Origin of the sequence: Mycolicibacter longobardus (genome assembly GCF_002102265.1) — a bacterium.
GTDB lineage: Bacteria > Actinomycetota > Actinomycetes > Mycobacteriales > Mycobacteriaceae > Mycobacterium > Mycobacterium longobardum.
This window is the reverse complement of the sequence record NZ_LQPG01000010.1, coordinates 278526-335422: the sequence shown is the minus strand read 5'-3', so window position 1 is coordinate 335422 and position 56897 is coordinate 278526. Positions and strand designations below refer to the sequence as shown.

Genomic DNA, 56897 nt, shown 5'->3' with positions numbered 1-56897 from the left:
CTGAGTCATGCGGCTGGGCTGACGGCGACGATACGGCCAACGGCGGTTCGTCCAGGTTGGGGTATTCGTTGACGCCGGTGATCGCGGTACGCCGATGTGCGATGTCCTCGGCCCGGGCGGCGGCAACCTCGGCGATCCGCTCGCCGATGCGGCCGCGGGCGGCCTCGAAGCCCCCGAGTGCTTCGAGCTCCTGGAACTGGCGCCAGGCCTGCTCGGCCAACCGCTCGGTGAGGTCTTCGACGAACCAGGATCCGCCGGCCGGGTCGAGCACCCGGCCCAGGTGCGACTCCTCCAGCAGCAGCAGTTGGGTGTTGCGCGCGATCCGCCGGGCGAAGGTCGCCGAGGTGCCCGGCTGCCCCCCTGGGATCACGGTGTCGAAGGGCCACACCAGCACGGTGTCCGCCCCACCGACGCCGGCCCCGAAGGCGGCCAGGGTGGTGCGCAGCATGTTCACCCACGGGTCGCGCTGGGTCATCATGGCCAATGACGTCTCCGCGTGGACCACGGCGGCGCCGGACTCCGGCGCCCCGGCCACCTCGGTGACCCGCGCCCACAACTGCCGTGCCGCGCGAACCTTGGCGATGGTGATGAACTGGTCGTCGTCCGCGGCGAGACGGAAACTGATCTGGCGTGCCGCGTCGGCGACCGAGAGCCCGGCCTCGGTGAGCAACCGCAGGTAGGCCACCGCCGCGGCCAGCCCGGCCGCCAGCTCCCCCGTCGCCCCGGCGCCCAGGTTGTGCAACGCCGGACCGTTGACGGCGATGGCCCGCACTCCCTGCCGGCCGGCGGCGCGCGACGCCACCGCGATCACCTCGTCGATCGACGGTGCCGCGCGCCGCGCCAGCGGGGCGGTCAGCGGGTCGGCCCCCAGATCCACCGACAGGTTCGCGCGGCTGTCCGGGTCGAGCCCGTCGACCAGCGCCAGCATCGCGTCGGCGGCGGTGGTGTAGTCGCCGGCTTCGGCACCGTCGAGCAGCACCGGAACCAGTCCCAGGTAGACGTCGTCGAAGACTCGTGGAAGCTCGGCTGCCGGCACCCCGGCGTCACCGATCCGCAGGGTCAGCGCGCTGACGCCGTCGGTCAGGGCATTGAGGACCGCAGCGTTGGTGTCGGCGGCCGATCCGGGCCCACCGACGGGAAAGACTTCGGCGACCTTCCAGCCGCTGTTGACGTCACGCAGGGCGTCGGCGCCGCGCACATAGGGCCACTGACCCGGCAACGGCTGCTCAGGCAGGGCGTCGAGCGCGGTGTAGAGCGCATGGATGGCGAATCCGCCCTGCCCGGCCTCACCCTCGACCGGCGTGTCCAGCAACCGTTCCGGCTCTCCACCGGTCTCGCGTTCGATGTCGGCCTGCTCGCGCCGCGAGCTCTTGGCCAGCACCCCGGCCACCGCGGCACGCCAGCGGGCACGGGCCTGCTCCATGCCGGCGGGTTCGGCGGACACGTCGATAGACACCGGCGACTCCCTGTTGTTACTCGCGAGTAGCTGATGGATCGCTACCCCACACGTGTCAACCAGGCTAAATGATGCCGATCGGCCGGCTCGGGCGAGGTGTGCCGAGCGGAGAAACACCCCCGGCGTGACGCGAAGTGTTAACCCTCGGCCCGTAGTCTTGAGCTCCGTGACGCGCGCCGCGACCCGAATCCCACCCGTGCTGCGCGGCGCTTGGTCGGCGTTCATCGTCACCGCGCGCCAGGTGGCACTTCGGCGGTTGGCGTGGACCACGGTGGTGATCCTGAGCCTGGTCGCGGTGGCACTGCTGGTCCCCGTGCCCACCGCTGTGCAGCTGCGGGACTGGGCGCAGACCCTGGGCCCGTGGTTTCCACTGGCCTTTCTGGCCGCGCACACGGTGGTCACCGTGTTCCCGTTCCCCCGGACGGCGTTCACGCTCTCCGCCGGGCTGCTGTTCGGCCCGTGGCTGGGCGTCGTGCTGGCGGTGGTGGCCAGCGCGCTCAGCGCGGTCGGGGCGCTGGTCCTGATGCGGGTGTTCGGTTGGCAGCTGCGCCGGGTGGTGCGCCATCCGCGGCTCGACTCACTCGACGCGCGCCTGCGTGAGCGCGGATGGCCGGCGGTGGTGTCGCTGCGGCTGATTCCGGCTATCCCGTTCTCGGTGATCAACTACGCCGCCGGCGCCTCGGCGGTGCGGCTGGTGCCGTACACGGTGGCCACCCTGGTGGGGCTGCTGCCGGGCACCGCCGCGGTGGTGGTGCTCGGCGACGCCCTGACCGGCGAAGTGAGCCCGCTGCTGTTCGCCGTGTCGGCCTGCACGGCGGCAGTCGGGGTGGCACTGCTGGTCTACGAGGTGCACGCGCACCGTCGGCAGCGGCCCACGGCCGGTCCGGAAACCTGCGAGCCCGACCCTGCCGAACCCGTGACCATCGGCTGACGACGCAGATCAGGCGGGTGACGCCGCGGGCGAATCAGGCGTACCTTGCAGCAATAAGCCGATCTAACGTTAGGGCGTCTGATGCGCAGGTGGCGGCGGCGATCGTCGCATCGATCCGGACCGGCGACGGTGCTCGCCGACTTGGCTCCGGGGCAGGCTGCGACCATCACCGGTGCCGCACCGCACGCCCCGGACGCGGTGGCGAGCCGGCTGCGGCAGCTCGGATTTCGCCCGGCCGCCCGCGTCGAGGTGATCCGCCGGGCGCCCCTGAGAGATCCCACCATCTACCGCGTGCAGGACACCGAATTGTGTCTGCGCCGCCGGGAAGCCCGACTCATCGAGATCGACACCGCGGATGGTGACCGATGACGGACTGCCACGACGGCTCCGTAGCCGCCGTCGATGTGACACGGGCGCGACGGATCGCGCTGGTCGGAAGCCCGAACGCCGGCAAGACCAGTGTGTTCAACCACCTGACCGGGCTGCGGGCCAAAACCGGCAACTATCCGGGCGTCACGGTGGGGCGCAGCGTCGGCGTCCTGACCGTCGGTGACGTCGAACTCGCGATCGAAGACCTGCCCGGCACCTACAGCCTGGATCCGATCAGTCCGGACGAACAGGTTGTCGCCGACGTGCTGGCCGGCCGTGTCGACGGCATCGGCGCACCCGACGCGATCGTGCTGGTCGCCGACGCCACCACCCTGCGCCGCTCCATCGCGCTGGTGGGGCAGGTGCTGCGCCTGGAGCTGCCCGCTGCGCTGGTGCTCACCATGACCGATGAATTGAGTTCCCGCGGCGGCCGGATCGACGTCGATGCCCTCGCCACCGCGCTGGGCATGCCGGTCGTCGCTGTTGTCGCCAACCGCGGTACCGGCATCGAGGGTCTGCGCACGCTGCTGAGGTCCAGCCACACCTGGTCCCGGCCGGCGGTGCTGCCGCCGTCGGAGGCCGACGCGGTGGACGCCTGGGGGACGTCGGTGCTCACCGCCGCGGACTACGTTGCCCCGCACCGGGATCTGCGGACCAGCCGGATCGACGGCTGGGTGCTGCACCCGCTGTGGGGCATCGCGATCTTCTTCGCCGTGATGTTCGCGTTCTTCCAGATCATCTTCACCGTCGCCGCCCCGCTGCAGGATCGGATCGCCGCGGGACTCGACTGGCTGGGATCGCAGGTGAACAACCACCTCGGCGGCACGGTGCTCGGTGGTGTCCTCGGTGAGGGCGTCATCGGCGGCGTGGGGACCGTGTTGCAGTTCATTCCGCAGATTGTGTTGCTGTTCTTGCTGATTGCGCTGCTGGAGAATGTCGGCTACATGTCGCGGGCGGCGTTCCTGATGGATCGCATCATGGCCAGGACCGGACTGGAGGGCCGCGCGTTCGTGGCGATGCTCTCTTCGTTCGCCTGCGCGATTCCGGGGATCATGGCGACCCGGACGTTGCCGTCATCGCGGGATCGACTCGCCACCATCATCAGTGCGCCGTTGATGACCTGCTCGGCCCGACTGCCGGTCTACACCCTGCTCGTCGGCCTGCTGGTGACGCCGCAGCGGAATTGGTGGGGCTTCAGCGCGCAGGGCGTCACCATGTTCCTGCTGTATCTCGGTGGTGGCACCTCGGCTCTGCTGGCCGCGTGGGTGTTCAAGTCGACGATTCTGCGCAGCGACCTGCTGCCGTTCACCATGGAATTGCCACCGTATCGATTTCCTTCCCCCACGGCGGTTCTCATCGCGATGTGGAACGCGGCGAAGATCTTCTTGCGCAAGGCCGGAACCGTCATCCTGGCCACCTCGCTGGTGCTCTGGGTGTTGATGAATCTGCCGGCCCGCAGCACCGAGACCGCGCAGCTCTCGCAGTCCGACGCGGCCTCCTACGTGCTCGACCACAGTTACGCGGCCGGCGTCGGCAAGGCGATCGAGCCGGTGTTCGCGCCCCTGGGTTTCGACTGGCGTACGAATATCGCGTTGGTCGGGTCGCTGTCGGCGCGGGAGGTGTTCGTGTCCACCCTCGGGCAGGTCTCGGCCGCGACCAATCCGTCGGCCCCGCGCCAGGCCCTGGCGGCCATAACCGACGACCACGGCAATCGGGTGTTCACCGCACCGACGGTCATCGCGCTGTTGGTGTATTTCATGTTCGCGCTGCAGTGCATGTCCACCGTCGCGGTGATGCGCCGGGAGACCAACTCATGGCGATGGCCGGCGTTCGCGTTCGGCTACATGTTCGTGCTGGCCTGGGTGATGGCCTTCGCCGCCAGGTCGATCGCGTCGGGTCTGGGCGCATGATCCCGATGCATGCGGTGGCGACCGGCAACCCGCAACGGGTGCGCTGGGTGGTCGTGCACGATCGCATGCCCGGCAGCGGGCGGGTACGACACGCGCCGGGCCGGCTGGGGGAATTGCAGGACGACGGCACGATCGAGGCGTTGATCGTCGACGGTGCGGACATTGCGATCACGCTGAGCCCACAGCAGAGCTGGCGGGCTCGCGGTGCGGAGATCCGGGTGGCGCTCGACACGGCGCTCCGGGATCCGGCGGAATGGCGGATCGACCTGTCCGAACGCACCAGCGAATTGGCACGGGCGGCCGAGGAGCTGCTCGGCGGGCCGATCGGTGAACTCGCCGCGTCACACGGCGGGGCGATCGAGCTGGTCGGTGTGACCGGTGAGCAGGTGCGGGTGCGGATGTCCGGTGCCTGCCACGGCTGCCCCGCGTCGGAATCGACCCTGGGCGACCGGCTGCAACGCGAGCTGCGCCGGCGGTTCGGGGATGCCGTCACGGTGTCGGCGGAGCGTCCTTCGGCCGCGAGGTCGGTGGGCAGAAGGCTGTTGACGTTGTTCGTCCGCTGAGCGCAGCACGGCGCGGAGCAAAGCGCCTGGGGCAAATAGACACGAAGCCCTCACCAATACGGCAACAATTCGGTGTACAACCGTCCACAAATGGAGAGTAAAAGGCCCGCTCGCCGTTAAAGTCTTCCTTAGTGCCATGTGCTGGCACAGCACAAAGTCGACAAGTGCTCGACGGATTGAAGGGACCGGATCAATGGCTGATCGGAACGCCGCGGTGCGCAAGTATTTGACCGAAATGATCGGCACGTTTGTTTTCATGTTCGCCGTGCTGGGCATCGTCCTGGGCGGCTCGGACAGCGTCGGCGCCACCGCGCTGGGCGTCGGCTCGGTGTTGATGGTGATGGTGTATGCCAGCGGGCATATCTCGGGCGGCCACCTCAACCCGGCGGTTTCGATCGCCGCACATTTGCGGGGTGCCTTGCCATTGGGTGATCTCGGGCCCTACATCGTCGCCCAATTGGTCGGTGCACTCGCCGCCTTCGGCGTGGGATTCGGGCTGTGGCATGAGAAGTACTCCGCCGACGCGCTTGATCTGACGGGCACGGTCTGGCCGGCATTCTTGGCCGAATTGGTATTCACATTCACGCTGTGCTACGTCGTCTTGCACACCGCAACCAGCAAAGACAGCGCCGGCAACAGCTTCTACGGTCTGGCGATCGGGTTCGTGGTGACCGTCGGTGTGGTGGCGGTCGGTGCCATCTCCGGCGGGGCGTTCAACCCGGCCATCACCTTCGGCCTGATGCTGTCGGGGACTTTCGCCTGGAAGTTCCTCTGGGTCTACCTGCTCGCCCAGGTGATCGGCGCGGTCGTGGCCGCCTACGCCTACAAGGCGACCAGCCTCGACGAACACACTGCGGCCCGTAAGAGCTAGCCGCCCCGCAGAGGTTATGACTCCAGGGCCCGTACGCCGTCCCCCGCGGTGTGCGGGCCCTGCACCGTCATCGCGGCGAACACCACCAGGAGCAGCGCCGCCGGAATGATGTTCGCCACCCGGTTGCGAACCCGCAGGTGGATGCCGAGCGCCCCGGCGAAATACAACGTCAGCAACCCGGTGGTGGCCCGGGCGACGCCCGGGAAGCGGAACACCGAAGCCAGACCCAGCGCGGTGGCGGCTTTGGCCACCGGTACCGCCCAGCGGAGCTCGGGCGGGATGCGCATGGCATCCATGTTCTTGGCGACATAGGGCACCGGCACCGCCGACGCCACCGCGTCACCGGCCAGAAACGCGGCCAGCGCCGCGTACGTGGGCCGTGCCGTCAGCGCATTCACGCCATCCCCGGGTCGAGCTGCTGCGGCGGCAGCAGCCCACCCTCGACCGGCTTGCGGGCGTCCGCCTCGGCTTTGGCCACCGCCTGGGCGATCGCAGGATCGGTCTTGGTGGTGAACCAGTCGGCGACCTCGTCGCTGTCGTCCTCGGGCCGGTTGGGCCAATCATCGACGGGCGACGGCTGGTACCGGAAGACGCCGTCCTCGCCGGGGGCTCCGAGCAGCTTGGTGAAGCCCTGCAGGGCGCTGCCGAAATCGCTGGGCACCACCCAGACCTTGTTGGCCTCGCCACGCGCCATCTCCGGCAGCACCTGCAGGTACTGGTAGGCCAGCAGCTCCGGGGTGGGCCGGCCGGCCTTGATCGCCGCGAACGTCTTCTCGATCGCCTTGGCCTGCCCTTGGGCCTTCAGATAGGACGCTGCCCGCTCACCCTGTGCCCGCAGCATCCGCGACTGCCGCTCGGCTTCGGCGGCCAGGATCGCGGCCTGCTTGGCGCCCTCGGCGGTCAGGATCTCGGCCTGCTTCTGCCCCTCGGCCTGCTTGATCGCGGCCTCGCGCTGACCTTCGGCGGTCAGGATCATCGCCCGCTTCTCCCGGTCGGCCTTCATCTGCTTCTCCATCGACGCCTGGATCGACGGGGGCGGATCGATGCTGCGCAGTTCCACCCGGGCCACCCGCAGGCCCCAGCGTCCGGTCGCCTCGTCGAGTACGCCGCGCAGCTGACTGTTGATCACCTCGCGGGAGGTCAGCGTCTGCTCCAGCGTCATCCCGCCGACCACGTTGCGCAGGGTGGTGGTGGTCAGTTGCTCCACGCCGACGATGTAGTTGCTGATCTCATACACCGCGGCCTTGGGGTTGGTGACCTGGAAGTAGACGACGGTGTCGATGTTGAGAGTCAGGTTGTCTTCGGTGATCACCGGCTGCGGAGGGAAGGACACCACCCGCTCACGCAGGTCGATGCGGGCGCGTACCCGGTCGATGAACGGCACCAGCAGGGTCAACTGGCCACTGACGGTGCGGCTGTAGCGGCCCAGCCGTTCGATGACCGCCGCCTCGGCCTGTGGAATCAGCGCGACCGACTTGGCGACCACGATCGCCGCGAACACCACCAGTACGGCCAGCAACACCAGCCCGGTTGTAACGCCTTCCATGAAAGATCCTTCCTCTACAGCCTCTACACGATCTTGCTGACCACCGCGGTAGCCCCGTCGATGTGCATCACCGTGACCTGCTCGCCCGGCTCGAAGACGTCACCGTCGGTGAGGGGGCGGGCCGTCCATACCTCCCCACCCAGCTTCACCCGGCCGCCGTCCTGTTCGACCCGGTCGAGCACCAGGGCGCTCTTGCCGTGCAAGGCGACCACGCCGGTCTCGCTGCCCGCGCCGGACCAGAGCCGGCGCCGCAGGGCGGGGCGCACCAAGACCAGCAGCAGCACCGACACCACCAGGAACACCGCGCCGTCCGTCCAGATCGGCCAGTCCGTCAACCAGCTCGCGGCGGCCGCCGACAGCGCCCCGCCAGACAGCATCAGCAGAAACATGTCGCCGGTGAGGGCTTCGGCCCCGGCAAGCCCGAGCGCGAAGACCAACCAGATCAGAGCAGTCGGCATGCCTCAGGATAGCCCGAGAATCGCCCGAACCTGTGTGGACCGGGAGGTAGCGCGCGGACCACTACACTGCCTTGCATCATGTGGTGCCCGAGTACGTCCCTGTCGGTGTGGGCGAACGCCTGGCTTGCCGGCCGGGCCGCGCCCGACGACGTGCTGGACGCATTATCGGCTTGGGCGCCAGTGCAATCGGTTGCCGCCTACGACGCGGTCAGCATCGGCGAGGCGGGGTTGGGGTGGGCCGGCGGACACCAGGGCGGAGCGGCATCACTGCTGCAACTGGTGCGCGGCGCGGGATCATCGGCGGGCGGGGACGGCATCCGACCGGTGTTTCCGGTCCCCGGCGATGTCCGCGGACTGCCGGCCGGGACCATCTTTCAGCAGGAGGCGATCCTCGCCGGTGAGGCCGTACTGATCGGGTCGTCTGACGCCGCACCCCCGATCGGGCTGGTGCCGGCGTACCCGGAAGACGCCGGTGATGACTACGCCGCCGAACTGTGCTGGACCGTGTTCCCGCTGACCGATATGCCGGCCACCGAACAACACGATCTCGGCGAGGCCGAATACGCGTTGCGGTCAGCGGTGCGAACAGCCGCCGAAGCGTTGGGCTCCACCGGTTCACGCTGGGCCGACTACGGCGTGGAAGATCCGCGACTGCGGGTGGAACAGATGATGGAAGCCGCGCTGTTGCACCGGATTCCGGACCATGCACCGACCCGTGCGGTGTGGGTTCTGCAAAGCGCCGCGCACGTCGAGGCGATCATCACGGTCAGCGCCGACCTGCTGACCGCGAGCGCCCAATCGTCGGCTGCGGTGCAGCGCGCCGTCGATGCGGTTGCGCCGCTGACGACGGTGGTGCGCTCGGCGCGCAGCGCCGCGGTGACCGAGATTCTGCACTCGGCCTGGCGGAGCTAACCGGCGGGTGCCACCACCGCGGTGCAGTGCGATGACCCGCATGGTTCGCCGTTGACCCCGAATCCGCAGCCCAGCGCGGTCGGTCCGGCGACGCGTTCGGGTGCGGTGCCGTCGCGCAGTTCCTCGATGAGGCTGCGAGCCAGGCGGGCCAGCCGTCGATCGGAGTTCGGGGTGGCCGCCCGCGTGTAGGCGATTCCGGCCGCCTGCGCCTGGGTACGTACTTCGTTGTCGAGGTCCCAGATCACCTCGATGTTGTCGCTGAGGAAACCGATCGGGCAGACGATCACCGCGGGCACGCGCGCGTCGGCCAGCGCCGCGAGATGCGTCTCGACATCGGGCTCCAGCCAAGGCACTTGCGGCGGACCGGAGCGTGACTGCCAGACCTGGTCGTAGTCGGGGTAGCCCGCCGCGGCCGCGACCAGCCCGGTCGCGTAGCCGACCTGGCTGCTGTAGAGCCGAGGACCGTAGCGTTCGTCGGCGGCCACCGGGATCGAGTGCGCGGTGAACACCAGCCGGGCACTCTCGCGCAGGCCGGCCGGCAGGGTGTCGGCCGCGGCGGCGATCGCCTCGGCGAACATCGCCACGAACAACGGGTGATCGAAATACTGGCGCAGTTTGACCAGCTCCGGGGCCCGCTCCCCTGCCACCCGGCGGGCCCGGGCGATGTCCTCGGCGTACTGCTCGCAACCGGAATACCCACCCCACGCCGAGGTGGGAAAGACCGCAGCGCGGCGAACGCCGTCGGCCGCCATCTGCGCGACGACGTCTTCGGCGTAGGGCTCCCAGTTGCGGTTGCCGAAATACACCGGCAAGTCCGGCATTTCGGCACGCATAGCCTCGGCCAGCGCCCGGTTGATCCCGTTGATGGGCGACACCCCACCGAAATGCAGGTAGTGCTCGGCGACGGCGTCGAGGCGGGCCGCCGGCACACCGCGCCCCCGGGTGACGTTCTCCAGGAACGGCCGCACCTGCTCGGGCCCCTCGGGTCCGCCGAACGACAGCAGCAGGACGGCGTCTAAAGCCATTTAGAGCAACTGGGTGTGAGCGCCACCGTCGGCGTAGACGACCGTTCCAGTGGTGGCCGGCAGCCAGTCGGAGAGCATGGCGCAGACGGTCTTGGCCACCGGCTCGGCGTCCTTCATGTCCCAGCCGATGGGGGCCCGCTGGTCCCAGCCCTCCTCCAGCAGCCGGATCTGCTCGCCGGCACCCTCACCGAGCGCACCGCCGACGATCGCGCTCATCGCCAGGGTTCGGATCGGTCCGGCCGCAACGAGATTCGAGCGCACACCGAACTGGCCGGCCTCGCGGGCGACGAACCGGTTCACCGACTCGAGTGCGCTCTTGGCCACCGTCATCCAGTTGTAGGCCGGCATCGCCCGGGTCGGATCGAAGTCCATGCCGACGATGGACCCGCCCGGGTTCATGATCGGCAGCACCGCCTTGGCCAGCGACGCATAGGAATACGCGGAGATGTGGATGCCCTTGGACACGTCCTCATACGGAGCGTCGAAGAACGGGTTGATGCCCATGCCGGTCTGCGGCATGAAGCCGATCGAGTGCACCACGCCGTCGATCTTGTTGCCCTCTCCGATCACCTCGGTGATGCGTGCGGCCAACGTGTCGAGGTGCTCCTGGTTCTGCACGTCGAGTTCCAGCAGCGGCGCGGGCTCGGGAAGCCGGTCGATGATGCGCTGGATCAGCCGCAGCCGGTCGAATCCGGTGCACACCAGCTGCGCTCCGGCCTCCTGGGCCACCTTGGCGATGTGGAACGCGATCGAGGAGTCGGTGATGATCCCGGTGACCAGGATCCGCTTGCCTTCGAGAATGCCTGCCATGTCAGTCCTTACCTTTAGTGGCCCATGCCCATGCCGCCGTCGACCGGAATGACGGCGCCGGCGATGTAACTGGCGTCCTCTGATGCCAGGAAGCTCACGGCGCCCGCGACCTCTTCGGCGGTGCCGACCCGCTTGGCCGGGATGAATTCCAGTGCGCCGGCCTGGATCCGCTCGTCGAGCGCGCGGGTCATCTCGGTGTCGATGTAGCCGGGGGCGACGACGTTCGCGGTGACGCCGGCCTTGGACAGTTCGCGGGAGATGGAGCGGGCCATGCCGATCAGGCCGGCCTTGGCGGCCGCATAGTTGGCCTGGTTGCCGATGCCCCACATGCCCGAGACCGACCCGATGAAAATGATCCGGCCGAATCGCTTGCGCTGCATGCTGCGTGACGCGCGCTGGGCCACCCGGAATGCCCCGGTCAGGTTCGCGTTGATGACTTCTTCGAACCGGTCTTCGGTCATCCGCATCAGGAACGCGTCCTTGGAGATACCGGCGTTGGACACCAGCACCTCTACCGGGCCCTGGTGCTCCTCAACCTCTTTGAAGGCGCGATCGACGGCGTCGTTGTCGGTGACGTCGCACACGACGCCGAACAGCCCCTCCGGTGCCCCGGAGCCGCGGTGCGTCACCGCCACCTTGTGGCCATCAGCGGCCAGCCGCTGTGCGATCGCCAACCCGATGCCCCGGTTTCCACCGGTGACCAGGACCGAACGGGATACGAACGCGGGCTTGCCTGCGGGGGCTTCGCTGTCTGTCACCGGCATAACCTATCGAATCGACACGTTGACTCTGCGCTGAGGGCGTGGGCTACTCGCACTTCTGCGACGTGAGCGCAGAGTCAACTAAGCGGGCAACCGCCGGTTCAGCAGCAACGCGGCCAGCCCGGCCAGCGCGAGGATGAACGCGCCCAGCCGCAGCCACCCGGTGCTGGCGTCACCGCGGATGGTCTCGAAGCCGATCTGATCCTGCAGGGTCGCGTAGACCTCTTTGAGCTGGGCCAGGCTGGAGGCGGTGTAGGCGCTGCCGCCGGACAGGTCGGCGATCTTCTTCAGCGAGTCGTCGTCGACCGGGACCGGTTGGCGCTGCTCGTTGATCTCGACGTAGCCGTACGGCGTGCCGAAGGAGATCGTCGAGACCGGTACGCCCTGATCCTTGGCGGTACGCGCCGCGGTGAACGCCCCCTTGGGGTTGTCGGGGTTGGACGGCACGGTCTCCTTGCCGTCGGAGAGCAGCACGATGCGGGCCGGCGGCGGGGTGTCGCCGCCACCGATGACCGCCCCCACGGTGGCGATCGCCTGCAGGGCGGTGAAGATGCCCTCGCCGGTGGCGGTCCGGTCCGCCAGCTGCAGCTTGTCGATCGCGGCCTTGGTCGCCTCGCGGTTGGTGGTCGGCGAGGTCAGCACGGTCGCAGTGCCGGCGTAGGCGATCAGGCCGAGGTTGATGCCCGCGGTGAGCTCGTCGGCGAACTGCTTGCCGGCCTCCTGCGCGGCGACCAGCCTGCTGGGTTCGACGTCGGTGGCCCGCATCGACTGGGACACGTCGATCACCAGCATCACCACCGCGCGGTTGCGCGGGATCCGGACATCGTGAGTCGGGCCGGCCATCGCGACGGTGAACAGCAGCAGCGAGGCGATCAGCAGGATCGCCGACAGGTGCCGCCAGCGGGTCGGCGACTTGGGCGCCACGCTCTCCAGCAGCTCCATGTTGGCGAACCGCAGGATCCGGCGTTGGCGCGCCACCTGCATGAGGATGTACAGCGCGACCAGGCCCATGACGACGAACAGGAACAGGAAGAACCACGGGTGCGCGAATCCCGACAGCGTCATCGGCCCGAGCAGCGGCAATGTCATAGCAGACCTGTCTTTATGCGGGTCGAGTTCACGGCATCCCCGCCAGCGCGCCGCGCCGGCGTGACTCGACGAATCGGACGATGTCGGCGATCCAGTCCCGGTCGGTGCGCAACCCCAGCAGCGGCGCACCACAGCTGCGCAACGCATGCGCGACGTCGGCGCGGTGTGCCGTTGCGGCCCGGGCGAAGTCGTCGCGCAGCTTGGCGTCGATGGTGAACTCGCGGGTGACCCCGGATTCGGTGTCCTGCAGCACCACGTCGCCGACGTCCGGCAACTCCACGTCGCGCGGGTCGAGCACCTCGATGCCCAGCACCTCGTGGCGGGCCGCGATCGCACGCAGCGGGCGCATCCAGTTGATCGGGCCGAGGAAGTCGCTGATGATGACCGCCATGCCGCGCCGGCGTTCCGGCCGGCGCAAAGCGTCGATGGCCGCGGCCAGGTCTCCCCGCACCCCCACCGGGGCCCGGGGAATGGTGGCGATGGTGCGCAGCAGCGTCTGCTCGTGGTTGCGCCCGGAGCGCGCCGGCACCCGCACCACTCGCTCGCCGTTGGCCACCAGCGCCCCCAGCCGGTTGCCGCCGCCGCTGTTGAGGTAGACGATGGCCGCGGCGGCCGCCACCGCCAGGTCACGCTTCTCGCAGGTCGCGGTGCCGAAGTCCATACTGGCCGACATGTCGACCACCAGCCAGGTCTCCAGCTCCCGGTCGGCGATCATCTGGCGGACGTGCGGATGGGTGGTGCGGGCCGTGACCGACCAGTCCATCCGGCGCACGTCGTCACCCGGCTGGTAGAGCCGTGACTCGCCGGGCTCGGAGCCCGGGCCGGGAATCAGGCCCAGGTGATCGCCGTGCAGCACCCCGTCGAGCTTGCGTTTGACGGTCAGCTCAAGGGTGCGCAGCGCGGCGGCCAGCTTGGGGTCGCGGATGCCGCCGCGCAGCATGGACGGCGGCGCGGTGCTGGTTCCGGGGGCCTGCTGCGATCCCTGCCCCGGGTCGGGCTCGCTCACCGACCGCCGGCCGCTGCCGCCGCGGTCGGGGCACCCGGTGCCGGCGAGTGCTGCTGCTGCGGAACGGCGTTCACCTGCGGCAGCGGCACCGTCTGCAGCACCCGGTTGATGACGATCTCCGAGGTGATCTCATCGGCGAGCGCATCGTAGGACAGCACCAGCCGGTGCCGCAGCACGTCGGGGATGACCTCGATGACGTCCTGCGGGATCACGTAGTCGCGACCGCGGACCAGGGCCAGCGCCCGCGACGCGGCGATGATGCCCAGCGAGGCACGCGGCGAGGCACCGAAGGACAGCCAGTTCTTCACGTCCGGCATGCCGAACTGCTCGGGCTGCCGCGTCGCGGTGATCACCCGGACCACGTAGTCGACCAGCGCGTGGTGCACGAAGTTGTTGGCCGCCAGGCCCTGCAACCGCAGCAGGTCGCCGGGGTTGAGGATCTGCTTGGGCTCCGGCGGGGTGACCCCCATCCGGTAGATGATCTCGCGTTCCTCTTCCGGTGACGGGTAGCCGACGTTGATCTTGAACAGGAAGCGGTCGCGCTGCGCCTCCGGCAGCGGGTAGACGCCCTCGTGCTCGATCGGGTTCTGGGTGGCCATGACCAGGAACGGGGTGGGCAGCGGAATGGTCTTGCCGCCGATGGACACCTTGCGCTCCTGCATGACCTCCAGCAGCGCCGACTGCACCTTGGCGGGCGCGCGGTTGATCTCGTCGGCCAGCAGGAAGTTGACCATCACCGGGCCGAGCTCGGTGTCGAACTCCTCGCGGCCCTGCCGGTAGATGCGGGTACCGATGATGTCGGTCGGCACCAGGTCCGGGGTGAACTGGATCCGGGCGAAGGATCCGCCGACCACCTTGGCGAAGGTCTCCACGGCCAGGGTCTTGGCGACACCGGGCACACCTTCGAGCAGCACGTGGCCCTTGGCCAGCAGGCCGACCAGGATCCGCTCGACGAGCTGGTCCTGGCCGACGATGACGCGCTTGACCTCGAAGATGGCCCGCTCCAGCGCGTGTACGTCGGCGGCGAGCCCGCTACCGCCGGCCGGGGAACCCTCGGCCCCGGGGAAACCGCTGGCGCCCGCGGGCGTCCCATCCGATGACGTCATCGACAAATCCTCCACAAAGGTCGGTCAGACACAACTGCTTGCACGGCACGGGGCCGAGGGGCAGCGTTGTGCCCGCGTTTCACTATTCCAGGGTTCGCGGCATCCGTCGACGTACGGCCCCTCCAGGGCGGGTCAGTACTCGATGATCCGGGTCAGATAAGGCGTCATCCCGGCGGTCCGCACCGGGCTGACGACGGTCTTGCCTGCGCTGCCGGAGGCCTCCAGCATCTTGCCGCCGCCGAGGTACATGGCGACGTGCTGGCCGCCGCCGGGCCCCCAGAACATCAGGTCGCCGCGGCGAGCCTGACTGGGCGGGATATGCCGGCCCGCGTTGTACTGGTCGCCGGAGAACCGCGGGATGAGCACGCCGACGCCGGCGAACGCGTAGCGCATCAGGCCCGAGCAGTCGAAGCCGACGGTGCCGGCCCCGGAGTCGATCCCCTTGCTGGGTCCGGTCAGCGAGCCGCCGCCCCAGGAATACGGCACCCCCATCTGGGAGCCGCCGCGCCGGATCACGTACTCGATGGCCTGCTTGCCGTGCACCCGCTGGCCGGGTGACACATTGCCGACGGCTTCATCACCCACGTTGAATCCGAGGCCGGACAGGAACTTGCGGCCCAGGTCCATCGTGGTCTGGGTGGCCTGCGCGGTGGCCTGCAGCGACGCGTTGGCGATCGCCAGCGGGTCACCGGGCGCGCCGGCGCTGATGGTCGCCGGCAGGGTGGGGTCCCACGGCCCGTCGGCCGCGGCCGGCGCGGCCAGGCCGATCATCAGCGGGATCGCCACCAGCAGCGACCCGGCGATCCGGGCCAGACGTAATGAACTCTGTCGCATTCGCTTTCCGCCGTCAGTACTCGATGTATCGGACCACAAAGGGCGTCATGCCGCTCTTGCGCACCGGCGACACCTTCACCGGTTGCCCCACATCGGGGGCCTCCAGCATCAGGCCGTTGCCCAGGTACAGCGTCACGTGCTGGCTGCCGCCCGGGCCGTAGAAGATGACGTCGCCGCGACGCGCCAGCGCCGACGGGATCTGGCGACCCATCTTGTACTGCGAACCGGAGTAGTGCGGCAGCTTGATGCCCACCCCGGCGAACGAGTACAGGATCAGCCCGGAACAGTCGAAACCGACTGTGCCCGCACCGGATCCGATACCGCGGCTGGGTCCCGCGGCCGTGCCCCCGCCCCAGGAGTAGGGCACGCCACGCTGCGAGAGGCCGCGGCGGATCACGTACTCCGAGGCCTGCCGGCCGTACACCCGCGGGATCTGGCCGTTGTTGATGCCGGAGGACTCGGGACTCGCCAGCCCGATCGACTCCAGGAACTTACGACCCATGTTTGCGGTCACCTGGGCCGAGGTCTGGGAGATCCCGAGCACCTGGTTGATGACCGCGATCGGGTCACCGGGGATGTTGGCGCTGGGGATCATCGGAAGCGTCGGGTCCCAGGGGCCGTCCCACTGTTCGGCCTGCTTGGCCGCCGCGGGGTTGGCGGGATCGACGGCGTTGCCCCACCGGTCGCCGGTGGGAGCACCGGCCGGCGCGGGACCCTCCTGGGACTGATCCTGGCGGCGGGCGGCGGCGAGCTTGGCCTGCGCCTCGTTGCGCCGCGCCGCCAGCCGGTCGATCTCACCCTGCTGTTCGCCGAACCTGCGCTGGGTGTCGGTGAGCGCGGCCACCGCGGCGTCCTGGCTCGACTGTGCGTCGGCGACCGCCTGGTCGGCCTTCTGCTTGGCCGCCCGGGCGGCCGATTCCTTGTTGAGCTGCTCGATGCGGGCCCGCTTCAGGGTGTCCACGGCCTGCTGGGAGCTGAGTGCGAGCGTCTGTCCGGCCGCGGCCGTGGCGATCATCTCCGACGGGTCCGCCGCAGTCAGGTAGCTGTCCGAGGGCCCATTGACGTAGGTGGACGCGGCGAAGGTGTTGAACCGCTTCTGAGCGGCGACGATCGCGGCGTCGGCGTCGGCGATCGCCTGCCGGCCGGCCTCGACTTCGTGTTGGGCGGCGTCGGCGTCCTCGCGTGCGGTCTGCAGTTCCACCAGGGCCTTGTTGACGCTCTCCTTCTCTTCGGCGATCTGCGCGCCTAGGTTCTGCAACTGCTGGTTGGCCTCGGCGACGTCGGCGATCAGCGCGGCGATGCCGTCGGGGTCCGGCTGGGCGGTCACCAGACCGGGGGTGCCCAGCAGCAGCGCGGCGCTGAGCAGCGACACCGTCGAGGGTTTGGCGAGCCGGGCCGCCAGCCGGAGGGCAGAGCCATCGGAGCCACAGCGGATGCGTCTCATTCGGCTTGGATCTCCTCGGACTCTCGGCAGCGGCGCCGCGCCTGGGCCGGCGACCAAGGCACGAAAACAACAGGTACAACAGCTGCGCCTTTTGTGACCATACGTCACATCTGTCACTGGAGAAACGTTCGTAACAAACTACATTCTTGTAATTGAGCGGGTTGTGACCATTCGGTGACGTGATTATTCGCCACAGGCCACCACCGGGTGATGACTAATTCGCCCAGTGTCCAGATTTATGGAGGTAAAGCCGCTAATCGGCGACGTTGGCGCTTTCGGCGGCCTGTTTGCTGCGCCGCTGCAGAAACCGGGTGCCCACAGCCGCTGCCGCGACCCCCACCAGCAACACCACCGTCAGTCCCGTCCAGGGCAGATCCGGGGTGGTCAATTCATGAAGAAAATTCTGCGCCGACGTCACCGGATCGCCGGTCTTGGCGTGGTCCTCGGCGGCCTCCAGCTTGGACCGGGAGAACTGGCCGCTGTAGCTGCCGACATAAGTGGTACTGAGCACCAGCACGGTGGAATCCGGGTAGTCGTAGCCCACCACGGTGGCGACGTCGCGCAGCGCGGTGTCCATCCCCGGGTTGCGGGCCACCTCGATCACCTTGAGGTCGATGCCGTTGCGGCCCGCCTCGGCCACCACCTCGCGCAGTGCCGACACGTCGTTGGCCGGCGCGCTCACCCCGTCGGCGGCAACGGCGACCTTCACCAGCGCCATGCAGTCGTCCGGCGGAGTCGCCGGGTCGAGGCCGACGGTGATGCAGAGCTCGCCGGGGATATAGGCCGGCGGATGCTGGATCGTCACGGTTGACGACGGTATCAACCCCGCTCAGGTGAGGTGAACCTTACTTTATACAGGACAATCGTACTGTTACGGTTATGACGCCCGTCGGCGCGGACCCGTCGATGGATGAGAACTCGATCTCGGGGAGTTGAAGTGACCAGCACAGATTCGGTGAATTCGTTCGGAGCCCGCGACACCCTCACAGTGGGTGACCAGACCTATCAGATCTTCCGCCTCGACGCCGTGCCCGGCACCGAGAAACTCCCCTACAGCCTCAAGGTGCTGGCCGAGAACCTGCTGCGCACCGAGGACGGCGCCAACATCACCAAGGATCACATCCTGGCCCTGGCCAACTGGGATCCGTCGGCCGAGCCGAGCATCGAGATCCAGTTCACCCCGGCCCGGGTGATCATGCAGGACTTCACCGGCGTGCCATGCGTCGTGGACCTGGCCACCATGCGGGAGGCCGTCGCCGCGCTGGGCGGTGACCCGAACAAGGTCAACCCGCTCTCGCCGGCGGAGATGGTGATCGACCACTCCGTCATCCTCGACGTCTTCGGCACCGCGGACGCCTTCGAGCGCAACGTCGAGTTGGAGTACGAGCGCAACTCCGAGCGCTACCAGTTCCTGCGCTGGGGCCAGGGCGCCTTCGACGACTTCAAGGTGGTTCCGCCGGGCACCGGCATCGTGCACCAGGTCAACATCGAGTACCTGGCGCGCACCATCATGGTCCGTGACGGCAAGGCCTACCCCGACACCTGTGTGGGTACCGACAGCCACACCACCATGCAGAACGGCTTGGGCGTGCTGGGCTGGGGCGTCGGCGGTATCGAGGCCGAGGCCGCCATGCTGGGCCAGCCGGTGTCGATGCTGATCCCGCGTGTCGTCGGCTTCAAGCTCACCGGCGAGATCCAGCCGGGCGTGACCGCCACCGACGTGGTGCTGACCGTCACCGACATGCTGCGCAAGCACGGCGTGGTGGGCAAGTTCGTCGAGTTCTACGGCAAGGGCGTGGCCGAGGTGCCGCTGGCCAACCGCGCCACGCTGGGCAACATGAGCCCCGAGTTCGGCTCCACCTGCGCAATCTTCCCGATCGACTCGGAGACCATCAACTACCTGCGCCTGACCGGCCGCACCGACGAGCAGCTCGCGCTGGTCGAGGCCTACGCCAAGGCTCAAGGCATGTGGCACAACCCCGACCACGAGCCGGCCTTCTCCGAATACCTGGAGCTGGACCTGTCCACCGTGGTGCCCTCGATCGCCGGCCCGAAGCGCCCGCAGGACCGAATCCTGTTGTCGGAGAGCAAGGTCGCCTTCCGCAAGGACATCCACAACTATGTCGAGGAGCAGCACCCGGCGCCGCACACCCAGCTCGACGAGGCCATCGAGGAGTCCTTCCCCGCCTCCGACCCGGTCAAGCTGAGCTTCGCCGACGACGGTGCCGTGGACGTCGCGTCCGCCGCCAACGGCGCCGAGGGCCGGCCGAGCAAGCCGATCCGGATCAAGGGCGAGCGCGGTGAGTTCATCCTCGATCATGGCGCGGTCGCCGTTGCAGGTATCACCTCCTGCACCAACACCTCCAACCCGTCGGTGATGATCGGCGCGGCCCTGCTGGCCCGCAACGCCGTCGAGAAGGGCCTGTCCTCCAAGCCGTGGGTGAAGACCAACATGGCGCCGGGGTCGCAGGTCGTGACCGACTACTACGAGAAAGCCGGGCTGTGGCCCTACCTGGAGAAGCTGGGCTTCTACCTGGGCGGTTACGGCTGCACCACGTGTATCGGCAACACCGGCCCGCTGCCGGAGCAGATCTCCAAGGCGGTCAACGAGGAAGACCTGACCGTCACCGCGGTGCTGTCGGGTAACCGCAACTTCGAGGGCCGCATCTCCCCCGACGTCAAGATGAACTACCTGGCCAGCCCGCCGCTGGTCATCGCCTACGCGCTGGCCGGCACCATGGACTTCGACTTCGAGACCGACTCTCTTGGCAAAGACCACGACGGCAACGACGTGTACCTGCGCGACATCTGGCCGTCGGCTCAGGAGATCGACGACACCATCAAGAACGCGATCAGCCAGGACATGTTCCGCAAGTCCTACGCCGATGTGTTCAAGGGCGACGAGCGCTGGCGCAACCTGGCCACCCCGGACGGTGACACCTTCGCCTGGGACGAGGCCTCGACCTACGTGCGCAAGGCCCCGTACTTCGATGGCATGGGCATGGAGCCCGCGCCGGTGTCGGACATCAAGGGCGCCCGCGTCATGGCACTGTTGGGCGACTCGGTGACCACCGACCACATCAGCCCGGCCGGCCCGATCAAGCCGGGCACCCCGGCCGCGGACTACCTGGACGCGCACGGTGTGGCACAGAAGGACTACAACTCGCTGGGCAGCCGGCGCGGTAACCACGAGGTGATGGTCCGCGGCACCTTCGCCAACATCCGCCTGCAGAACCGATTGCTGGACACCATCGGCCTGGAGGGCACCCAGGGCGGCTACACCCGCGACTTCACCCAGGAGGGCGGCCCCAAGGAGTTCATCTACAACGCGTGCATGAACTACCGGAAGGCCGGCATCCCGCTGGTGGTGCTGGGCGGCAAAGAATATGGGTCCGGCTCCTCCCGCGACTGGGCGGCCAAGGGCACCACGCTGCTGGGCGTCAAGGCCGTCATCACCGAATCGTTCGAGCGCATCCACCGCTCCAACCTGATCGGCATGGGCGTGATCCCGCTGCAGTTCCCCGCGGGCGAGTCCGCGGCGTCGCTGAAGCTGGACGGCACCGAGGTGTTCGACATCACCGGCATCGAAGAGCTCAACAAGGGCAAGACGCCGAAGACGGTGCACGTCAAGGCCACTAAGGAAGACGGTGGCGTCGTCGAGTTCGACGCGGTGGTGCGCATCGACACCCCCGGCGAGGCCGACTACTACCGCAACGGCGGCATCCTGCAGTACGTGCTGCGCAACATGTTGAAGTCGACGCAGACCGCGTAGGCAGCGACCACCTGATGCCCAGGGTCAGCGAGGATCACCTGGCGGCCCGACGCCGCCAGATCCTCGATGGCGCGCGGCGGTGCTTCGCCGCCTACGGTTACGACGGGGCGACGGTGCGGCGACTGGAGCAGACGGTCGGGTTGTCGCGCGGAGCGATCTTCCATCACTTCCGCGACAAGGACACCCTGTTCTTCGAGCTGGCCCGCGAGGACGCGCAGCGCATGGCCGATGTCGCTTCGCGCGAGGGGCTGATCGGTGTGATGCGGGACATGTTGGCGGCGCCCGAGCAGTATGACTGGCTGGCCACCCGGTTGGAGATCGCCCGCAAGCTGCGTCACGATCCGGAGTTCAGCCGCGGCTGGGCGGAGCGGTCGGCCGAATTATCTGCTGCGACAACGGATCGACTGCATCGCCAGAAGCAGGCCGGCCGGCTGCGCGGCGATGTGCCCGGCGACGTGTTGCACTGCTACTTGGACCTCGTGCTCGACGGCCTGGTCGCACGACTGGCCTCCGGCGAGGATCCCGAGCGGTTGTCCGCGGTCCTCGACCTGGTCGAAGACTCGGTGCGGCAGAGCTGATGTTACTTCGCGTGTGTTCGCACCGAGCGTGCACTCAGGACGATTTTCTCGCGATTTCTCGGGCTGAGTACACGTTCGGCGAGCAGTACGGAGTAACGCTAGCGAGACCGCGTGCGGTGATTCGGTCCGCCACGGCTGCGCATCGCCGCACCCGACTCCCGCAGCATGCTGTGCACCGAACCGTACGAACGCCCGGTGGATGCCGCCAGGGTGCGGATGCTGGCCCCCCGTTCATAAGCGGTTCGCAACTCGACCAGCTGTCGATCACGCAGCTTGTTCGGCTTCGTCGTCGTCGCCACGTCCCCTCACCATCCCCTCGCCGACTGAACGGGTTCAGCGTAGGAAGGCGTTGGCGCTGTCGGGCGACTTTGGCTGAAATGCCGACGCGGGGGCGCTCCGGCTGATCCGATGGCGGCGACCGCCGCGATCGCCGCTATGCCAGCTCGATCAGGTCGCGATAGTCCGCCGACCAATGGTCCTCGGTGCCGTCGGGCAGCAACACCACCCGCTGCGGGTCCAGCGCCTCGGCCGCCCCCGGGTCGTGGGTGACCAGCACCACCGCGCCCTGATAGCTGCGCAGCGCGTCCAGAACCTGCTCCCGCGAGGCGGGATCGAGGTTGTTGGTCGGCTCGTCGAGTAACAGCACGTTCGCGGTGGAGGCCACCAGCCCGGCCAGCGCCAGGCGGGTCTTCTCACCGCCGGACAGCGTGCCGGCCGGCTGATCCAGCTGCGGTCCGGTGAACATGAACGCGCCCAGCAGCCCGCGCAGCTCCTGCTCGGAGGTGTCGGGGGCGGCGTGAACGGTGTTCTCCCACACCGTCGCCGCGTTGTCGATGGTGTCGTGCTCCTGGGCGAAATAGCCGATCTTGCAGCCGTGGCCGGGTTCGAGTTGACCGGCGTCGGGGGTCTCGACCCCGGCCAGCACCCGCAGCAGCGTGGTCTTGCCGGCACCGTTGAGACCCAGCACCACCACCCGAGATCCCCGGTCGATGGCCAGGTCCACGCCGGTGAACACCTCCAGCGAGCCGTACATCTTGGTCAGACCGCTGGCCATCAGCGGAGTCTTGCCACACGCGGCCGGGGTCGGGAACTTGATCCTGGCGACCTTGTCGGCGACCCGCTCCTCGTCCAGCGCTGCCAGCATCCGGTCCGCCCGACGCAGCATGTTCTGCGCTGCAACGGCTTTGGTGGCTTTGGCGCCCAGCTTGGCGGCCTGGGTGCGCAGCGCGGCCACCTTGCGTTCGGCATTGGCCCGCTCCCGGCGGCGACGCTGCTCATCGGTCGCCCGGGCGTCGAGGTACTTCTGCCAGCCCATGTTGTACACATCGGCCTCACCGCGCACCGCGTCGAGGAACCACACCCGATTGACCACGTCGGCCAGCAGGTCCACATCGTGACTGATCAGGACCAGTCCCCCGCTGTGGTTCTTCAGGAAGTCGCGCAGCCACCCGATCGAGTCGGCGTCCAGGTGGTTGGTCGGTTCGTCGAGCAGCAGGGTGGTGCCCGAGCCCGCACCGCCGGAACCACCGTCACCGGCGGCGAACAGGATGCGGGCCAGCTCCACTCGGCGGCGCTGGCCGCCGGACAGGGTGCGCAGCGGCTGGGTCAGCACCCGCTCGGGCAGGCCCAGGCTGGTGCAGATCCGGCCCGCCTCGCTCTCGGCGGCATAGCCGCCCAGCGCCGCGAACCGCTCCTCGAGCTGTCCGTAGCGGCGGATGGCGCGATCGCGGGCGGCGTCATCGACGACCTCGGCCATCAACACCTGCTGCTTTTCCAGGTCGGCCAGGATCGCGTCGAGGCCGCGTGCCGAGAGCACCCGGTCGCGGGCCAGGACGTCGAGATTGCCCTCCCGGGGGTCCTGCGGCAGGTAGCCGACCTCGCCGGTGCGGGTGATGGTGCCCGCGTAGGGCTCGCCCTCGCCGGCCAGGATGCGCAGCGTGGTGGTCTTGCCGGCGCCGTTGCGGCCGACCAGGCCGATCCGGTCGCCGGGTTGGATCCGCAGCACCGAGTCAACCGAGTCGAGCAGGGTGCGCGCTCCGGCGCGGACCTCCAGGCCCGTTGCGGTAATCACGCGCGCGTACTCCTGTCGTGTTCTTGCTACTTATCGTCAGTGAAGGCCGGTGGGCGCTTCTCGGCGCGCGCAGCGACGGCTTCCTCGAAGTTGCTGGTCAGCAGGCGCACGTAGAGCTGTCCGAGCCCCTCGGCCTGCATGTGCCCCTCCAGACTACCGGCGTCGAGTCCGCTCCAAAGCGTGCGCTTGGTCAATTCGGTCCCCGGCCGGGAGAACCCGGCGATCCGCTCGGCCAGGTCGTAGCAGGTGTCGAGAAGGGCCGGCTGTTCGACCACCCGGGAAACCAGTCCGATCCGCTCGGCCTCCACGGCGTCGACGTCGCGGCCGGTGAGCATGATCTCGAATGCTCGCGACGCCCCGATCGCCCTGGGCAACAGGTAGCTCAGGCCCAGCTCACTGGCGGTCAGCCCGTTGTTGATCCCGGCGGCGCGGAAGTAGGCGCCCGAGGCGGCCACCCGGATGTCGGCGGCCAGCGCCAGGCACAGTCCACCGCCGATGGCCGCCCCGTTGACCGCGGCGATCACCGGCTGGTGCAGGCGCCGCAGCGCCAGGATGATGTCGTCGAGCAGTTCCATCGACCGCAGTCCGAAACTGGGCCGGGTCAGACCGGCCACATGCGGCACCGCACCGGCGGACTTGTGGTCGGCGCCCGAGGAGAATCCGCGGCCCGCCCCGGTCAGCACGACCACCCGCACCGAGTTGTCGTAGCTGACCTCCGCCAGCGCGTCGCGCAGCGGCACCATGACGTCGAACGCCATCGAGTTCATCCGCTCCGGGCGGTTCAGCGTGATCAGGGCGACCTGCGGACGCGGGCGCTCGACTAGGACGAATTCGGAGCCGTGCTCGGATGCGTTGGACACGGGTGCACGCTATCGCGTGCGGACCGTCACACCTGGTCGGGCTTGTTCTGACCGGCCTGTTCGGCCAGGGCGGCCTCGACATCGAGGTCCTTGACCTGCTGGACCAGGCTTTCCAGCGCCGCAGCGGGAAGCGCCCCGGCCTGGTTGAACACCAGCGTGCCCTTCTTGAAGGCCATCAGCGTGGGAATGGACCGGATCTGGGCCGCAGCGGCCAACTGCTGTTCGGCCTCGGTGTCGACCTTGGCGAACACCACGTCGGGGTGGTTCTCCGAGGCGGCCGCGAAGGTCGGGGCGAACGAGCGGCACGGCCCACACCATGATGCCCAGAAATCGACCAGCACGATGTCGTTGTCGGCGATGGTTTCTTCGAACTTCGCTGCGGTGAGGTCTTGAGTTGCCATGACTGGGCCAACGCCCGGGGGGCCCGCGGTGTTCCCGGCCGCCATCGCGCGCCGGTGGAGCGGCCTACACAGCGGGCTCACAGCTCAGAGCTAGCTTGTCGCTAACTCGACCGTCGACGGTGGTAGCAACCGTGCGGCGGCACTCCGGGCCGCCGCCGTCGACGATCGGAGTAATACTGATGCCAGCCCGTCCCAGCACCCATGCGCTCACCGGCGCCGCTGCGCTGTTCGCCGTCGCGCTGTTCGTTCCGGCACCGGCTTTCGCCCACGGCGACCGTGTCATGGGGTCGGTGTCCTCGGCATCCGGCAACACCTTCGAGGTGACCCAATCGACCGGTACCACCACCGTGACCCTGGCCGACGACGCCCGGGTCTTCGAGTCGGTGCCCGCGCAGCGCGGCGAGATCACCGCCGGCACCTGCATCAAGGCCGGCGCCGGTCCCGACAGCGCCCCGGCCGACGGCGGCGCCATCACCGCGAAGTTCGTGGCGATCACCACCGCGGTCGACGGCAAGTGCCCGCAGCGTCCGGCTGCGGCGGTCGATGCCCCGGCGCGCCCGCACCATGGTGTCGGCGGCGTCGTCGACTCGGTCTCCGGTGACACCCTGACGGTCACCGGCTCGTCCGGGCAGACCACCGTCACGATCACCGACAGCACCCCCGTCCGGCGGCTGATCGCGGTCAGCGCACCGTCGATCAGTGCCGGAAAGTGTGTCGCCGCCCGCGGGGCCAAGGACGGCGACGGCGTGCTGCAGGCCACCAAGGTCACCGTCTGGGCCGGCGACGGCACCTGCCCCGAGCCGCGAGCCTAGGCCGGGTCAGGCCGACCAAGGTCGATGCCCAGTCGGAATCTGACGACGTGACAGTGGCGTGTCGCGTCGTCAGATTCCGACTCACGGGCGACCCGGCGGCAGGCGAGGAGCGCTACCCCAGCACCTTCCCGTAGGTCTGCCGGCCCATCAGGTAGGTGGCCTCCACGGCCACGTCGCGCAGTTCGGCCGGCGGCACCCGGCGTGGGTTCTGCGACAGCACAACCAGATCGGCGTACTTGCCGGCTTCCAGGCTGCCGATCTCGGTGTCCAGCCGTAACTGCCAGGCGGCGTTGAGCGTCTGCGCCCTGATCGCCGCGTCGACGCCGATGCGCTGCTCGGGGGCCAGCACCCTGCCGCTGCCCTTGGCGATTCGGTTGACCGCGGTGGCGATGTTGCCGATCGGGTTGGGCGGGGTGACGGTGCCGTCGTTGTGAAACGACAGCCGCAGACCGGCGTCCAGCGCCGAGCTCGCCGACATCCAGTGCGACCCGTGCTCGGGCCCGAACAACTTGTCCACCAGCACATCTCCCCAGAAGTAGATGTGTTCGATGAACAGGCTCGGGGTGACTCCCAGCTGCGCGGCCCGAGCGAACTGATCGGGTCTCATGGCGCCGACGTGTTCCATCCGGGGCCGCAGCGCCGGGGGTGTCTTCGCCCGCTCGAACGCGTCCAGCACGACGTCGATCGCGGCATCGCCGTGGACATGGCAGGAGACCTGCCAGTGTTGATCGACGAAGGCCGCTGTCAGCTCCTGGATCTGTTCCGGGGTGAAGTTCATGGTGCCGCGATGATTCGGACCCAGCCCCATCGCCGCGGTGGTCGCATTGGTCAGGTACGGGAAGGTCGTGAAGATGTTGCCCTGCCACGGTGACCCGTCCGCCCAGATCTTCATCCCGATCTTGTCGAACAGCACGTCCGCACCGGCCCGCCTGCCGCGCACGTTGTCCGGATCCTCGGCCAGCTCAGGCGTGCCGATCTCGTACGCGCGGACCCGCAGGGCACAGTCGGACTGCGCGGCGAGTTTGGAGAACACCTCCGATTGCGTCCGTGCGTCGTAGGAGTGCTCGGTAGCGGTGGCGATACCGGCCCGGGCCAGCTGGGAGTAGGCCCAGCGCAGGTTGTCGCCGGCGTTGGCCATGATGGCGCCGGAGAACGGTGCGGTGAGCGCCATCAACGCCGCCGCCTCGCGCACCTCGCCGGTCAGCTGACCGTCGGGCCCGTGGACGTACTGCGCCCCGGACGGGTTCGGGGTGGTCTTGGTGATGCCGGCCGCGGTGAAGGCGGCGGTGTTGCCGTAGGCGGCGTGGCCGCTGTTGCTGATGATCACGACGGGGTTGTGCGGCGCCAATCGGTCCAGCTCGGTGCGGCTGAAGGGCTGCAGCCCGGTTTGCAGCAGTGGATCGACCCCGTTGAGCAGGATCGGCTGGCCTTTGGGTGTGTCCGCGACGGCCTCGGCGAGCTTGGTGAACACCCCGCCGGCGGTCGACACCGTGAAGGGGCGCACGTCGATGGCCGGCGGCGCCAGCGTGGTGCCCATCTCGAAGGGATGGCCGTGCGGCTCCACGAACGCAGGCAGCAGCGCCCGCCCGTGCAGGTCGACGACGGTGGTCTCGGACCCCCGCAGCCGCAGCACCTCCTCGGCCGTTCCGACCTTGCTGATCCGCCCGCCGGTGACCGCGAGTGCTTCGGCCTCGGCAGCGCCCGGCACCACGGTTACCACTGGGCCGCCCATGAAGATGGTGTCGGCCCCGGGTCCCCGCGATCCGCACGCGGCGAGCCCACCGACCGCCGTGCCCGCCGCCGCAGCCGCCATCCCGGCCATGAAGCGTCGCCTGCTCGTCGTCACCGTGTCCGCTCTTCCTCAGTCCTGAAGTCGCAGTCGACCGCCGCCAAAGGGCTCAAGCGGTTCACGCGACGAGTATGGCAGCGACCGTCACTCGTGCCGCGCGGCGGCTCGCCTCAGGTGAGATCGTCGTGGTCGCCGCGCACCCACGCCGCATGGCGGTCGGCGGAGAACCGGACCGCTGCCGCGCCGTCGGTGTCGATGGTGTTGGTGTGCAATCCGTAGATGCGGTCGAAGCGCAGCTGCTCCAACGTGCCGGCCATCCGTTGGACGACGGCGGCCGACAGCGGGATCCGGTTCGGGTAGCTGCGCAGGAACGCCACGGTGCGCCGGTCCGGGTTGGGGAAGATCGTGTCGCCGACCAGCAGCACACCGCGACCGTCGGCCCCGTCATCCCAGCACGCGACGGAGCTGCCCGGGAAGTGGCCGCCGACCTGGAGCACCGTCAACCCGGGCGCGAGCTCCAGTCGGCCCGACCAGTAGGCGATCACCGGGTCCGGCCGCATCACCCAGTGCTTGTCGGCGGCGTTGACGTACACCGGCACCCCACCGAGCGCCCGGGCCCATTCGACCTGCGCGCCGAACATGTGCGGGTGGCTCGCAACCACCCCGAGAACCGGGCCGTGGTCGGCGACCGCGGCCACCGCGGCGTCGTCGACGAACCCCGAAGGGTCCCAGAGCATGTTGCCGCGCGGGGTGCACACCAGCTTGCCCAGCTGGCCGATCCCGAGCGGCGGTGTGCTGCCGACGCCGATCAACCCGGACTCCAGGACGGTGGTGATGGACCGCATGCCCTCGCCGGCCAATTCGGTCAGCGTCGCCCAGTGCTGACCGTCGGCGGGAACCCACTGCCTGTCATCGGCGCAGATCGCGCACACCTGCGGCGTCGCGTCGTGCTCTACCCCGCAGGTCCGGCAGAGCCAGAACACGCTGTCGGAAACGCTCAGACCGTGAAGCCGACGGCGCGCATCATCTCGCGACCCTCGTCGGTGATCTTGTCCGGTCCCCAGGCGGGTTCCCATACCCAGTTGACGTCAGCCTTCTTGACCAAACCGGTACCCACCGTGGCGTTCTGGATCTGCTCGACGATCATGTCCTGCAGCGGGCAGGCCGGCGAGGTGAGTGTCATGGTGACGACCGCGGCCGGACCGTCTTCGTCCTGCCGGACCGAGAGGTCGTACATCAGGCCCAGGTCCACGACGTTGATGCCGATCTCGGGGTCGATGACGTCGTGCATCGATTCCTCGAGTTCGGCGAGCAGCTCGTCCGGTCCCAATTCGCTCATCGGTTCATCTCCTGGGTTGAGACACTGACGGATGCCAACGTCTGTTCTTCTGTCTTCGAAAGTGCCTGCGCCAGCGCATCTTTGAATGCCATCCAGCCCAGCAGCGCGCACTTGACCCGGGCCGGATACTTGGCCACCCCGGCAAAGGCGATGCCGTCGCCGAGCACCTCCTCGTCGCCCTCGACGGTCCCCCGCGACGACACCATCTCGTGGAAGGCGTCGAAGGTGGCCAAGGCCTGGTCCACCGTCGATCCGATCACCTGGCTGGCCAGCACCGAGGTCGCCGCCTGAGAGATGGAGCAGCCCTGACCGTCGTAGGAGACGTCGGCGATCTGCGTGCCGTCGGGCGACAGCGCCACCCGCAGGGTCAGTTCGTCACCGCAGGTGGGGTTGACGTGATGTACCTGCGCGCCGTAGGGCTCCCGCAGACCGCGATGCTGCGGATGCTTGTAGTGATCGAGGATCACTTCCTGATAGAACTGCTCAAGACGCATGGGTCAGGCTCCCCCGAAGAATTCCACGGCGCGGCGCACCCCGGCAATCAGGCGCTCCACCTCGTCGTGGGTGTTGTACACCGCGAACGACGCTCGGGCGGTGGCAGCCACATTGAACTTGCGGTGCAACGGCATCGCGCAATGGTGGCCCACTCGGACCGCGACACCGTCGTCGTCGAGCACTTGGCCGACATCGTGCGCGTGCACACCGTCGATCACGAACGACACCGGCGAACCCCGATCGGTCATCGTGGTGGGCCCGACGATGCGCACCCCGGGTATGCCGGCGAGGCCGTCGAGTGCGGCGGCCACCAGTTCGCGTTCGTGGGCCTCCACCACGTCCATCCCGATGGCGTCCAGGTAGCGGGCCGCGGCGGCCAGGCCCACCACCTGCGAGGTCATCGGGGTGCCGGCCTCGAACCGTTGCGGCGTCGGCGCGTAGGTGCTCGAGGACATCGTGACCGTCTCGATCATCGAACCGCCGGTGAGGAACGGCGGCAGCGCGCCCAACAGCTCGCGCCGGCCGTACAGCACACCGATCCCGTTGGGGCCCAGCATCTTATGACCGGAGAACGCGGCGAAGTCGACGTCCAACCCGTGCAGGTCGACCGGCTGGTGCGGAACCGACTGGCAGGCGTCCAGCACGGTGAGCGCACCGACGGCGCGGGCCCGCGACACCAGTTCACCAACCGGTGCCAGCGCACCGGTCACGTTCGAGTGATGGGTGAATGCGACGACTTTGACCCGCTCGTCAAGGGACAGCGAATCCAGGTCGATGCGCCCGTCGGGCGTCACCTCATACCACTGCAACGTCGCACCGGTACGCCGCGCCAGCTCCTGCCACGGAACCAGATTTGCGTGATGCTCCAACTCGGTGGTGACGATCACGTCGCCCGGGCCGACCGCCCGCTCGAAGCGGTTGTCGCCCAGCGCATACGACACCAGGTTCAGCGACTCGGTGGCGTTCTTGGTGAACACCAGCTCGTCCGGGTCGGCGCCGACGAAGCGCGCGATCGCCGACCGGCCGTCCTCGTAGGCGTCGGTGGCCTCCTCCATGAGCTGGTGCGCCCCGCGGTGCACCGCGCCGTTGGACTTCAGCAGGAACTCGCGCTCTGCGTCGAGCACCGGCAGTGGACGCTGCGAGGTGGCGCCGGAATCCAGGTAGGCCAGTCGGCTTCCGCCGCGCATGACGCGATTCAGGATCGGGAAGTCCGCCCGGATCGCATTCAGGTCCGGCGCCGCCGGACGACTGACCGAGACCGTCATGTCACGCCCCCGCCGGTGCCACCGGGTCGCTGCTGTTGACGGCGGTGAAACGCTCGTAGCCGTTCTCCTCCAGCTCGTCGGCCAGTTCCGGGCCGCCGGACTCGACGATGCGCCCGCCGGCGAATACGTGCACGAACTGCGGCTGGATGTAACGCAGGATGCGGGTGTAGTGGGTGATCAGCAGCACGCCGCCGTTCTCCGCCTCCTTGTAGCGGTTCACCCCTTCGCTGACCACCCGCAGCGCGTCGACGTCCAGGCCGGAGTCGGTCTCATCCAGGATCGCGATCTTCGGCTTGAGCAGGCTGAGCTGCAGGATCTCGTGGCGCTTCTTCTCCCCGCCGGAGAAGCCCTCGTTGACGTTGCGTTCGGCGAACCCGGAGTCGATGCCCAACTCGGCGAACGCCGCCCGCTGCTCCTTGATCCAGGCCCGCAGCTTCGGCGCCTCGCCGCGCATCGCGGTCACCGCGGTGCGCAGGAAGTTCGACATCGACACCCCCGGCACCTCGACCGGGTACTGCATCGCCAGGAACAGCCCCGCGCGGGCGCGTTCGTCGACGGTCATCGCCAGCACGTCCTGGCCGTCGAGCGTGATCGACCCGGACGTCACGGTGTACTTGGGGTGCCCGGCGATCGCGTACGACAGGGTGGACTTGCCCGACCCGTTCGGCCCCATCAGGGCGTGCGTCTCACCGGAGTTCACCGTGAGGTCGACGCCGTGCAGGATCGGGATGGTCGCCGCGCCGTCGTCCCCGGATCCGCCCGGCGACACACTCACGTGCAGATCCTTGATTTCCAGTGTGCTCATTGCTGATTCGTGTCCTTAGGTGATGCGTTCGGGATTATTTGTTCTCGGTGACCGCGAGTTCACGCTCGACGGCCTCGGTGAGGCGCTCCTGTACGAACGGCACGGGGATCTTGGAGATGATCTCGCCGAAGAAGCCGCGCACAATCAGGCGCCGGGCCTGGTCTTCCGGGATGCCGCGCGCCTGCAGATAGAACAGCTGCACGTCGTCGAAGCGCCCGGTCGCGCTGGCATGTCCGGCCTGGATGATCTCCCCGGTCTCGATCTCCAGGTTGGGGATCGAGTCGGCCCGGGCGCCGTCGGCCAGAACCAGGTTGCGATTCACCTCGAAGGTGTCGGTGCCGACGCCGGTCGCGCGGATCAGGACGTCCCCGACCCAGACGGTGTGGGCGTCCGGCAGGGCCGAATCGGGGTCGCCCTGCAGCGCGCCCTTGTAGAGCACGTTCGACCGGCAGTTGGGCTGACCGTGGTCGACCAGCAGTCGGGACTCCAGGTGCTGGCCGTCGTCGGCGAAGTACAGGCCGAGCAGCTCGGCGTCACCGCCCGGGCCGTCGAACCGGACCCGCCCGGTCAGTCGCACCAATTCGCCGCCCAGCTCGACGGCGGTGTGCCGCAACACCGCGTCCTTGCCCAGCGCCGCGTGGTGCATGGTGACGTGCACCAAATCCGCGGCGCCGTCGGCGATCCACACCACGGTCAGCTGCGCGGCGTCACCGACCACGAATTCGACGTTGTCGGCGTAGGTTCCACTGCCCCGCACGTCGATCACCACCGTCGCCCGCGACAGTTCCTCGGCGCGCAGCTGCAGATGGCCGAACGCCGTCGCGCCGGCGCCCGGGCCGGTGACGGTGATCGTGATCGGATCCTCGATGACGGTCTCCTTTGGCACCGTCACCACCGTCGCGTCGCGGAACGCCGAGAACGCTTGGGCGGCAATACGGTCCGCCGGAACTCCGGCTGCTCCCAGCCGGTCATCGCCGCGCGCAACGGTCTCGACCCGTACCGCCTCCGAACCGAGCACCTCGATGCCGGCGGCGGCGTCGGCGACCGCGGACCCGTCGTGCAGGCCGCGCAGCCGGCGCAGCGGGGTGAACCGCCACACCTCGTCGCGACCGTGCGGCACCTCGAAGGCGTCGACGTCGAACGAGGTGAATTGAGTTCCCTTGGTGGCACCTTCGACCGCTGCGGTCAGGTTGGCTGCCGGGGCGGACGTCAAACCAGCCGAAGCCACTAGCCCACCGAGCCTTCCATCTGCAGCTGGATCAGCTTGTTGAGTTCCAGCGCATACTCCATCGGCAGTTCCTTGGCGATCGGCTCGATGAAGCCGCGCACCACCATTGCCATCGCCTCGTCCTCGGTGAGGCCCCGGCTCATCAGGTAGAACAACTGGTTCTCGCTGACCTTCGACACGGTGGCCTCGTGGCCGACGGTGACGTCGTCCTCACGGATGTCGACATAGGGGTAGGTGTCGCTGCGGCTGACGTCATCGACCAGCAGCGCATCGCATTTCACGCTCGACTTCGCCCCGTGCGCGCCCTTGTGGATCTCTACCAGCCCCCGGTAGGAGGACCGGCCGCCGCCCCGCGACACCGACTTGGAGACGATGTTGCTCGAGGTGTTGGGCGCAAGGTGCAGCATCTTGGCGCCGGTGTCCTGGTGCTGGTCCTCACCGGCGAACGCCACCGAGAGCACCTCGCCCTTGGCGTGTTCGCCGGTCATCCACACCGCCGGGTACTTCATGGTGACCTTGGAGCCGATGTTGCCGTCGACCCACTCCATGGTGGCGCCGGCCTCGGCCCGCGCCCGCTTGGTGACCAGGTTGTAGACGTTGACCGACCAGTTCTGGATGGTGGTGTAGCGGCACCGGCCCCGTGGCTTGACGACGATCTCCACCACCGCGGAGTGCAGCGAGTCAGAGGTGTACACCGGCGCGGTGCAGCCCTCGATGTAGTGCACGTAGGCGTCTTCGTCGACGATGATCAGGGTGCGCTCGAACTGCCCCATGTTCTCGGTGTTGATCCGGAAGTAGGCCTGCAGCGGGATGTCCACGTGCACGCCCTTGGGCACGTAGATGAACGATCCCCCGCTCCACACCGCGGTGTTGAGCGCGGAGAACTTGTTGTCCCCGGCCGGGATCACCGTGGCGAAGTGCTCCCGGAACAGGTCCTCGTGTTCCCGTAGCGCGGTGTCGGTGTCCAGGAATATAACCCCTTGTTGCTCAAGGTCTTCCCGGATCTTGTGGTAAACAACCTCACTTTCGTACTGAGCCGCTACCCCACCGATGTAGCGCTGCTTCTCGGCTTCCGGGATGCCCAGCCGGTCGTAGGTGTTGCGGATGTCGTCGGGCAGGTCGTCCCAGGTCTGGGCCTGCTTCTCGGTGGACCGCACGAAGTATTTGATGTTGTCGAAGTCGATCCCGGACAGATCCGAGCCCCAGTTGGGCATCGGCTTCTTCATAAAGGTCCGGTACGCGCGCAGCCGAGCCTCAAGCATCCACTCCGGCTCGTTCTTCTTCGCGGAGATGTCGCGCACGACCTCCTCGGAGATACCCCGCTGGGCGGCGGCGCCCGCGGCATCGCTGTCGGCCCAACCGAATTCGTACCGGCCCAGCGATGCGATGGTCTCTTCCTGGGTGGGCTCCGCTGCCGCTGCGGCGTCCGGTGCGAGTGTCATTGTGACGCTCCTTCATTGCTCGTGGTGGTCCTGGTGGCGGACCTCGTGGTGGTCCTGGTGGCTTTGCCGGACTTTGCGCCCTTGATGGCCAACGGCACATGGGTGGTGCAGACGTATCCGCCGTCGACGATGGTCGCCAACCGCTGCACGTGGGTGCCCAGCACTTCGGCCATCGCCTGCCGCTCGGCCCGGCACAGTTCCGGGAACTCCTTGGCGACGTTGGCCACCGGGCAGTGGTGCTGCAGGATCTGCACCGCCGGGACGCCCCCGTCCACTCGCGCGGTGGTGGCGACGTAGCCGGCCTCGGTCAGTGCGGCGGCGATGCGCTCGGCGGTGGCCTCCAGGTCGCCGTCGGCTTCGGTGCCGCCTCCGGCGGCCACGGCGGCAACCTTGGCCAGGATGGTGTCGATGCGCTGGCGCGCGAAGTCGACCACCGCATCCTCACCGCCGATCTCCCGCAGCTGGCGCATCGCGGCCACCGCGAGATCGTCATAGCGGTGCTCGAGCTTGCCCCGCCCGGCCTCGGTGAGCTGGAAGCGCTTCGCCGGCCGGCCGCGCCCCACCTGCTGCCAGGAGGCCGCGGCATGCGCCTCGGCGTAACCCATCTCGATCAGCGCGTCCAGGTGGCGGCGCACCCCGGCGGCGGAGAGGCCCAACCGGGCACCGATCTCCCCGGCGGTGATGGATCCGGATTCCATCAGCAGGCGGACCACCGCGTGACGGGTGTCATGGCCGCCGGTGAGATCAGCCACCGGCTGGGCGTCGGGCACCATCGCACCGCCGGGGCGCTGCCCGGCGGTTTCGGGGGTGGCCTTCACCCCGACCTCTTCGGAGGCCTCGATTTTCACAACACCAGTGTGACGCAATTCCGAGACCCGGTCTAGAAAGGGTTACCTCAGTTGGGCCCTGATCAGCCGTGGCGCTGGTCACATCCCACGTCCGGCGGGCCGACGACCAGCGGCCGTTACGCTGCTGGGATGGCAGTCCGCCGGCACTCGCTGAGCACGTCGATCGCGCACCTGCACGGCGATGAGCGCACCGTCGGCGCGCCCCTGAATGACGCTGAGCTGGTCGCACTGCGCCGCACCCGGCTGTTCGGAGCTACCGGCACCGTGCTGATGGCCATCGGTGCGCTGGGAGCCGGCGCCCGGCCGGTGATCCAGGACCCGACTTTCGGGGTCCGGCTGCTGAACCTGCCGTCGCGAATGGCCACGGTGGCCCTGACGATGACCACGACCGGCGCGGTGATGATGGCGCTGGCCTGGCTGATGCTGGGCCGGTTCGCCCTCGGTCGGCGGCGGATGTCACGCAGTCAACTCGACCGCACCCTGCTGCTGTGGATGCTGCCGCTGCTGGTGGCCCCGCCGATGTACAGCAAGGACGTCTACTCCTACCTGGCGCAGAGTCAGATCTCCCGGCTCGGCCTGGACCCCTACCGGGTGGGTCCGGCGCGGGCCTTGGGCCTGGATCACGTGTTCACCCTGTCGGTACCCAGCCTGTGGCGGGAGACGCCGGCGCCCTACGGCCCGCTGTTCCTGTGGATCGGCCGGGGAATATCGGCGTTGACCGGCGAGAACATCGTCACGGCGGTGTTGTGCCATCGGGTGGTGGTGCTGATCGGTGTCGGGTTGATCGTGTGGGCGGTTCCCCGGCTGGCGGCGCGCTGCGGGGTGGCCGAGGTCAGCGCCCTGTGGCTGGGTGCGGCCAACCCGCTGCTGTTGATGCACCTGGTCGCCGGGATCCACAACGAGGCACTGATGCTGGGCCTGATGCTGACCGGCACCGAGTTCGCCCTGCGCGGGATCACCGCGGCCAAGCCCCTGTTCCCCGATCTGCATCAGCACCCCACCCGGCATGATTGGGCGCCGCTGGCCGAACTACTCGCGGGCGCCGTGCTGATCACGCTGTCGTCGCAGGTCAAGCTGCCGTCGCTGCTGGCGCTCGGGTTCGTCACCATGGCGCTGGGCTGGCGCTGGGGCGGTGACCTGCGGGCGTTTCTGCTCGCCGGTACCGGAATGAGCGCGCTGGCCGCGGCGGTGACGGCTCTGATCGGCTGGGCCAGTGGGCTGGGCTTCGGCTGGGTGTTCACCCTGGGCACGGCCAACGTGGTGCGCAGCTGGATGTCTCCTCCGACCCTGCTCGCCCTCGGCACCGGCCAGGTGGGAATCCTGCTGGGCCTGGGCGATCACACCACCGCGGTGCTGTCACTGACCCGTGCCATCGGTGTGCTGATCATCGCGGTGCTGGTGGTCTGGCTGCTGCTGGTGGTGTTCCAAGGCCGGCTGCATCCCGTCGGCGGCCTCGGCGTGGCCCTGGGCATCACGGTGCTGCTGTTCCCGGTGGTACAGCCGTGGTACCTGCTGTGGGCGATCATCCCGCTCGCCGCCTGGGCGACCCGCCCGAGCTTCCGGATCGCGGTGATCGGCGTGACGCTGGTGGTGGGCATTTTCGGCCCGACCGCCAACGGCGACCGCTTCGCCCTCTTCCAGATCGTGGACGCCACCCTGGCCAGTGCCGTCGTGGTGCTCGGGTTGTTCCTGCTGACCTACCGGCGCCTGCCGTGGCGAGAGTTGCCGGCCGAACCCGCCCGCCCGGCGGCTGCCGCAGCGGTGGAGGGACCCACCCCGCCGTCGGCCACCACCGCGGACGCTTACGCTGATTCCCCGTGAACTCAGCTGTCGCAGTGCGGTTGCGCGGGGTGCGCAAACGATACGGGGAGACGATCGCCGTCGCCGACCTCGATCTCGAGGTGCACACCGCGGAGGTGTTTGCGTTGCTCGGCCCGAACGGCGCCGGTAAGACGACGACGGTCGAGATGTGCGAGGGATTCGTGCGCCCGGACGCCGGCACCATCGAAGTCCTCGGGCTGGACCCGGTAACCGACAATGACCGGCTGCGCGAACGTATCGGAGTGATGTTGCAGGGCGGCGGCGGTTACCCCGCGGCGCGCGCCGGCGAGATGCTCAAGCTGGTCGCGTCGTATTCGGCGAACCCGCTGGACCCGCAGTGGCTGCTGGAGACCCTCGGACTGACCGATGCGGCCCGCACCACCTACCGCCGGCTCTCGGGCGGGCAACAGCAGCGGCTGGCACTGGCGTGTGCGCTGGTCGGCCGGCCGGAGCTGGTGTTCCTCGACGAGCCGACCGCCGGCATGGACGCGCACGCCCGGCTGCTGGTGTGGGAGCTGATCGACGCGCTGCGCCGCGACGGCGTGACCGTTGTGCTGACCACACACCATCTGCGGGAGGCCGAGGAGCTGGCCGACCGGCTGCTGATCATCGACCACGGGAAGGTGGTGGCCGCCGGCACACCGCAGGAGCTGACCCGCAGCGGCGCCCAGGGGCAGCTGCGCTTCACCGCGCCCCCGCGCCTGGATCTGTCGCTGCTGATCGCGGCGTTGCCGGAGGGCTACCGGGCCAGCGAGGTGCTGCCCGGCGAATACCTGGTCGAGGGCTCGGTGGACCCGCAGGTGCTGGCGACGGTGACCTCTTGGTGCGCCCGGGTCGACGTGCTGGCCACCCAGCTGCGGGTGGAGCAGCGCAGCCTGGAGGACGTGTTCTTGGAGCTGACCGGACGGGAGCTGCGCGCATGACCACCCATCAGGCGTTCCCGCCCGGCACCTTCACCCCGGACCCGCGTCCGGCTGGCGTGGCGGCCATGCTGGCCGCGCAGTACCGGTTGGAGCTGACCCTGCTGCTGCGCAACGGCGAGCAGCTGCTGCTGACCATGTTCATCCCGATCACCCTGCTGGTCGGGCTGTCGGTGCTGCCGCTGGGCCCGTTCGGGGAAGGTCATGCCGAGCGCGCCACCACACTGCTGCCGGTGATCATGTCGCTGGCGGTGATCGCCACCGCGTTCACCGGCCAGGCGATCGCCGTGGCGTTCGACCGCCGCTACGGGGCACTGAAACGGCTGGGCGCCACCGCGCTACCGGTATGGGGCGTCATCGCCGGCAAGTCGCTCTCGGTGGCGACGGTGGTTCTGTTGCAGTCCGTGCTGCTCGGGGCGATCGGCATCGGGCTGGGTTGGCGGCCGACGATGGCCGGACTGGCTCTCGGGGCGATCGTCATCGCACTGGGGACCGCATGCTTCGCCGCCATGGGCCTGCTGCTCGGCGGCAGTCTGCGAGCCGAGATCGTGCTGGCCGCCGCCAACCTGATGTGGTTCGTGTTCGGCGGACTCGGCGCGCTGACGGTGGAAACCGACCTGGTGCCCGACACCATCCGCTGGCTGGCGCGGCTGACCCCGTCGGGAGCCCTCACCGAGGCGCTGTCACAGGCATTGAGCGTCTCGGTCGACTGGTTCGGCATCGCGGTGGTGGCGGCGTGGGGCGTGTTGGCGGCCGTGGGAGCCGTGCGGTGGTTCCGGTTCAGCTGACCGGCGCACACCCTGCCTACTACGGCCTGTAGTTACCGATCCTCTACGATCAGGCCCGTGGGACGGTTCCTGATGCGCCTGGTGGACCTGCTGCCCGAACCGGGCCTGCGCACCCAGCGGTGGCTGGCCGCCGCCGTGGTGTTCACCCAGGGTTTCATCGCGGTCACCGGCGCGATCGTTCGCGTCACCGCATCCGGGCTCGGCTGCCCGACCTGGCCGCAGTGCTTCCCGGGCAGCTATGTACCGGTGGCGGTCTCGGAGGTGCCCCGGATTCACCAGGCCATCGAGTTCGGCAACCGCATGGTCACTTTCGCGGTCGTCATCACCGCGGCCCTGGCCGTGCTGGCCGTGATCCGGGCGCGGCGGCGCACCGAGGTACTGGTCTACGCCTGGCTGATGCCGGGCTCCACAGTGCTCCAGGCGGTGATCGGCGGCATCACCGTGCGCACCGGGCTGGCCTGGTGGACGGTGGCCGTGCACCTGCTGGTCTCGATGCTGATGGTGTGGCTGGCGGTGCTGTTCTACGTGAAGGTCGGTGAGCCCGACTTCGAGGGCGGGGCCTTGGTGATCGAGCTGGTCCCGGCGCCGTTGCGGCGGTTGACCGCGCTGTGCGCCGCCATACTGGCCGCCGTGCTGGTGACCGGAACCCTGGTGACCGCCGCCGGCCCACACGCCGGGGACAAGAGCGCGACCCGCACGGTGGCCCGCCTCAAGGTGGAGGTCGCCACGCTGGCCCACCTGCACGAGTCCCTGCTGATCGGTTTCCTCGGGCTGGTGGTGGGCCTGGGCTTCGGGTTGGCGGCGGTGCGGGCGGCCAAACCGGTGCCGCGCCGGCTGGCCGTGGTGATAGCACTGACCTTGGGGCAGGGACTGATCGGCGTCGTCCAATACTTCACCGGGGTGCCCGCCGTACTGGTCACCATGCACGTTGCGGGCGCCGTGCTGGTCACCGGAGCCACCGCGGCGCTATGGGCGTCGCTGCGCGAGCGGGCCCAGCCCGAGCCGCTCTAGCGCCGAGGAGACCTCCACCGCGAATCGGCGCTGTGCCAGGTCCCGTTCTTCGGCGTCGAGTTCACGCCAACCCAATTGCGGTGCAATCAGATCCAGGCTCATCAGGCACGCATCCGCGGTGGTTCCCGCCACGTCGGCACGCGCGTAGAGCAACTCCTCGATCCGGATGCTCAGTCGTTCCGCGGCCGCGCGCAGGGCGGCACGTCCCACATCCCACAGTTCGAAGTCGGGGTCGGCGCCCGCGGCTCCGAAGGCATGCGACCGTCCTGCGCCGAAGAACACCAGCGACGTCACCTCCGCCGCCGGGTGCCCGGTCGAGGTCGGCACTCCGTCGCACTGCAAGTCGGCCAGGTAGCGGCGGTCGGCGTTCCAGGCCACCACTTCGGGTGGGTTCAACAGATTGCGCACCCGCTTGGTCCAGGCGGCGAATTCTGCGCGCCGGGCCGGGCCGCCGCCGGTCGTCCGCAGAATCACCAGGTCGGCTTCGAGGGTCTCCGGGTCGTCCCACGGCAGTCGGCGGGCGTGCAGCCCGCGGTGTCGCAGCGCAGCGATCAAGCCGGCGTCGTCGTCGGCGTCATCGCGACCGTCGTCTTCGGACCCGCGCCCCGAATCTTCCGCCAGCACGATGCGCGGATGAAAGATGTCGGGCCGGGCCAGCTTCATGCGGACCTCACATTCGGAGATGATAGTCACCATGCACGCCGTAGAAGTCGCCGCGACCGGTGGACCCGAGGTCCTGAGCTATGTCGACAGACCACAACCGTCCCCCGCTTCCGGTGAGGTCTTGATCCGGGTCGAGGCCGTCGGGGTCAACTACATCGACACCTATTTCCGCTCCGGGATCTACCCCGCCGAGCTGCCGTTCGTGGTCGGCAATGAGGCGGCCGGCACCGTGGCCGAGGTCGGGGCGGGGGTCACCGCATTCGAAGTCGGCGACCGTGTGGCAAGCGCTGCTGCGACCGGTGCCTACGCCCAATACTGCACGGCGCCGGCATCTTTGGTGGCGCACATTCCGGCCGGCGTTGACTCCGGCGTGGCCGCCGCCGCACTGCTCAAGGGCCTGACGGCGCACTATCTGATCAAGTCGGTGTATCCGGTGCAGCCCGACGACACCGTCCTGCTGCATGCCGGGGCCGGCGGCGTGGGGCTCATCCTGACCCAGTGGGCCACCGCGCTCGGGGCCCGGGTGATCACCACGGTGTCCAGCCCGGCCAAGGCCGAGTTGTCGCGTCGGGCCGGCGCCGTCGAGGTGCTCGACTACCCCGGCTCGGACAGCGAGGCCGCGGCCGCATTCGGCGCCCGCATCCGGGAGTTGACCGGCGGCGGGGTGGTTGCGGTGTACGACGGGGTGGGCGCGGCGACGTTCGACGCCAGCCTGGCGAGCCTGGCGGTACGGGGCACGCTGGCGTTGTTCGGCGCGGCCAGCGGACCGGTGCCGCCGGTCGATCCGCAGCGGCTCAACGCCGCGGGATCGGTGTACCTGACGCGGCCCAATCTGGCTCATTTCACCCGCACCGCACCGGAATTCGCCTGGCGCGCCGGGGAACTGTTCGAGGCGATCGGAGACGGAACGCTTGAGGTCACGGTGAGCCGGCACTACCCGCTTGCCGACGCGGCCGAAGCCCACCGGGACCTGCAGGCTCGCCGCACGGTGGGCTCGATCGTGCTCGACCCTTAGCCGGCCTTCCAGCCGTCGGGAAGTAGCGGCACCCGGGGGCCGTCGGCGAACTCCGCCCCTTCCAGCCGGGTGAGCCCGGTCGCGCGGCTGCCGGCGGCCTGCACACTGCCGGTGCGTCCCAGATCCCCGGCACCGTGATCGGACACCGGTGCCGGTTCCCAGTCCGGGGTCACCCCGACGGTCAGATTCATCGCGGCGTCACCGTGCCCCGGTCTGGTTTTGCGCCGCCGGAGGCGTCTGGCCCGGCGGGATTCCGCTGCCGCCGCGGCCGAGGCGGCCTCCGGGGTGGGGGTCTTCCGCTTGGCGCTGTCCGCGGCGGCGGCGTGGGCTCCGAGCCCCGATCCGTAGTCGATCCGGGGCCCGCCCCCGACCAGGTAGGGGAACAGCGGGGCACCGGCGGGCACGGTCGCGGGCGGCGCTGGAGCCGGAGGCGCCGGCGCCGCACCGGCCGGAGCGGCAGCCGGCGGCGGGGCCGGCGGCGGCGGGGCAGCCGCCACCGCTGGGCCGACCGCGACAGCCGGTACGTCGGCAACGACCACCGGAGTCAGCGGGCTCACCGGCGCAGCGGCACTCGCGGGCACCGGTTGAGCCAACCCGGCCAGGCCGGCGAGGCCACCCAGGCCGCCGACAGGCGCGACCACCGCGCCCGCCGCGGCGGCCACCAGCGCCGGCTGGCTTATCGCCTGCAGCAACTGGGCGATATGGGTGGGCCAGTCGAACAGCACCAGGGCGGCGAAGTACTGCAGCGCCGGGATGATCTGACTCGGGTCCTGGGTGATAGCCAGGAAGTCCTGGTACAGCTCCAGAGTTCGCACGAGGTACCAGATCGGTTGGGTGGCATCGACGTAGAGCTCATAGTCGAGGCCGTTGAGTGTTCCGGCGGCCGGGTCCCAATGGAGCCCGAAGTTCTGCAGGAATTCCGCGACGACGGTTGTCACCGCGTTGGTGACGCGGTCGGGCCCAGCGAAGCCGTCTCCTAGACCGAGGCTTTTCAGGAATGGTTCGAGGACATCGAGTAGGCCCTGCAGGGGGTTCTCGGTGATCGGTTGCGGCGACCACCAAGCCGGACCGGACTCCGCCTTCTGAATAGGGGCCACATGAGCGGCGCGGGGGGCGCCGGCCAGGGTGGCCTCGCTGACAGCTTGATAGGTCGCCATAACCGTGGCGGCCTGCACCCACATGCGGAGATAGTCGGCTTCGTTGAGTGCAATCGGAATGGTGTTGATCCCAAAGAAGTTCGTGGCGATCAGTACGCCATGAGTGGCGTGGTTTGCGGCCAGCTCCGGCAGCGTGGGCATGGCCGCCAACGCCGTGACGTAGGCGGCCGCCGCCGATTCGTGCGCCGCAGCCATGTGTGCGCTCTCGGCGGCGGCGCGCGTCAACCACGCCAGGTATGGCTGGTGCGCCGCTTCGTAGCGCAACGCTGCCTCCCCCTGCCACGCCGCACCCACCGTCGCGCCCACCACTGCTTGGAGTTCCTCGGCGACCTGGGCGTACTCCAGGCTCAACGCCGACCACGCCGCCGCAGCAGCCAGCAGCGGCCCGGGGCCGGGCCCGCTGCTGAGCAGCGTTGCGTGCACCTCCGGCGGCGACGCCATCCACAGCGGTCCAAACACAAGAATTCACTCTAGCGAATCTTTAGTTTCGGGTTGCCAAACTCTTCTCGGTGTCGCGAAGAATGAGCAAGTCGGCTGGCACGATCGATCACATGCCGACTCCGCAGTTCATCGTCGATCTCCGGGCACATATCGGCCATGACCCGCTGTGGCTGATCGGAGTGACGGCGGTGGTGATCCGCGGCGACGAGGTGCTACTGGTGAAGCGGGCCGACAACGGCGTCTGGGCGCCGGTGACCGGGATCGTCGATCCCGGCGAGGAGCCGGCCGACGCCGCGGTCCGGGAGGTCGCCGAGGAGACCGGTGTCACCGCGGCGCCCGAACGGCTGGCCTGGGTGCACACCACCGCACCGGTGACCCACGTCAACGGCGATCAGGCCCAGTACCTCGACCACGTATTCGTCATGCGCTGGGTGGCAGGCAACCCCTACCCGGCCGACGACGAGAGCACCGACGCGCGCTGGTGGGAGCTCTCCGCGCTGCCGGAGATGCCGAGGCGCATGCATGAGCGCATCGCCGCGGCACTTCGCCAGGGCCCGGAGACCCGATTCGAGTGGGACCGGCGATAGCGAGGGCTCAGAACAGCGTGGGCAGACCGATCGCCGAGTCCACCGCCAGCGCGCAGAACACCGCCGCCAGGTAGTTGTTCGACTGCAGGAACAGCCGCAGCGGCTTGACCGGTTCGCCGCGGCGGACACCGGCGTAGAGCTGGTGCGCCATGACCAGGAACCATGCCCCGGCCAGCGACGCCACGGCGGCGTACAGCCACCCGGCGGCGGGCACCAGCGCCAGCGTGGCGATCACCGTCGCCCAGGTGTAGACCACGATCCGGTGGGTGACGACGCGTTCACTGGCGACCACCGGCAGCATCGGCACCCCTGCCGCCGCGTAGTCCTCCTTGTAGCGCATCGCCAGCGCCCAGGTGTGCGGCGGCGTCCAGAAGAAGATCACCAAAAACATCACCAGCGCCGGCCAGCCGATGGTGCCGGTCACCGCCGACCAGCCGATCACCACCGGCATGCAGCCGGCCGCCCCGCCCCACACCACGTTCTGCGAGGTGCGGCGCTTGAGCAGCATCGAGTAGCCGAACACGTAGAACGCGATGGTGGCCACCGCCAGCACACCGGACATCAGGTTGGTTGTGCGCCACAGCCAGACGAAGGAGACCGCACTGAGGGCCAGGCCGAAGATCAGCGCGTTGCGGGTCGGCACCACCTCGCGAGCCAGCGGCCGGCGCGCCGTGCGCTTCATCACCTTGTCGATGTCGGCATCGACGACGCAGTTCAGGGCGTGGGCGCCCGCAGCGGCCAACATCCCGCCGATCATGGTGTTGAAGATCAGCAGCGGATTCACCGTGCCGCGGTCGGCAAGCAGCATCGCCGGAATGGTGGTGACCAGCAGCAACTCGATGATCCGCGGCTTGGTCAGTGACAGATACGCCAACAACGTGCTGCGTATTGCGCGTATTCGGCGCGGCTGCGCGCGCTCGCGAATACTCACGTGATGACTCCTAGGATGGCAGCTGCGACGCCAGCTTCTACTACGGACGATGGTAGACCGCCTGGCCGGGTCGGCCGAATCGCAGGGTCAATTGACGGCGATTAGGCTGACAACCACCCCGGCTCGTCTAGCCAAATCTCGAAGATGAGGACCTGAAGTTCGTGACCACTGCTGCAGAGATCTCCGCCCTTACTCGCCCGCACCACCCCGCAGACTGGGCTGAGATCGACTCCGTCGCGGTCGACACCGCCCGGGTGCTGGCCGCCGACGCGGTACAGAAGGTCGGCAACGGCCACCCGGGCACCGCGATGAGCCTGGCACCGCTGGCCTACACGCTGTTCCAGCGGGTGATGCGCCACGACCCGTCCGACACCGAATGGCTGGGCCGCGACCGGTTCGTGCTGTCCTGCGGGCACTCGAGCCTCACCCTGTACGTCCAGCTCTACCTGGGCGGTTTCGGGCTGGAGCTGGCTGACCTCGAGGCGCTGCGCACCTGGGGCTCCAAAACCCCGGGACACCCGGAGTTCCGGCACACCAAGGGTGTGGAGATCACCACCGGCCCGCTCGGTCAGGGCCTGGCCTCAGCGGTCGGCATGGCGATGGCCGCGCGCTACGAGCGCGGGCTGTTCGACCCGGACACCGCACCGGGCGAAAGCCCGTTCGACCACTTCATCTACGTGATCGCCTCGGACGGTGACATCCAGGAGGGCGTCACCAGTGAGGCGTCGTCGCTGGCGGGGGTTCAGCAGCTGGGCAATCTGATCGTCTTCTACGACCACAACAAGATCTCGATCGAGGACGACACCGCGATCGCGATGTGCGAGGACACCGCCGCCCGCTACCGGTCCTACGGCTGGCACGTCCAGGAAGTCGAGGGCGGCGAGAACGTGGCCGGCATCGAGGAGGCGATCGCCAAGGCGAAGGCCGTCACCGACAAGCCTTCGTTCATCTCGCTGCGCACCATCATCGGCTACCCGTCCCCGGGCAAGATGAACACCGGCGCCATCCACGGTTCGGCGCTCGGCGGCGACGAGGTGGCCGCCACCAAGTCCGCGCTCGGGTTCGACCCGGACAAGTCGTTCGACGTCCGCGAGGACGTGATCACCCACACCCGCGGGTTGGTGGCGCGCGGCAAGCAGGCCCACGCCGACTGGCAGGCGCAGTTCGAGGCGTGGGCGGCCCGCGAGCCGGAGCGGAAGGCGCTGCTGGACCGGTTGCTCGCCGGTGAGCTGCCGCAGGGCTGGGACGCCGAGCTGCCGTACTGGGAGCCCGGCTCCAAGGCGGTGGCCACCCGCGCCGCCTCCGGCAAGGTGCTCGCCGCGGTTGGGCCGAAGCTTCCCGAATTGTGGGGCGGCTCAGCCGATCTGGCGGGCAGCAACAACACCACAATGGACGGTGTCAAGTCGTTCGGGCCGGCGTCGATCTCCACCGGCGAGTACACCGCCGACCCGTACGGCCGCACGCTGCACTTCGGGATCCGCGAGCACGCGATGGGCTCGATCCTGTCCGGCATCGTGCTGCACGGGCCCACCCGTGCCTACGGCGGCACCTTCCTGCAGTTCTCCGACTACATGCGGCCCGCGGTCCGGCTGGCGGCACTGATGGACATCGACCCGATTTACGTGTGGACGCACGACTCGATCGGGCTCGGTGAGGACGGCCCCACCCACCAGCCCATCGAACATCTGTCGGCGCTGCGTGCCATCCCGCGACTGTCGGTGGTGCGTCCGGCCGACGCCAACGAGACGGCCTATGCCTGGCACACCGTGCTGGCTCGCGGCGCGGACAGCGGGCCGGTCGGGCTGATCCTGACCCGGCAGAATGTGCCGGTCCTGGAGGGCACCGACGCCGAGGGCGTCGCGCGCGGCGGCTACATCTTGGGCGGCGCCGACGACACCGAGCCGGATGTGGTGATCATCGCCACCGGCTCGGAGGTGCAGCTCGCCGTGGAGGCGCAGAAACTCTTGGCGGACAAGGACATCAACGCCCGCGTGGTGTCGATGACGTGTCTGGAGTGGTTCGAGGCGCAACCGGCCGACTACCGCGACGCGGTGTTGCCGCCGTCGGTGTCGGCTCGGGTGGCCGTCGAAGCCGGTATCGCCCAGTGCTGGCACAAGCTGGTCGGCGACACCGGCGAGATCGTCTCCATCGAGCGCTACGGCGAATCCGCCGACTACCAAACGCTGTTCCGTGAGTTCGGTCTGACCGCCGGCGCCGTCGTCGCCGCCGCCGAGCGAACCCTGGAAAACTGACGTCAATCAAAGGAGCGCAACATGACTCAGAACCCCAAGCTTGCCGCTCTGAGCGCCGCCGGCGTATCGGTGTGGCTCGATGATCTGTCCCGGGACCGGCTCACGTCGGGCAACCTGGCCGAGCTGGTCGCCACCCGCAGTGTGGTCGGGGTTACCACCAACCCGACCATCTTCCAGAAGGCACTGGAGAAGGGCCACGCCTACGACAGGCAACTGGCCGAACTGGCCGCCCGTGGCGCCGACGTGGACGCGGTGATCCGCACCGTCACCACCGACGACGTGCGCAACGCGTGCGAGGTGCTGACCCACGCGTGGGAGGCATCCGACGGTGTGGACGGCCGGGTGTCGATCGAGGTCGACCCGCGTCTGGCCCATGACACCGACAAGACCGTCGCGCAGGCCGTCGAGCTGTGGAAGATCGTCGACCGCCCCAACCTGTTCATCAAGATCCCGGCCACCAAGGCAGGCCTGCCGGCCATCACCGCGGTACTGGCCGAAGGGATCTCGGTCAACGTCACGCTGATCTTCTCCGTCGAGCGGCACCGTGAGGTGATGGACGCCTACCTGGCCGGCCTGGAGGCCGCCAAGGCCGCCGGGCACGACCTGGCCAAGATCCACTCGGTGGCCTCGTTCTTCGTATCCCGGGTCGACACCGAGATCGACGCCCGGCTGGAGAAGATCGGCTCAGCCGAAGCGCTGGCGCTACGCGGACAGGCCGGGGTCGCCAACGCCCGGCTGGCCTACGCCGCCTACGAAGAGGTGTTCGCCGGCGAGCGCTTCGCCGCGCTGGCGGCACACGGCGCCCGGGTGCAGCGCCCGTTGTGGGCTTCGACCGGCGTCAAGAACCCGGACTACCCGGACACCCTCTACGTCACCGAGTTGGTTGCGGCCAACACCGTCAACACCATGCCGGAGCCGACGCTGGACGCGGTGGCCGACCACGGGGACATCACCGGCGACACCATCACCGGCACCGCATCGGCCTCCCAGGCCGTCTTCGACCAGCTCGCAGCCGTGGGCATCGACCTGCCCGATGTGTTCGAGGTGTTGGAGTCCGAGGGCGTGGAGAAGTTCGAGACATCCTGGGGCGAACTGCTGGACGCCACCTCAGCGCAGCTCGAAGCCGCCAAGTGATCTGATGGCCGGCGCCGGGGCAGCGCGAAACACCGCCGCGCAGTGGCGGAATCCGCTGCGGGACAAGCGGGACAAGCGCCTGCCCCGCATCGCCGGCCCGTGTGGTGTGGTGATCTTCGGTGTCACCGGCGACCTGGCCCGGCGCAAGCTCATGCCGGCCATCTACGACCTGGCCAACCGCGGGCTGCTGCCACCGACCTTCGCGCTGGTCGGGTTCGCTCGCCGGGACTGGGCCGACGAGGACTTCGCCGACGTGGTCTACCAGGCCGTCAAGGAGCACGCCCGCACCCCGTTCCGCCAGGTGGTGTGGGACCGGCTGGCCGCCGGATTCCGTTTCGTGACAGGAACGTTCGACGACGACGAGGCATTCGCCCGGCTGGCGCAGACCCTGGAGGAACTCGACGCCGAACGCGGCACCGGCGGCAATCACGCCTTCTACCTGTCGATCCCGCCCGGCGCGTTCCCGGTGGTGTGCGAGAAGCTGCACTCGACCGGGCTGGCGCGGCCGCGGGACGGCCGGTGGAGCCGGGTGGTGATCGAGAAGCCGTTCGGCCACGATCTGGCCAGCGCGGTCGAGCTCAACAGCGTGGTCAACAGCGTCTTCCCGGAGGAGTCAGTGTTCCGGATCGACCACTACCTGGGTAAGGAGACGGTGCAGAACATTCTGGCGCTGCGCTTCGCCAACCAGCTGTTCGACCCGATCTGGAACGCCCACTACGTCGACCACGTACAGATCACCATGGCCGAAGACATCGGCCTGGGTGGGCGAGCCGGCTATTACGACGGCATCGGCGCCGCCCGCGACGTGATCCAGAACCACCTGCTGCAGTTGCTGGCTCTGACCGCGATGGAGGAGCCGGTCAGCTTCTCCCCCGCCGAATTGCAGGCCGAGAAGATCAAAGTGCTCTCGGCCACCCGGCTGGCACAGCCACTGGATGAGACCACCTCCCGCGGCCAGTACGCCGCCGGATGGCAGGGCGGCGAACACGTCGTGGGCCTACTCGACGAGGAGGGGTTCGCCCACGATTCGCGGACCGAGACCTTTGCGGCGATCACCCTGGAGGTCGACACCCGGCGCTGGGCCGGCGTGCCGTTCTACCTGCGCACCGGCAAACGCCTGGGGCGGCGCGTCACCGAGATCGCCCTGGTGTTCAAACGCGCCCCGCACCTACCGTTCGACGCCACCATGACCGACGAGTTGGGCAAGAACGCACTGGTGATCCGGGTGCAGCCCGACGAAGGGATCACCCTGCGGTTCGGGTCCAAGGTGCCCGGACACCTGATGGAAGTCCGCGACGTCAATATGGACTTCTCCTACGGCTCGGCGTTCTCCGAGGATTCGCCGGAGGCCTACGAGCGGCTGATCCTGGACGTGCTGCTGGGCGAACCGTCGCTGTTCCCGGTCAATGCCGAAGTCGAATTGTCTTGGGAAATACTGGATCCGGTGCTGGAGAACTGGGCCGAACACGGCAAGCCGGAACCCTATGTGGCCGGGAGCTGGGGGCCGCAGTCGTCGTTCGAGATGCTGGCGCGTTCCGGCCGCGAATGGCGGCGCCCATGATTCTCGACCTGCCCGATACGTCCACCACCGCGATCAACAAGAAACTCAACGAGCTCCGCGAGCAGATCGGCGCGGCGACCACCGGCCGGGTGCTGAGCCTGATCATCGCCCTCGAAGACGCCGAGAACGACACACTGCTCGACGAGTCCATCGCCGCGGCCAACATCGCCAGCCACGAGCATCCGTGTCGGGTGATCGTGGTGGTGACCGGTGACCCCGAGTCTCCCGAGGCCCGGTTGGACGCCCAGCTGCGGATGTTCGGCGAAGCCGGGGCGGGCGAAGTGGTGGTGCTGCGGCTGTGCGGTCCGCTGGCCGGGCACGCCGACGCGGTCGTGGTGCCGTTCCTGCTGCCCGACATCCCGATCGTCGCGTGGTGGCCCGACGTCGCGCCGGCGGCGCCGGCCGCCGATCCGCTGGGCGCGCTGGCGGTGCGCCGGATCACCGACGCCACCAACGCGCCGGATCCCCTGGCGGCGATCAAGAGTCGCCGGGGCGGCTACACCGCCGGCGACACCGATCTGTCGTGGAGCCGCATCACCTACTGGCGGGCGCTGCTGGCCTCCGCGCTGGATCAGGCGCCCTACGAGCCGATCCGCTCGGCGCAGGTCTCCGGGTTGCCGACGGAGCCGGCCCTGGACATCCTGGCCGGCTGGCTGGCCAGTCGCATCGACGGACCGGTGCGGCGCGTGGTCGGCGAACTGAAGATCGAGTTGGTGCGCGACAGCGAAACGGTGGCACTGAGCCGCCCCCAGGACGGGGTGACCGCCACCTTGAGCCGCACCGGACGGCCCGACGCATTCGTGCCACTGCCGCGCCGGGTGACTGCGGAATGCCTGGCCGAAGATCTGCGCCGACTGGACCCCGACGCCATCTACGGCGCCGCGCTGACCGGCCTCGAAGAAGTGGAGTATCTGTGATCGTTGCGACTTATCCCGACGCCGCCGCACTGGTCGCCGCCGCCGGTGACCGGCTGGCCGATGCCGTCGAGTCGGCCATCGCCGCGCGGGGCCGTGCACAGATCGTGTTGACCGGCGGCGGTAGCGGTATCGGGCTGCTGCGTCGGCTCGGTGAGCATGCAGCGCGGATCGACTGGGAACGCGTGCACGTGTATTTCGGCGACGACCGATTCGTACCTGGCGACGATGACGAGCGCAACGAAAAGCAGGCCCGCGAGGCGCTGTTGGACCGCGTCGGGATCCCGGCCGACAACATTCACGCGATGGCCGCCAGCGACGGCGCGTTCGGCGATGATCTGGACGTCGCGGCGCTGGCCTACGAGCAGGTACTGGCCGATCATGCCGAACCCGGTGAGCGCACACCGGACTTCGACGTGCATCTGTTGGGCATGGGTGGTGAAGGCCACGTCAACTCACTGTTCCCGGACACCCCGGCGGTAATCGAATCCGCCCGGCTGGTGCTGCCGGTCTACGATTCGCCCAAACCGCCGCCGCGCCGCATCACCTTGACGCTGCCGGCAATCCAGCGCTCCCGCCAGGTCTGGCTGGTGGTGGCCGGCGCGTCCAAGGCCCATGCGGTGGCCGCCGCCGTCGGTGGCGCTGACCCGGTGTCGGTGCCGGCCGCGGGCGCGATCGGGCGTGAGCAGACGGTGTGGCTGCTCGATCAGGCGGCGGCCTCGCAGCTGCCGGGGAAATCTGACTAGTCGTCGGCCGCGACGCGTCATAATTGGCGGCATGGCAGACAGAAGCTCGGGTTCCGGCGGCGAACGCAATCGGCTCAAGACACTGGCCCAGGCGGCGCTGAACGCCGACGTGACGGTGGGGCAGCTCGAGGATGTCCTCAGTGGCCTGGGCAACACGATGAATGAGCTCAACAGCTCACTGGCCGGCCTCAACGCCACCGTCGAACGCCTCGGCGACGGTCTGGACCACCTGGAGTCGACCATGGCCGGTCTGGATGACCTGGCCCGGCGACTGGCGACGCTGATCGAACCGGTGGAGGCCATCGTCAGCCGGATCGACTACCTCGTCGAGGTCGGCGAGACGGCAATGTCGCCGCTGGCGGCCACCGAGAACGCGGTCCGCGGCATGTTCAACGCCATGCGGAACCGGGTGGGGCGCTGACGCCTCAAGGCTTCATCTCGTAGGCATTCGCCAGGGCACGCGCCTGGGCGACCACCCGGTCGAATCGCCCGGTGTCGGCCACCGGTTGCCTGATCAGGTCGAGTGCCCGGGCCTTCTGCGCGGCGGTGGCGGTGGCCTTGCAGTGCAGTTTGGTGGCGTGGCCGGAGAAGTCGGTCACCAGCACTTCGAAGAGCTGATCGATCACGTCCGGGTCGGTGTCGCCGAGGGCGGCCTGCTCCAAGATGAGCTGCGCGTAGGGCAGCAGAGTGAACAGCTCCCCCACGCTGAACAGGAAGTCGACGTCGGCCTGCTGTTCGGGCGTGGGCTCGGCGACGGCCAGCAGCGCCTGAAATGCCTCGGCCTGCGCCAAGAACACCCCGACATTGGGGATGTGGGCGAACTGCTGCATGATCGGCCGCCAGTCGGCGAACGCGATCTTGCTCAATCCCCGGCTCGGGCCCTGCGCGAACAGGAAGTCGTCGTTTGCGAAGTCACGGCGGCGACTGACCGCGGGCGGCCGGGCGGCCCGCAGCGCACGGGGTGTCACCGGAATGCGTGCCAGCGGCGGGATCACCGCGTGGCCCGCGGTGCGCAGTCCGGCGGCCAACGCCCGCACCGCGCGCTTGGGCGCATGACCGACCGGCAGGGCGCGCATCGCCAGCAGGCCGGCGTCGGTGGGACGGAACATGTAGTTGGCCATGAACTTCAGCGACAACGCCATGTTCACGTGCACGGTGCCCTCCAGGCGCGGCAGCCCGACCGAACCCAGCAGGGCCATCGTGAAGAACATGTCGTTCTCGAAGCCGCGGGCGGCGATGATGTCCGACAGGACGGTGACGATCTTCTCGCCCTCGCGGGTCACGGTCATCTTCTCGATCGCGTTGAACAGCAGGTAACGCCGGTCGGCCGGCGAGGCCGAACGCATGTAGTCGATCGCCCGTTCGCTGCAGAGCTTCATCCCGATCAGCCGGGAGTAGACCTCGGCGAGCATCTGCCGGATCTGGGGGAATTCGGTGACGCGGCTGCCGAACAGCACCCGGTTCTCCGCGTGGGTGACGGCTTCATACATCGCGTGCTCGCAGGAGCCGATGGCGCCGAATCCGAGGTTGAACTTGCCGATGTTGACGGTGTTGATGGCAGCGTAGAAGGCGCCCTTGCCCTCATGCAGGATGTCGTCGGCTGAGACCGGGTACTTCTCCAGGTCGAACGCGGCCACATACATCTGGGCGTCGACGACGTTCTTGCGCAGCCGGTAGGCCTTGTGCTGGCTGTCCGCGGCGAAGAACAGGTAGCCGGTGAAGTCCTCGTCGGGCTTGTGGCTGTCCATGTCGGAGCTGTCCAGGATCGGTTTGTCGGCACGACGCCCGAACACCGACACCATGCGGGCCAGGTTGCCGTTGCCGATGTAGTACTTGCCGCCGTCGGCCGAGTACCCGCCGCTGCTCTTCGGCGTGAGCACCATGTCGGTGGAGTAGACATCGGCGCCGTGTTCCTTCTCCGAGAGGCCGAACGCGAAGATGTCCCCGGCGTCCAGCAGCGCGGCGGCACGCGCACGGGCCTTGGGGTTGTCGGACTGCCAGATCGGCCCGAGCCCCAGGATCGTGACCTGCCAGACGTACCAGTACTGCATGCCGTAGAAGCCGAGGATCTGGCTGTACATCGCGTTGCGGGCGGTGTCCCAGCGCTTGTCGGGATCTCCGCCGGCTTCCGATGCGGGGGTCAGGAATGTGGCGAAGATCCCCTCCCGTTTGGCGAATTCCAGGAACTCCGCGTACCAGACCCGGTCGCGGTCCTGCTGCTTGAGCCAGGCCTTTCCGTGACTCTCGAAGAAGTCGATGGTGGCGGTGAAGATCTGGCGGGTCCGCTCGTCGAAATCGGCGAAGTCCGGGGCGTGCGGGTTGAACAGCGTGGTCATGCGGTGTGACTCTACATCGGCGTAGGAAAAATCTACAATAGTGAAGAATTTTGCTACATTGCTGTAGTGACTGTCGCCCTGAACAACCGAGAGCGTGCGGCCCATCTGGGCCCGGAACGTCGCCGCCCGCAGGTGCTCGATGCGGCGCTGGCCATCGCAGCCGCGGCCGGCACCAGCGCGGTGACCGTCGGCTCGGTCGCCGAACGACTCGGGGTCACCCGTCCGGTGGTGTACTCCTGCTTCCCCGACCGGGTGGCCTTGATCGAGGCGTTGGTCGAGCGCGAGCGCGACACGATGGTGGCCCGGCTGCTCGAAGCGCTGCACACCGCCCGCGGCGACGACCCGCAGGCCGCATTCGTCACCGGCTACCAGCACCTGTTGCACATGGTCGAGGAACATCCCTCCACCTGGCGGCTGATCTTCGCGGCCAACCCGGATCCCTCGGTGTCCGACGTCGTCGCAGAGGCTCGCCGGGCCGTCGCCGCCAGCGCCACCCGGTGGATCGGCCCGGCACTGCAACGGTGGTGGCAGACAGCAGATCTCGAGCGCAAGCTCCCGGTTCTCATCGAACTGTTCATGTCGGCCGGCGAGGCGGCGTCGCGGTCGCTGTTGGACGACGAAAACGATTGGACCGCCGATGATCTCGGCGTGTTCTACGGACAGATCATCTGCAGCGCATTCCGCGCGGCATGACACCGCACCAACAAGGGGAGATCATGACTGAGCCCGGCTTCACCGACGCGTCTTCGCCCACCGGCCGGCGCAAGTACCAACCCCTGCTGGACTACGGGGTGTTCGGGCCGGATTCGGTGGCGTGGCGGGTATGGACGTACCCGACCACACCCACGGTCGCGATCAGCCGCGCGGTGGTGGTCGAGGAGCTGGACCCGTTCCTGACCGCGACCGTCAACGCCACCAGCCGGATCTACAACCAGCCGCGGGTCCGGCTGGAGCGCACCATCCACTATTTCGCGACGATCGCGATCGGGGATTCGCTGTCCGCGGCCAAGGCGGCGGAAACGCTGACGAAGGTGCATGCGCATGCCGGCTGCGTGGAACCCGTTTCCGGGGTGTGGTCCGATCCGAACAACCCGGACCAGCAGCTGTGGATCCTGGTAACGGGCTGGCATTCGGTGCTCTACGCGTACGAGCTCTACGGGCCCGGCAAGCTCTCGGAGTCCGACGAACGCCGGTACTGGGCGGACTGCGCGAAAGCCGCGGAGTTCCAGACGATCGACCCGGCGGCGGTACCGCGCACCCGCGACGAGGTTCGCGACTACTTCCAGCGGATGCGCCCGCGACTTGCGGCCAGCGAGGCCACCCAGCATGCGATGCAGCACCTGATGAACGCCGAGGTGTTTCTGCCCGACCTGCCGGCGGCGCTGGCACCGCTGAAATGGCCGGCCAGGTTCCTGCTGCGGGCCGGGGTCATTCGGATGCTGCCCCGATGGCAGCGCGATCTGGCCAACACCCACCAAAGTGCCGCCGTCGACTGGCTGATCCGGCCGATTCTGCGGGTCGGCATGGCGGTGCTGGCCCGGCCGAAACTCGCCATGCTCGCCCTGCGGTACCTCAGCCCGTCGACCGTGCCGCTGGCCGGACCGGCGCTGCTGGGCATCGCACCGGTCACCGCGGAGACCGTCACGCCCGCCGAGGCGTTCGCACGCCACGGCATCGCGACGCCCAAGGAACTCTACGAACAGTTCAAGACGGATCAGGCGACCGTCATGCACGGGCCTTCGGTTCCGGTGACCGCCACGCCGGAGAACGCCGCACGCCTACCTCAGCCGGCCTGACGCGGCCGGCCCGGCTCAGGCGTATTTGATCAGCAGGCCCACCGCGATGATGCACACCAGCCAGATGGCGATGACGAAGTAGGTGAGCCGGTCGAGGTTCTTCTCGACCACCGTCGAACCGGACAGGCTGGACTGCACGCCGCCGCCGAACAGGGTCGACAGGCCGCCGCCCTTGGCGCGGTGCAGCAGCACCAGCAGCATCACCAGCAGGCTGGTGATCACCAAGAGGATCTGCAGCGTCAAAATCATGCCGCTACCCTACCGTTCGGCCAGCGCCGCCACGGCTCTGGGTCAAGGGAGAGGCCCGCCCGCGGCCAGCGCCGCCAGCATCGCGAACTGCTCGCCGTCCAGCGACGCCCCGCCGACGAGACCGCCGTCCACGTCGGGCTGGCCGATGAGTTCGCCGATGTTCTTGGCGTTGACCGAGCCGCCGTAGAGCACCCGGACGGTCTCGGCGATCTTGGGCGAGGCGAGCTTGCCCAACTCGGCGCGCACAGCCGCGCACACCTCCTGCGCGTCGGCCGCACCGGCCACCCGACCGGTGCCGATCGCCCACACCGGCTCGTAGGCGATGACGCTCGCGGCGATCTGCTCGGCGGACAACCCGGCCAGCGAGCCGCGCAGCTGCTCCAGGCAGTACTCCACGTGGTTGCCGGCCTCCCGGATCTCCAGGTGCTCGCCGATGCAGATGATCGGGGTCAGGCCGTGCTTGAGGGCGGCGGCGGCCTTGGCGGCCACCAGCGCGTCGTCCTCACCGTGGTAGCTGCGTCGCTCAGAGTGCCCGACGACGACGAAGGTGCAGCCCAGTTTGGCCAGGAACGCCCCGCTGATCTCGCCGGTGTAGGCACCCGAGTCGTGCTGCGACAGGTCCTGGGCGCCGAAGGTCAGCCGAAGCTTGTCCCCGTCGACCAGAGTCTGCACGCTGCGCAGGTCGGTGAACGGCGGCAGCACCGTCACGTCGACCTTGTCGAAGTACTTGTCCGGCAGCGCGAACGCCACCTTCTGCACCAGCGCGATCGCCTCGAAGTGGTTGAGGTTCATCTTCCAGTTGCCGGCGATCAGCGGTTTGCGACTCATTGCGCCCCTCCGGTTTCCAGTACCTGCAGGCCTGGCAGTGGTTTGCCCTCAAGGTATTCCAGGGACGCCCCGCCTCCGGTGGAGATGTGCGAGAAGCCGTCCTCGGGCAGTCCGAGTGCCCGTACCGCCGCCGCGGAGTCACCCCCGCCGACCACGCTGAAGGCGCCCTTGGCGGTGGCCGCCGCGATCGCTTCGGCCACTCCCCTGGTGCCGGCTTCGAACGCCGGGAACTCGAACACGCCCATCGGGCCGTTCCAGAAGATGGTCTTGGCGTTGGCCAGCAACTTGGCGAACCGCTCCACCGATCCCGGACCGACGTCCAAGCCCATCTTGCCGTCGGGGATGGCGTCGACGGCGACCACCTCGCCGGTGGCCGCGGCGTCGAACTTGTCGGCGACCACGATGTCCACCGGCAGCCGCAACACGTCGGCGTAGTCCTCCAGCAGTTGCCGGCAGGTGTCCACCATGTCGGCTTCCAGCAGCGAGGTCCCTACCGAGAGTCCTTGTGCCGCTAGGAAGGTGAAGCACATGCCGCCGCCGATCACGATGCTGTCGGCCTTGGTCGCCAGCGACTTGATGACACCCAGCTTGTCGGAGACCTTCGAACCGCCCAGCACCACCGCGTAGGGCCGTTCCGTCGACTCGGTCAGCTGCTGCAGCACCCGGATCTCCGCGGCGACCAGCGTCCCGGCGTAGGACGGCAGCAGGGTGGCGATGTCGTAGACCGACGCCTGCTTGCGGTGCACCACACCGAACCCGTCGGAGACGAACGCGCCCGGCGAGCCGTCCGGTGCGGCGACCAGCTCGGCCAGTGCCCGGGCCAGCGCCAGGCGCTCGGCGTCGTCCTTGCTGGTCTCGCGGGGGTCGAACCGGATGTTCGCCAACAGCAGCACGTCGCCGTCGGTCAGGCCTTCCGCGCGGGCCAGGGCGTCGGTGCCCACCACATCGCCG

At 68.7% G+C, this 56897-nt stretch carries 56 protein-coding genes (2 of these 56 cut by a window edge); 23 read left to right on the top strand and 33 right to left on the bottom strand.

What is annotated here, in order from left to right; all coding sequences use genetic code 11:
* Nucleotides 1-1456, bottom strand: partial view of a methylmalonyl-CoA mutase small subunit gene (mutA, locus tag AWC16_RS06100; RefSeq protein WP_085263859.1) — the 5' portion only. It extends 470 nt beyond the left edge of the window; 1456 of the gene's 1926 nt are visible here — the first part of the coding sequence; the start codon lies at nt 1454-1456; its stop codon lies beyond the left edge, outside the window.
* A gap of 166 nt (nt 1457-1622) precedes the next feature.
* On the opposite strand from mutA, the gene AWC16_RS06095 reads away from it, so the two are divergent.
* The 5 genes from AWC16_RS06095 to AWC16_RS06075 all read left to right on the top strand — a co-directional run bounded on the left by AWC16_RS06095 (nt 1623) and on the right by AWC16_RS06075 (nt 6100).
* The gene (locus AWC16_RS06095) at nt 1623-2387 is read left to right on the top strand and encodes a TVP38/TMEM64 family protein (protein WP_109561299.1); all 765 of its coding nucleotides are present in this window, start codon (nt 1623-1625) and stop codon (nt 2385-2387) included.
* Between the two features lie 81 nt (nt 2388-2468).
* Entirely contained in the window at nt 2469-2756 is a 288-nt protein-coding gene (locus AWC16_RS06090; RefSeq protein ID WP_109561298.1) for a FeoA family protein, read from the top strand.
* Complete coding sequence (gene feoB, locus AWC16_RS06085; protein ID WP_085263857.1) at nt 2753-4666, top strand: ferrous iron transporter B; 1914 nt, start codon at nt 2753-2755, stop codon at nt 4664-4666. The genes AWC16_RS06090 and feoB overlap by 4 nt, the downstream gene beginning before the upstream one ends.
* Entirely contained in the window at nt 4663-5229 is a 567-nt protein-coding gene (locus AWC16_RS06080; protein ID WP_085263856.1) for a NifU family protein, read from the top strand. Before feoB ends, AWC16_RS06080 begins: the two co-directional genes overlap by 4 nt.
* A 193-nt stretch (nt 5230-5422) precedes the next feature.
* The gene (locus AWC16_RS06075; protein WP_085263855.1) at nt 5423-6100 is read left to right on the top strand and encodes an aquaporin; all 678 of its coding nucleotides are present in this window, start codon (nt 5423-5425) and stop codon (nt 6098-6100) included.
* A 14-nt stretch (nt 6101-6114) separates the two neighbouring features.
* On the opposite strand, the gene AWC16_RS06070 is transcribed toward AWC16_RS06075, so the two are convergent.
* Genes AWC16_RS06070 through AWC16_RS06060 form a run of 3 tightly spaced genes read right to left on the bottom strand, consistent with a single transcriptional unit; the run spans nt 6115 to nt 8104 of the window.
* Entirely contained in the window at nt 6115-6498 is a 384-nt protein-coding gene (locus AWC16_RS06070) for a DoxX family protein (protein ID WP_085263854.1), read from the bottom strand.
* Complete coding sequence (locus tag AWC16_RS06065; RefSeq protein ID WP_085263853.1) at nt 6495-7646, bottom strand: SPFH domain-containing protein; 1152 nt, start codon at nt 7644-7646, stop codon at nt 6495-6497. The genes AWC16_RS06070 and AWC16_RS06065 overlap by 4 nt, the downstream gene beginning before the upstream one ends.
* A gap of 23 nt (nt 7647-7669) precedes the next feature.
* Nucleotides 7670-8104, bottom strand: a complete 435-nt coding sequence (locus AWC16_RS06060) for an NfeD family protein (protein WP_085263852.1) — start codon at nt 8102-8104, stop codon at nt 7670-7672.
* A gap of 78 nt (nt 8105-8182) precedes the next feature.
* Between AWC16_RS06060 and AWC16_RS06055 the strand changes: the two genes are divergently transcribed.
* The gene (locus AWC16_RS06055; protein WP_085263851.1) at nt 8183-9016 is read left to right on the top strand and encodes a hypothetical protein; all 834 of its coding nucleotides are present in this window, start codon (nt 8183-8185) and stop codon (nt 9014-9016) included.
* Here AWC16_RS06055 and AWC16_RS06050 read toward each other — a convergent pair.
* From AWC16_RS06050 to AWC16_RS06010, 9 genes are all read right to left on the bottom strand, one after another.
* Nucleotides 9013-10041 (bottom strand): ferrochelatase, encoded by a 1029-nt coding sequence (locus AWC16_RS06050; RefSeq protein WP_085263850.1) that lies wholly within the window; start codon nt 10039-10041, stop codon nt 9013-9015. The genes AWC16_RS06055 and AWC16_RS06050 overlap by 4 nt on opposite strands.
* Complete coding sequence (inhA, locus tag AWC16_RS06045; protein ID WP_085263849.1) at nt 10042-10851, bottom strand: NADH-dependent enoyl-ACP reductase InhA; 810 nt, start codon at nt 10849-10851, stop codon at nt 10042-10044.
* 14 nt (nt 10852-10865) lie between these two features.
* Nucleotides 10866-11609 carry a 3-oxoacyl-ACP reductase FabG1 gene (gene fabG1 / locus AWC16_RS06040; protein ID WP_409370659.1) on the bottom strand — a complete coding sequence of 248 codons (744 nt, stop codon included), beginning with the start codon at nt 11607-11609 and terminating at the stop codon, nt 10866-10868.
* 84 nt (nt 11610-11693) lie between these two features.
* Nucleotides 11694-12701, bottom strand: a complete 1008-nt coding sequence (locus AWC16_RS06035) for a VWA domain-containing protein (protein ID WP_085263847.1) — start codon at nt 12699-12701, stop codon at nt 11694-11696.
* A gap of 28 nt (nt 12702-12729) precedes the next feature.
* On the bottom strand, nt 12730-13641 hold the full coding sequence (locus tag AWC16_RS06030) for a DUF58 domain-containing protein (RefSeq protein ID WP_085263915.1): 912 nt from the start codon (nt 13639-13641) through the stop codon (nt 12730-12732).
* 62 nt (nt 13642-13703) lie between these two features.
* Complete coding sequence (gene moxR1, locus AWC16_RS06025; protein WP_085263914.1) at nt 13704-14813, bottom strand: chaperone MoxR1; 1110 nt, start codon at nt 14811-14813, stop codon at nt 13704-13706.
* A gap of 132 nt (nt 14814-14945) precedes the next feature.
* Nucleotides 14946-15647 carry an NlpC/P60 family peptidoglycan endopeptidase RipB gene (ripB, locus tag AWC16_RS06020; protein ID WP_085263846.1) on the bottom strand — a complete coding sequence of 234 codons (702 nt, stop codon included), beginning with the start codon at nt 15645-15647 and terminating at the stop codon, nt 14946-14948.
* 13 nt (nt 15648-15660) lie between these two features.
* Nucleotides 15661-17082: an NlpC/P60 family peptidoglycan endopeptidase RipA gene (gene ripA, locus AWC16_RS06015; protein WP_409370675.1), complete on the bottom strand. Its 1422-nt coding sequence runs from the start codon at nt 17080-17082 to the stop codon at nt 15661-15663.
* Between the two features lie 262 nt (nt 17083-17344).
* A complete protein-coding gene (locus AWC16_RS06010; RefSeq protein WP_085263844.1) occupies nt 17345-17896 on the bottom strand; it encodes an Rv1476 family membrane protein in 552 nt (183 codons plus the stop codon).
* A 132-nt stretch (nt 17897-18028) separates the two neighbouring features.
* On the opposite strand from AWC16_RS06010, the gene acnA reads away from it, so the two are divergent.
* Together acnA and AWC16_RS06000 are read left to right on the top strand one after the other, a co-directional pair.
* Nucleotides 18029-20863 (top strand): aconitate hydratase AcnA, encoded by a 2835-nt coding sequence (gene acnA / locus AWC16_RS06005; RefSeq protein ID WP_234812137.1) that lies wholly within the window; start codon nt 18029-18031, stop codon nt 20861-20863.
* 14 nt (nt 20864-20877) lie between these two features.
* Nucleotides 20878-21441, top strand: a complete 564-nt coding sequence (locus tag AWC16_RS06000; protein WP_085263842.1) for a TetR/AcrR family transcriptional regulator — start codon at nt 20878-20880, stop codon at nt 21439-21441.
* Between the two features lie 98 nt (nt 21442-21539).
* Here AWC16_RS06000 and AWC16_RS05995 read toward each other — a convergent pair whose 3' ends face one another.
* The 4 genes from AWC16_RS05995 to trxA form a co-directional block, all read right to left on the bottom strand.
* On the bottom strand, nt 21540-21740 hold the full coding sequence (locus AWC16_RS05995; RefSeq protein WP_085263841.1) for a helix-turn-helix domain-containing protein: 201 nt from the start codon (nt 21738-21740) through the stop codon (nt 21540-21542).
* Between the two features lie 134 nt (nt 21741-21874).
* Nucleotides 21875-23512 (bottom strand): ABC-F family ATP-binding cassette domain-containing protein, encoded by a 1638-nt coding sequence (locus AWC16_RS05990; protein WP_085263840.1) that lies wholly within the window; start codon nt 23510-23512, stop codon nt 21875-21877.
* A gap of 26 nt (nt 23513-23538) precedes the next feature.
* Nucleotides 23539-24372, bottom strand: a complete 834-nt coding sequence (locus AWC16_RS05985) for an enoyl-CoA hydratase (RefSeq protein WP_085263839.1) — start codon at nt 24370-24372, stop codon at nt 23539-23541.
* Between the two features lie 26 nt (nt 24373-24398).
* Nucleotides 24399-24773 carry a thioredoxin gene (trxA, locus tag AWC16_RS05980; RefSeq protein ID WP_085263838.1) on the bottom strand — a complete coding sequence of 125 codons (375 nt, stop codon included), beginning with the start codon at nt 24771-24773 and terminating at the stop codon, nt 24399-24401.
* Between the two features lie 179 nt (nt 24774-24952).
* Between trxA and AWC16_RS05975 the strand changes: the two genes are divergently transcribed.
* Nucleotides 24953-25585, top strand: coding sequence for a DUF5666 domain-containing protein (locus AWC16_RS05975; protein ID WP_085263837.1), 633 nt, complete (start codon nt 24953-24955; stop codon nt 25583-25585).
* A 112-nt stretch (nt 25586-25697) separates the two neighbouring features.
* Here the strand turns inward: AWC16_RS05975 and AWC16_RS05970 are convergent, their stop codons facing one another.
* The 9 genes from AWC16_RS05970 to AWC16_RS05930 all read right to left on the bottom strand — a co-directional run bounded on the left by AWC16_RS05970 (nt 25698) and on the right by AWC16_RS05930 (nt 34721).
* Complete coding sequence (locus AWC16_RS05970; RefSeq protein WP_165759168.1) at nt 25698-27431, bottom strand: amidohydrolase; 1734 nt, start codon at nt 27429-27431, stop codon at nt 25698-25700.
* A gap of 113 nt (nt 27432-27544) precedes the next feature.
* Nucleotides 27545-28357 (bottom strand): MBL fold metallo-hydrolase, encoded by an 813-nt coding sequence (locus tag AWC16_RS05965; RefSeq protein WP_234812136.1) that lies wholly within the window; start codon nt 28355-28357, stop codon nt 27545-27547.
* Nucleotides 28358-28371: 14 nt separating this feature from the next.
* The gene (locus AWC16_RS05960; RefSeq protein ID WP_085263834.1) at nt 28372-28713 is read right to left on the bottom strand and encodes a metal-sulfur cluster assembly factor; all 342 of its coding nucleotides are present in this window, start codon (nt 28711-28713) and stop codon (nt 28372-28374) included.
* Nucleotides 28710-29207 carry a Fe-S cluster assembly sulfur transfer protein SufU gene (sufU, locus tag AWC16_RS05955; protein WP_085263833.1) on the bottom strand — a complete coding sequence of 166 codons (498 nt, stop codon included), beginning with the start codon at nt 29205-29207 and terminating at the stop codon, nt 28710-28712. The genes AWC16_RS05960 and sufU overlap by 4 nt, the downstream gene beginning before the upstream one ends.
* A 3-nt stretch (nt 29208-29210) precedes the next feature.
* Nucleotides 29211-30473 (bottom strand): cysteine desulfurase, encoded by a 1263-nt coding sequence (locus AWC16_RS05950; protein ID WP_085263832.1) that lies wholly within the window; start codon nt 30471-30473, stop codon nt 29211-29213.
* A 1-nt stretch (nt 30474) separates the two neighbouring features.
* Nucleotides 30475-31278, bottom strand: a complete 804-nt coding sequence (sufC, locus tag AWC16_RS05945; protein ID WP_085263831.1) for a Fe-S cluster assembly ATPase SufC — start codon at nt 31276-31278, stop codon at nt 30475-30477.
* A gap of 34 nt (nt 31279-31312) precedes the next feature.
* Entirely contained in the window at nt 31313-32506 is a 1194-nt protein-coding gene (gene sufD, locus AWC16_RS05940) for a Fe-S cluster assembly protein SufD (protein ID WP_085263830.1), read from the bottom strand.
* Nucleotides 32506-33948 (bottom strand): Fe-S cluster assembly protein SufB, encoded by a 1443-nt coding sequence (gene sufB, locus AWC16_RS05935; protein ID WP_085263829.1) that lies wholly within the window; start codon nt 33946-33948, stop codon nt 32506-32508. Before sufB ends, sufD begins: the two co-directional genes overlap by 1 nt.
* Nucleotides 33945-34721 (bottom strand): helix-turn-helix transcriptional regulator, encoded by a 777-nt coding sequence (locus AWC16_RS05930; RefSeq protein ID WP_085263913.1) that lies wholly within the window; start codon nt 34719-34721, stop codon nt 33945-33947. The genes sufB and AWC16_RS05930 overlap by 4 nt, the downstream gene beginning before the upstream one ends.
* A 204-nt stretch (nt 34722-34925) precedes the next feature.
* Between AWC16_RS05930 and mptB the strand changes: the two genes are divergently transcribed.
* From mptB to AWC16_RS05910, 4 genes are all read left to right on the top strand, one after another.
* The gene (gene mptB / locus AWC16_RS05925; protein ID WP_085263828.1) at nt 34926-36617 is read left to right on the top strand and encodes a polyprenol phosphomannose-dependent alpha 1,6 mannosyltransferase MptB; all 1692 of its coding nucleotides are present in this window, start codon (nt 34926-34928) and stop codon (nt 36615-36617) included.
* Entirely contained in the window at nt 36614-37540 is a 927-nt protein-coding gene (locus AWC16_RS05920; RefSeq protein WP_109561297.1) for an ABC transporter ATP-binding protein, read from the top strand. The genes mptB and AWC16_RS05920 overlap by 4 nt, the downstream gene beginning before the upstream one ends.
* Entirely contained in the window at nt 37537-38325 is a 789-nt protein-coding gene (locus AWC16_RS05915) for an ABC transporter permease (RefSeq protein WP_085263827.1), read from the top strand. The genes AWC16_RS05920 and AWC16_RS05915 overlap by 4 nt, the downstream gene beginning before the upstream one ends.
* Nucleotides 38326-38397: 72 nt before the next feature.
* Nucleotides 38398-39336, top strand: coding sequence for a COX15/CtaA family protein (locus AWC16_RS05910; RefSeq protein WP_085263912.1), 939 nt, complete (start codon nt 38398-38400; stop codon nt 39334-39336).
* On the opposite strand, the gene AWC16_RS05905 is transcribed toward AWC16_RS05910, so the two are convergent.
* On the bottom strand, nt 39292-39999 hold the full coding sequence (locus tag AWC16_RS05905) for an ATP-grasp domain-containing protein (RefSeq protein ID WP_085263826.1): 708 nt from the start codon (nt 39997-39999) through the stop codon (nt 39292-39294). The two genes, AWC16_RS05910 and AWC16_RS05905, sit on opposite strands and share 45 nt — an antisense overlap.
* 31 nt (nt 40000-40030) lie before the next feature.
* Here AWC16_RS05905 and AWC16_RS05900 point away from each other — a divergent pair, with 31 nt between their 5' ends.
* Nucleotides 40031-41014 carry a quinone oxidoreductase family protein gene (locus AWC16_RS05900; protein WP_085263911.1) on the top strand — a complete coding sequence of 328 codons (984 nt, stop codon included), beginning with the start codon at nt 40031-40033 and terminating at the stop codon, nt 41012-41014.
* Here the strand turns inward: AWC16_RS05900 and AWC16_RS05895 are convergent.
* Nucleotides 41011-42612, bottom strand: a complete 1602-nt coding sequence (locus AWC16_RS05895; protein WP_085263909.1) for a PPE family protein — start codon at nt 42610-42612, stop codon at nt 41011-41013. The genes AWC16_RS05900 and AWC16_RS05895 overlap by 4 nt on opposite strands.
* A 110-nt stretch (nt 42613-42722) precedes the next feature.
* Between AWC16_RS05895 and AWC16_RS05890 the strand changes: the two genes are divergently transcribed.
* Nucleotides 42723-43199 carry an NUDIX hydrolase gene (locus tag AWC16_RS05890; protein WP_085263908.1) on the top strand — a complete coding sequence of 159 codons (477 nt, stop codon included), beginning with the start codon at nt 42723-42725 and terminating at the stop codon, nt 43197-43199.
* Nucleotides 43200-43206: 7 nt separating this feature from the next.
* Here the strand turns inward: AWC16_RS05890 and AWC16_RS05885 are convergent, their stop codons facing one another.
* Nucleotides 43207-44130: a heme o synthase gene (locus AWC16_RS05885; RefSeq protein WP_085263825.1), complete on the bottom strand. Its 924-nt coding sequence runs from the start codon at nt 44128-44130 to the stop codon at nt 43207-43209.
* Between the two features lie 161 nt (nt 44131-44291).
* Here AWC16_RS05885 and tkt point away from each other — a divergent pair, with 161 nt between their 5' ends.
* Genes tkt through AWC16_RS05855 form a run of 6 tightly spaced genes read left to right on the top strand, consistent with a single transcriptional unit; the run spans nt 44292 to nt 51158 of the window.
* The gene (tkt, locus tag AWC16_RS05880; protein WP_085263824.1) at nt 44292-46382 is read left to right on the top strand and encodes a transketolase; all 2091 of its coding nucleotides are present in this window, start codon (nt 44292-44294) and stop codon (nt 46380-46382) included.
* A gap of 21 nt (nt 46383-46403) precedes the next feature.
* Nucleotides 46404-47516, top strand: coding sequence for a transaldolase (gene tal / locus AWC16_RS05875; protein ID WP_085263823.1), 1113 nt, complete (start codon nt 46404-46406; stop codon nt 47514-47516).
* 4 nt (nt 47517-47520) lie between these two features.
* A complete protein-coding gene (gene zwf, locus AWC16_RS05870) occupies nt 47521-49077 on the top strand; it encodes a glucose-6-phosphate dehydrogenase (protein WP_085263822.1) in 1557 nt (518 codons plus the stop codon).
* Nucleotides 49074-49994 (top strand): glucose-6-phosphate dehydrogenase assembly protein OpcA, encoded by a 921-nt coding sequence (gene opcA / locus AWC16_RS05865; RefSeq protein WP_085263907.1) that lies wholly within the window; start codon nt 49074-49076, stop codon nt 49992-49994. The genes zwf and opcA overlap by 4 nt, the downstream gene beginning before the upstream one ends.
* Entirely contained in the window at nt 49991-50737 is a 747-nt protein-coding gene (gene pgl / locus AWC16_RS05860; RefSeq protein WP_109561296.1) for a 6-phosphogluconolactonase, read from the top strand. Before opcA ends, pgl begins: the two co-directional genes overlap by 4 nt.
* Nucleotides 50738-50768: 31 nt before the next feature.
* Nucleotides 50769-51158 (top strand): ATPase, encoded by a 390-nt coding sequence (locus AWC16_RS05855; RefSeq protein WP_085263820.1) that lies wholly within the window; start codon nt 50769-50771, stop codon nt 51156-51158.
* 4 nt (nt 51159-51162) lie between these two features.
* On the opposite strand, the gene AWC16_RS05850 is transcribed toward AWC16_RS05855, so the two are convergent.
* On the bottom strand, nt 51163-53073 hold the full coding sequence (locus AWC16_RS05850) for an acyl-CoA dehydrogenase family protein (protein WP_085263819.1): 1911 nt from the start codon (nt 53071-53073) through the stop codon (nt 51163-51165).
* Nucleotides 53074-53139: 66 nt separating this feature from the next.
* On the opposite strand from AWC16_RS05850, the gene AWC16_RS05845 reads away from it, so the two are divergent.
* Both AWC16_RS05845 and AWC16_RS05840 read left to right on the top strand, forming a co-directional pair.
* Nucleotides 53140-53766, top strand: a complete 627-nt coding sequence (locus AWC16_RS05845; protein ID WP_234812134.1) for a TetR/AcrR family transcriptional regulator — start codon at nt 53140-53142, stop codon at nt 53764-53766.
* Between the two features lie 23 nt (nt 53767-53789).
* Nucleotides 53790-54869, top strand: a complete 1080-nt coding sequence (locus tag AWC16_RS05840; protein ID WP_165759167.1) for an oxygenase MpaB family protein — start codon at nt 53790-53792, stop codon at nt 54867-54869.
* 15 nt (nt 54870-54884) lie between these two features.
* Here the strand turns inward: AWC16_RS05840 and secG are convergent, their stop codons facing one another.
* The 3 genes in view from secG to AWC16_RS05825 are tightly spaced (at most 42 nt apart) and all read right to left on the bottom strand, a layout consistent with a single transcriptional unit that may run on beyond the window.
* Nucleotides 54885-55118, bottom strand: a complete 234-nt coding sequence (gene secG, locus AWC16_RS05835) for a preprotein translocase subunit SecG (protein WP_085263818.1) — start codon at nt 55116-55118, stop codon at nt 54885-54887.
* A 42-nt stretch (nt 55119-55160) separates the two neighbouring features.
* The gene (gene tpiA, locus AWC16_RS05830; protein ID WP_085263817.1) at nt 55161-55946 is read right to left on the bottom strand and encodes a triose-phosphate isomerase; all 786 of its coding nucleotides are present in this window, start codon (nt 55944-55946) and stop codon (nt 55161-55163) included.
* Nucleotides 55943-56897, bottom strand: partial view of a phosphoglycerate kinase gene (locus tag AWC16_RS05825; protein WP_085263816.1) — the 3' portion only. It continues 284 nt past the right edge of the window; only the last 955 of its 1239 coding nucleotides appear in the window; its start codon lies beyond the right edge, outside the window — the gene reads right to left on this strand; its stop codon occupies nt 55943-55945. Before AWC16_RS05825 ends, tpiA begins: the two co-directional genes overlap by 4 nt.

Bases quoted from the DNA above. Each gene is read 5' to 3' on its own strand.
- moxR1 (WP_085263914.1), bottom strand. From the start codon at position 14,813: ATGACGTCATCGGATGGGACGCCCGCGGGCGCCAGCGGTTTCCCCGGG.
- AWC16_RS06065 (WP_085263853.1), bottom strand. From the start codon at position 7,646: ATGGAAGGCGTTACAACCGGGCTGGTGTTGCTGGCCGTACTGGTGGTG.
- sufB (WP_085263829.1), bottom strand. From the start codon at position 33,948: ATGACACTCGCACCGGACGCCGCAGCGGCAGCGGAGCCCACCCAGGAA.
- AWC16_RS06060 (WP_085263852.1), bottom strand. From the start codon at position 8,104: ATGCCGACTGCTCTGATCTGGTTGGTCTTCGCGCTCGGGCTTGCCGGG.
- AWC16_RS05975 (WP_085263837.1), top strand. From the start codon at position 24,953: ATGCCAGCCCGTCCCAGCACCCATGCGCTCACCGGCGCCGCTGCGCTG.
- AWC16_RS06000 (WP_085263842.1), top strand. From the start codon at position 20,878: ATGCCCAGGGTCAGCGAGGATCACCTGGCGGCCCGACGCCGCCAGATC.
- AWC16_RS06055 (WP_085263851.1), top strand. From the start codon at position 8,183: ATGTGGTGCCCGAGTACGTCCCTGTCGGTGTGGGCGAACGCCTGGCTT.
- AWC16_RS06035 (WP_085263847.1), bottom strand. From the start codon at position 12,701: ATGACATTGCCGCTGCTCGGGCCGATGACGCTGTCGGGATTCGCGCAC.
- AWC16_RS05850 (WP_085263819.1), bottom strand. From the start codon at position 53,073: ATGACCACGCTGTTCAACCCGCACGCCCCGGACTTCGCCGATTTCGAC.
- AWC16_RS05950 (WP_085263832.1), bottom strand. From the start codon at position 30,473: ATGACGGTCTCGGTCAGTCGTCCGGCGGCGCCGGACCTGAATGCGATC.
- tal (WP_085263823.1), top strand. From the start codon at position 46,404: ATGACTCAGAACCCCAAGCTTGCCGCTCTGAGCGCCGCCGGCGTATCG.
- AWC16_RS05910 (WP_085263912.1), top strand. From the start codon at position 38,398: ATGCGCCTGGTGGACCTGCTGCCCGAACCGGGCCTGCGCACCCAGCGG.
- AWC16_RS05855 (WP_085263820.1), top strand. From the start codon at position 50,769: ATGGCAGACAGAAGCTCGGGTTCCGGCGGCGAACGCAATCGGCTCAAG.
- AWC16_RS05905 (WP_085263826.1), bottom strand. From the start codon at position 39,999: ATGAAGCTGGCCCGGCCCGACATCTTTCATCCGCGCATCGTGCTGGCG.
- sufC (WP_085263831.1), bottom strand. From the start codon at position 31,278: ATGAGCACACTGGAAATCAAGGATCTGCACGTGAGTGTGTCGCCGGGC.
- AWC16_RS06075 (WP_085263855.1), top strand. From the start codon at position 5,423: ATGGCTGATCGGAACGCCGCGGTGCGCAAGTATTTGACCGAAATGATC.
- zwf (WP_085263822.1), top strand. From the start codon at position 47,521: ATGGCCGGCGCCGGGGCAGCGCGAAACACCGCCGCGCAGTGGCGGAAT.
- AWC16_RS06080 (WP_085263856.1), top strand. From the start codon at position 4,663: ATGATCCCGATGCATGCGGTGGCGACCGGCAACCCGCAACGGGTGCGC.
- feoB (WP_085263857.1), top strand. From the start codon at position 2,753: ATGACGGACTGCCACGACGGCTCCGTAGCCGCCGTCGATGTGACACGG.
- AWC16_RS06050 (WP_085263850.1), bottom strand. From the start codon at position 10,041: ATGGCTTTAGACGCCGTCCTGCTGCTGTCGTTCGGCGGACCCGAGGGG.
- trxA (WP_085263838.1), bottom strand. From the start codon at position 24,773: ATGGCAACTCAAGACCTCACCGCAGCGAAGTTCGAAGAAACCATCGCC.
- AWC16_RS06090 (WP_109561298.1), top strand. From the start codon at position 2,469: ATGCGCAGGTGGCGGCGGCGATCGTCGCATCGATCCGGACCGGCGACG.
- secG (WP_085263818.1), bottom strand. From the start codon at position 55,118: ATGATTTTGACGCTGCAGATCCTCTTGGTGATCACCAGCCTGCTGGTG.
- AWC16_RS06030 (WP_085263915.1), bottom strand. From the start codon at position 13,641: ATGCTGCGCGGCGGCATCCGCGACCCCAAGCTGGCCGCCGCGCTGCGC.
- AWC16_RS05930 (WP_085263913.1), bottom strand. From the start codon at position 34,721: ATGGTGCCCGACGCCCAGCCGGTGGCTGATCTCACCGGCGGCCATGAC.
- mptB (WP_085263828.1), top strand. From the start codon at position 34,926: ATGGCAGTCCGCCGGCACTCGCTGAGCACGTCGATCGCGCACCTGCAC.
- AWC16_RS05915 (WP_085263827.1), top strand. From the start codon at position 37,537: ATGACCACCCATCAGGCGTTCCCGCCCGGCACCTTCACCCCGGACCCG.
- tpiA (WP_085263817.1), bottom strand. From the start codon at position 55,946: ATGAGTCGCAAACCGCTGATCGCCGGCAACTGGAAGATGAACCTCAAC.
- AWC16_RS05900 (WP_085263911.1), top strand. From the start codon at position 40,031: ATGCACGCCGTAGAAGTCGCCGCGACCGGTGGACCCGAGGTCCTGAGC.
- sufU (WP_085263833.1), bottom strand. From the start codon at position 29,207: ATGCGTCTTGAGCAGTTCTATCAGGAAGTGATCCTCGATCACTACAAG.
- AWC16_RS05890 (WP_085263908.1), top strand. From the start codon at position 42,723: ATGCCGACTCCGCAGTTCATCGTCGATCTCCGGGCACATATCGGCCAT.
- AWC16_RS05895 (WP_085263909.1), bottom strand. From the start codon at position 42,612: ATGGCGTCGCCGCCGGAGGTGCACGCAACGCTGCTCAGCAGCGGGCCC.
- opcA (WP_085263907.1), top strand. From the start codon at position 49,074: ATGATTCTCGACCTGCCCGATACGTCCACCACCGCGATCAACAAGAAA.
- AWC16_RS05960 (WP_085263834.1), bottom strand. From the start codon at position 28,713: ATGAGCGAATTGGGACCGGACGAGCTGCTCGCCGAACTCGAGGAATCG.
- AWC16_RS05840 (WP_165759167.1), top strand. From the start codon at position 53,790: ATGACTGAGCCCGGCTTCACCGACGCGTCTTCGCCCACCGGCCGGCGC.
- inhA (WP_085263849.1), bottom strand. From the start codon at position 10,851: ATGGCAGGCATTCTCGAAGGCAAGCGGATCCTGGTCACCGGGATCATC.
- ripB (WP_085263846.1), bottom strand. From the start codon at position 15,647: ATGCGACAGAGTTCATTACGTCTGGCCCGGATCGCCGGGTCGCTGCTG.